The sequence below is a fragment of the Azonexus sp. genome (genome assembly GCF_049652925.1).
Lineage (GTDB): Bacteria > Pseudomonadota > Gammaproteobacteria > Burkholderiales > Rhodocyclaceae > Azonexus.
Genome location: NZ_JBASFI010000024.1, coordinates 229,149 through 286,312, shown reverse-complemented (window position 1 = coordinate 286,312; position 57,164 = coordinate 229,149). Strand labels below are relative to the sequence as shown.

Sequence of the window (57,164 nt, the reverse complement as noted above, 5' to 3'; positions counted from 1 at the left end):
AGGGACTTGAAATGCAGACCGATGTGGCGCCGGGTCTGGCCAACCGGGTCTTCGTTGGCGACCCCTTGCGCCTCGGGCAGGTGCTGATCAATCTGGCGGCCAACGCCATCAAATTTACCGAACATGGCAGCCTGACCATCCGCGTCATCGAGCGCGAATCGAGCCAGAGCAAGGCGCTGTTGCGCTTTGAAGTGATCGATACCGGCATCGGTCTGAGCGCCGACGACAAGACGCGGCTGTTTTCGCCGTTCGTCCAGGCAGACAACTCGATGACCCGAAAATACGGCGGCACGGGCCTCGGCCTGGCCATCAGCAAACGCCTGGTCGGGCTGATGGGCGGCAAAATCGGCGTTGAAAGCAGGCTCGGGCAAGGCAGCGACTTCTGGTTCGAGATAAGCCTGCCGAAATCCACCAAGGCTGCAGCCAATGAAAGTGCGCCGCTTGCCGAATCAGAGGCGAGCCGGATTCGCCGCCAGCATCGGGACAAACGCATCCTGCTCGTCGAAGACGAATTGGTGAATCAGGAAGTCGCCCGCGACATACTCGAGGATGTCGGCCTGCTCGTCGATGTTGCCGACAATGGCGAGCAAGCCGTTGAGCGGGCCGGGCAGCAGATCTATGCGGCCATCCTGATGGATATCCAGATGCCGATAATGAACGGGTTTTCGGCCACCCGGGCGATTCTTGCCGAATCGCTCAACCAGCAGACGCCGATCATCGCAATGACGGCCAATGCCTTTACCGAAGACCGGGCAGAGTGCCTCAAGGCGGGAATGAAGGACTATCTCGCCAAGCCGGTCCGCCCCGAACACCTCTACCAGACACTGCTGAAATGGCTGTCGGCCGGGAGAGCATGATGGCCTCCCGGCCCGCGCCTTAAAGCAGGGCTTCGACTGCCTCCACCAGTTCGCCCGGCTGCGTCCCCGGGGCATAGCGATGGACCACCTTGCCTTCACGGTCGACGAGGAATTTGGTGAAATTCCATTTGATCGCCTCGGTACCCAGAATGCCGGCCGCTTCATGCTTGAGCCAGGCGTAGAGCGGATGGGCGTTGTCGCCGTTGACGTCTATCTTGGCGAAGAGCGGGAAGGTGACGTCGAAACGCGTCTGGCAGAACTGCCCGATGGCTTCGGCATCGCCCGGCTCCTGCGCACCGAACTGGTTGCAGGGAAAGCCGAGAACGACAAAGCCCCGGTCCTTGAAGCGCCGGTAGAGTTCTTCGAGGCCGGCATATTGCGGCGTGAAGCCGCATTGACTGGCGGTATTGACGATGAGCAGGGCGTTGCCGCGATAGGCGTCGAGACTTTGCTGATCACCGTTCAGGCGCTGGGCGCTGAAGTCGTAGAGGGTTTGGCTCATTGAGATGCGATCGGTCCGTTTTCAGTAAGTCGTCTTGGGGGTCATCGGTGGCATCAACTGGGCGCGGATTTCGCCCGGTTTGTGCTCGGCGGAATGCACATTGACGTACAACTCGCCGGCTTGATAGGCCTTGTATTCCGCCTCGCTCAGCTTGCTGCCGGTGGGCACCGCCCAGTCGTTGTCGCCGCTCCTGATCAAGGTGATGATCACCGGCCCATTGGCGCCGGCCTTGCCGATGTGGATATGGGCCATCGTGGCGACCAGCCCGCTGGTCATGACCTTGCCGCTGACGGTCATGTCGGGCTTGATGGTGATCATGCCATCACCGGAGGCCTTGGTGGTGACGGGCGGCACTTCCATGGCTCCGGAAAGTTTGAAACTCAGGTCGTCGGCGATGGCTGGCGTTGCAAACATTGCCAGAGCAACGGCTGTTGCCGCGAGGATGCCCGGCAGGGCCAGGCGATAGTTTGGGGATATTTTCATGGCAAACCTCTCATTCTTGAGCAGGGAATGTGGCCGGGGGATGGGCATCGCCTGTTGGGAAACGACAAGGGGGATGGCGGCCACATGGTATTTGAGTAGCGTCACCCATTTTGGTTCGGCTATTTGCTGCTCGGGTTTTGTCGGACTTGCCCCGAGCAGCCTGTCGGAAAGCCGGCAATTGCCGTCAGCAATTTAAAACAAGCGCATTTAATCAACATCTTGGCTTCGGGCATTCCTTTTGCGTGAGCTTCTCCATGCACGCCCACGCCCACCTCGCCCGCCCCGATTTTGCTGCCCAGGCGCAAGGCGAGGCAGCGGCTGGATTGCTCGACGGCTTTACGCTGCGCGATGTGCCCAAAGGCTATCTGCTGTCGACTCCCGACAGCCCGCACAATCAGGTACTCATGGTGCAGTCCGGTCGTTTGCGCGTTTATCTGGCTGGCGACAACCGTGAGCTCAACCTGAGTTTTCTCGAGGCCGGCGACATTTACACGACCCACACGCCGACCTATGTCGAAGCCGTCGTACCGACCAGCATCTGGCTCATCGACACGCCGACCTTCGCCCGCAAGCTGGCCACCGACCCATCGGTAACGCCGGTCATGATGCGCGTCATGGGCCGCCTGCTGAGCAATGCCGTCGGGCTCATCGAAGACCTCGCCTTTCGCGAAGTGCCGGCCCGGCTCGCCCGCTTTCTCTGCCAACTGGCCGAACGGCGCGGACTGCGTCAGGAACACGGCTGGTTGGTGCCGCTCGATTTCAGCATGCAGGACATCGCCAGCCTGCTCGGCACGACGCGGCAAAGCATTTCCTCGCTGATCAACCAGTGGGAGCGCGAAGGCGTCCTGCTCCGCCAGAGCCGGCGCAGCCTGCTCGTCCCTTCGCTTGACGCCCTCAAGGCGCGCTGCTCTCCGTTGCCCTGAGTCAAAACGTCGGCCAGCCGACGGACAGCCGGCAGCCCGGCCGGCTAAAGTTCTTCCCGACAACTTTCAGGGAGAACGCCATGTCTCAACAATGCGCTTGCCGCAAGACCGACCGCTACGTCAGCTTCCAGGACATCGACTGCGCCGGCAATGCCCGCCGGCTAATGGAATACCTCGACCGGCAACTGGCCATCCCGGGCCGCAGCAATGCCTTCTGGGAATATTTCGCCAAAAAGCGCACCGGTAATGCCGTCACCACGCCCGACGACCTGTTCCTGATCCATTCCAACATCAACCAGTTCCGCGACTTTTTCGAAAGCTGGAACGATGAAGAGGCCCTGACCCTGTTGCTGCAGATAGAGGAAGAGTGCTGCTAGGCGTTTTCTGCGGATTCCACGGTCAACTGGAAATATTGGCCAAAAATCAAATGTGATGCCGCCGCTGGCTGAATTTGCACGTCGCCTGTCCGCCTGAACAGTGGCCGATGCGCGCCGCCTCGCCTACGATGCCGCTTTGCCAATAACAAGGAGACAGCATGCAGGCCTTTCAGGATTACTACCCGGAGACTCTGGCGCACTGCTACGGCTGCGGCCGCAACAATGAGCACGGCCATCAGATCAAGACTTTCTGGGAGGGCGACGAAACCGTCACGCATTTCCAGCCGCGCCCTGAACACACGGCCATCCCCGGCTTTGTCTATGGCGGCCTGCTCGCCTCGCTGATTGACTGCCACGGCACGGGAACGGCGGCCGCCGCGATGTACAAGGCCGAGAATCGCAGCATGGACAGCCTGCCGGCCTTTCGTTTCGTCACCGGTTCGCTGCAGGTCAGCTACCTCAAGCCGACACCGCTCGGCCCGGTCCTCGAAATTCGCGGCAAGGTGAAGGAAATCAAGGGCCGCAAGGTCGTTGTCGAGGCCACCGTGTACGCCGACGGCGTGGCCACGGCGCGCGGCGAGGTCATCGCCCTGCAGATGCCGGATACCTTTGTGGCGAGCTGATGCGCTGTCCTTGAATTATTCGGGGCGCTAGCGACTGCCGCCCCGGACAGCGTATCCTTGCCGGCCACGCCGCTTTTCCCGCCCCCATGTCCACCGCCCTTTCGCCCCGTACCGAACGTTTCTTCCTGCTGACGCTGGCCGGCATCCAGTTCAGCCACGTGCTCGATTTCATGATCATGATGCCGCTCGGGCCTATCCTCATGGCGGCCTTTGGCATCGGCACGCATGAGTTCGGGCTGCTCGTCGCCTCCTACAGTTTCAGCGCGGCGGTGTCGGGGATTCTGGCGGCGACCTTTGTCGATCTTTTCGAGCGCAAGCGCCTGTTGCTCATCGTCTTCACGCTGTTTGGCCTGGCCACACTGGCCTGCGGCCTGGCACCGGGCTATTCGACGCTGATCCTGGCGCGCGGCATGGCCGGCGTCTTCGGCGGCATCATGGGCGCCCTGGTCCAGACCATGATCGCCGACGCCATCCCTTTTTCGCGCCGAGGGCGGGCCAGCGGCATCGTGTCGAGCGCCTTCTCGCTGTCGACCATCGCCGGCGTGCCGCTCTCGCTGTGGCTGGCCAATCACTTTGGCTGGCGCGCGCCCTTCGTGCTGATCGCCGCGCTGTGCGTCGTTTTCCTCGGCATCGGCCTGCGCTTTCTGCCCCAGTTGCGCCACCACCTCAGCGAGGAAAAGCGCGCCCACCTGCTCTCGGCCACCTTCAGCGTGCTCGGCGACGCCAACCACCGGCGCGCCCTGCTCTTCTCGGCGCTGATCATCTTTTCCGGCTTCACGATCATTCCGTACATCACGGTCTATGCCGTCAATAACGTCGGCATCGCCCAGACCGACATCCCCATCGTCTATCTGGTCGGCGGCTCGGCCACCTTCATCAGCGCCCGCCTGATCGGGCACTGGGCCGACAAGCACGGCAAGGTCGAGGTCTATCGGCTGGTCGCCCTGCTCGCCATGGTGCCGACGCTGGTTCTCACCCACGCCGGCGTGCTGCCGCTGTGGGTCTGGCTGATCATCTCGGCCAGCTTCTTCGTGCTCATCTCGGGGCGCATGATCCCGTCCATGGCCATCATCGCGTCGTCCGCCCAGCCCAAACTGCGCGGCACCTTCATGTCGCTCAACAGCACCGTCCAGTCGTTGTCCATGGGCCTCGCCACGACACTGGCCGGCTTCCTCACCTCGCTCGACGCCAGCGGCCGCATCGTCGGCTATTCACTGGTCGGCTACGTCGCCGTCGCGGCCAATCTGGTGGCCATCTGGTTCGTTTCGCGCATCGTCATGCACGGCAGGAACGCCTAGACCGGTTCCCACGGTCAACTGGAAATATCGGCCAAAAATGAAATGTCACGACGGTAACCCGGCGGGCCGAAAAGATCAGCCTTGTGCACCTCAAAAATACTGTATAAACTACTGTATATCGTAACCCCGGAGACGCCGCCATGTGCGGATGCTACGAACTCAAGGCCAGGATCAGGGCACTGAACAGGCGCTTTCCGCAACTTCACTCTGGCCACGGCGAGCAGCCCCGCAGCGGCGAAATGCAGCCAAACGACCCGGTGCTGATGATCACCGCCGGCAACCCCGGTTTTGTCGGCAGCGTTGCCGGCTGGGGGCTGGTTGGCAGCTTTCTCGACCAGCCACCGCGCAGCCCGCTGCTCACCCTGCCCGGCGAGGGGCTGGCCAGCAAGCCGTTTTACAGCAAGATCCTGAAACGAAACCGCTGCCTCATCCCCGCCACGGCTTTTCATGAATGGCAGACGCTGGCCGGTGGAAAACAGAAAATGCGCATCAGCGAAGCCAATGGCGAGCTGCTCGTATTCGCCGGCATTTTCGATCACCATCCGCTGGCCGGAACCACCTGCGCCATTCTGACTACCGCCGCCGATGCCACCGTCGGCCCGATTCACCCCCGCATGCCGGTCATGCTTGATCGTGACGAAAGCAGCTTCTGGCTGAGCGATCACGCCGACTTTCCCGAGGCCGAGTTCGCGGCAATGCTGGACACCCCATCGCAGCATGCGCTGACGATGGAAGCCATCATCGCGGCAGAACCCTCGCCGCAGCTGTCGCTCGCCTTCGCCTAGCCAGCCAGCGCCGGAAAAATTGAGTATTCTGACGACCTGTTTGCAGCCATTTTCTGTGGCCAGTCTGGGGGACAAGGACATCCGTACCTCCAGCCCGCCTCCCGATGAAAGCGCGATATGGACATCAACTATTTCCTGACGAGCCTCAGCAAGCTGTCCCTGTTCGACCAGTGGGCCTGGGGTGCCGTCGGCGTCGCCGTGCTGGCGGCAACCGGGCTGATCCTGTTTCTCGAGCGCCGCCATTTCGCCGCCCGCGACAAGGCCGGGAGCTGGCTGTCGCTGCGCCTGCTCTCGTTGTTCATTCTGCTGCCTGTCACGGCGGGGGTCATCGTCATCCCGAGCATGGCGATATCGGGGCCGGAGGCACTGGCCTATTTCTATCTCGCCCTGCTCGTCCTTGGCCCGCTCGTCTGGTTCGCCGGCCATGCGCTCTGTGGCCGTCTGCTGCGGCCGGCCTTGAGCAAAGGCGAAAGCCTGTTCATGGCGGCCAGCGGCCTGCTCGTCATGCTCTTGCCCTTTGGCGCGGCGACGCTGGCTCAGGGGCCGATTTTCCATACTTCGCGCGGCCTGACCCAAAGCGCCTTCCAGGCTGCGCCGGCCGCCGCTTTACCCCACGCCGTAGGCCCCATCCAGCGTTTCAATCTGCCGACCGTCGGCCTGATCTACACCCAGTCGCTCATCGCACCAGGCGGCGTGGAACTGGAGCGAATTGACCGCAAGGTGGGCGAAAACTGGTCCGACACCGCGACCAGCACGCGCGATATCTTTTGCCGGGATGGCCAGAACCTCCACCTGATGTGGTCGGCCCGCGAGCCGACACCGGTCCTGCGCCTTTACTGGCGCCAGAATGGCCAGCGCGTGCAGACCGATTTCTCTCCGGCCACCGCCTCGACCGATCCGGCCGAGCCGCGTGAATTCAAGGTCAGCTTCCGCCCCGACGGCATCGACCCGCCGGTGCCCATTCCGCGCTCACGCGCCTCGATTGCCTATTTTGTCGGCCCGGAGCGTCTCTATTTCAACTCGCTGAACCCGCTGCAGCCCGGGGAAACCTTCGCCAACGACTGCATCATGCCCGGCTACAAGCGCGTCGCCTGGGAAAAGGAAGGCCCGCCGCAAGCCGTCGCGCTGATGTTTTTCCAGAGTGTCAACGAACCTTACTTGCGCGCCGAGATCAAGCGTCCGGCCGATCCGGAGTAAATCCGCCTGCCATAAGCCGTAAAATCCAGCATTCCGGGCGCCGTTCTACACCTGATCAGGCAGCCCCCACTTCCACAAAGGCAAAAACATGTTCGACAATCTGCTGGGCTTCTTCATCCATTGGGGCATCACCGCCGTGTCCCTGTGGGGCGCCAGCCTGGTCTTCAAGGGTATCCGCTTTTCGAGCACCTCGGCGCTGATCATCTCGGCCCTGCTGCTCGGTTTCGCCAACGCCGTGTTGCGCCCGCTGCTCGTCTTCCTGACCCTGCCCCTGACGCTGATCACGCTCGGCCTGTTCGTGCTGGTCATCAACGCACTACTGCTCATGCTGGTTGCAAAAATGGTCAGCGGCTTCACCATATCCGGCTTCTGGACAGCCTTCTTCGCCAGCCTGTTCATCTCCATCCTGAGCCTCGCCCTCGGCACGCTGGCGCCGAATGCCGAAACGACGATCTACCGCTTGCCGCCCAACCCGTCGGCGCAGACCATTTCCGCCTGAGCCGTGGCCATGAACCAGCCCGCTTACTGGATTCTGCGCTGCGAGCATCGCCTGCTGACCATCAGCGGTGCTGAATCAGTCTTCCCCGCTGGTCTGGCCGCCAATTTCGGTCACCCCGAAAATGCCCTGCACGTTGGCGACCTGAACGGCCTGCCCTGCCGTGCCGCCGATGTCGCGCAATTTCCCGAACTCGCCGGTGGCGAAGCAACGCCGCTGCGTGCCATATTTCAGATCGCCGGGCCCGACACCTTTGCGCTGGCCGGCCGCGCCACACAGTTGCTCGACTGGCAGGCCAACCACCGTTTTTGCGGAAAATGCGGCACGCCAACCACCATGAAATCCGGCGAACTGGCCATGCACTGCCCGGCCTGCGGCCTGCTCGCCTACCCGCGCATTTCGCCGGCCGTCATGGTGCTGGTGCGTGATGGCGACAAACTGCTGCTCGGCCGCAGCCCGCATTTCAAGCCGGGCGTCTTCAGCGCCCTGGCCGGCTTTGTCGAACCCGGCGAAACGCTTGAAGAATGCGCTGCCCGCGAAGTCCGCGAGGAAGTCGGCATCGAGATCGCCAACCTGCGCTATTTCCACAGCCAACCCTGGCCCTTCCCCAATTCGCTGATGGTCGCCTTCTTCGCCGATTACGCTGGCGGCACGATCACGCCGGACCCGAACGAGATCGAGGCGGCCGACTGGTTCCATCTCGACGCCCTGCCCATCCTGCCCGAGCCGATCAGCATTTCGCGCCGGCTGATCGAAGCGGCGCTGCGGGAACGTTGAAGCGCCCGTTGCGGCGCAGCGGGCATTTCATTTTTCGGGCTTTTTCCCGGTCGACCGTGGGATTAACGAGCAGGCGCAGACAGTGGCGTCTGGAAGAATGCTCGGCTTGCTGCTAAAGGGGGCAAGCCAGCAAAGAATCGGGGCGCCTGACCGGCCGATATCAACGCGACATAGGGGGTCAAGCCTCGCCACTCGGGATTCACGGCATACCGGAGTTGCGTGTCGTCTCCTGCAAAAACAAACAGCCGGTTGGCTCCGAGATAATTCGGGCTGGCCAGCAACTCGGCCTCCATACCTGCGCCATCCATGACCACGACAACAAGTTCGGGCTTGCGCGGCGAACGGCGGGCGGATTTCGCCAGAGCGCCAATGGCCTTGGGGCAATGCACGCAATCTGTCGTCGAAAACACAATCACTTTGGGTGTGGCTCCCTGAGCGATCGCTGACCAGGTATCCATCCCGAAAGCCTCAACGCGCCTGGCCGCAGAAGCCACCCCGGACTGGCCCAACAGGCCGATCAAGCTGAAAAGAAACGCGAATTTTGCGATCAAACCCCGCATGTGGGTCGCCTCAGAAGGTGATGGGAAAAACGGAGATTTCATCACGGGTTCGCCATACGACCGATATGCCTTGCGGCCCGGTGACCATCCGGGGATGGTCGTTTTGCTGTTTAGAGGACGAAAGTTCACGCTGGTCAAAATGCGCGCCATCATCAACAGATACCCAGGCGCGCAGTCGGGTCTGTTGTCCGTCAAAGCTGCGCCACACGATGGCGACCTTGCTGCCCAGGCTCGCGACATCAGCGTGTTCAGCCTGATTGTCGGGCAAATTGACCGGCTTGCCGGCTGCTTGCCCGTCGGGTTTCAGTCGGCCGTAACGGGCACCCATCACCCCGTTTCTTTCACCGAACCAAACCGCGTGATAGCCCCCCGAGGCTGACCGGGCGAGTCCCGGACCGTGATGGGGACAGGCATCCAGCTTCCAGTTGTCTTGTGTCGCGCGCACGATTCGCGTGCCTGCTGTCAGGCTGGCGAAGGCGTGATCGCGAATATTGGGTTCGAAGACGTGGCGCCACAAGGCGACGGGAGTACCTTCCGGGGCGACAGCAAGAGCGATACGGCAGCATTCGCAGCTATGGTCGGCGACCTTGGTATCGGCGCCGAATGTCAAACCGCCGTCAGCGGATTCGGTTCTGTAGATGGCGGCGCCCCGATATTTGCCTCCCTGGACCTGGTCCCGCTTGTCTATCCAGACGACGTGCAATTTTCCATTCGCGTCGAAGAGGATCGAGTCAAAACGGTGGGTAATGATTTGCCGGTCCTCATGGACGGTTCGTGGAGCGGAAAAACTCCGGCCGTCGTCGTCTGAACGAACAAGGCGAATTTCACCGGTGTACGGCCTGGATAGCGGTTGCGTGTAGGAAATCACCGCCACGTGGTCGGGGCCAAACGCGATTTTCGGGCGATTTTCTCCATCGGCAGAGATGACGTCGCTCCCGACATCGAGCACTTGCGCTTTCCCCCAGGCTTTTTGGCCAGCATCCCATGGCTGTATGAACAGATGCCCCGAATCGTCCAGCCCGGTCACCCAAAGCACGCCCCGCGGGTCGTGCGCTGCGCCGACGGCCAGGGCCGGCCGCGATTTCACCGCCATGGCAGAACCGTGCTGACCATGCTGTTCGCCCGCCGCGGCGGCGATACCGGCCGAAGCCGCCATCGCGATCACCATCGCCACCGTCAACCAGCGCCTCATACCTCATCCCGCAAATTATTCGTAGCCAACTTTACCATTGCCCCTGGAGGCCGACGTACAGCGTACGAGGCAGCCCCGGGGAAAGCGTCGGCGCGGCGCCAGTGCCGGCAGCGCTGTCGGCATACCGCTTGTCCGCGAGATTCATGATGCGCGCGGAAAGCGAAAACGTTTTGTTCAATTGCTGGGCAAAACGGGCATTCCAAAGACTGTGGCCCTCATACTTGCCGGTATTGGCCGCATCGAGCCAGTAAGACCCCATCTGCACCCATTCCAGTTGCACGGTTGTCGCCGTTGTCGGCGTCCAGGCAAGCCGCACATTGCCGATGCGGCGAGGCGCAGACTCGATTTCCTTCCCGCTCAGGTTGGCTGTACTGGTGATCCAGCTGTCGTAGGTGTGTCGGGCGTAGGAGTAGGCGAGATCGAGTCGCCAGTGATCGTTGAACGCCTTGCCCACGCCCAGCTCAACCCCCTCGTGCCGGGTGCTGCCATTGTTGGTCGATATGGTCGTGGTGTTCGTCGAATCGCGCTGACTGAGGATGTCGTTCTTTTTCTTGAGCTGGTAGGCGGTGAGGTCGTAGGTCAAACCAAAAACCCCGCCGCGCAGACCGATTTCCGTCTGCTCCGCAAGAATCGGGTTCAGGTTGAGCGCGTCGTTTGCCTTGAGTTGGGCACGCGCGAAGGTCGTATCGTGCCCGGACCGGAACAGGTTGGATTCGGCCGGAGCCCGAAATCCCTGGTTATACGAGGCATACAGGTTGGTCGCCGGCCCCAGTTCGTAGTTCAGACCCAGCTTAGGGCTCAGGCGGGAGAAGCTGGCCTCGGCCGAACTCCACTGGTAGTAATGCTTGCTGCCAAAGACCACCTCGGCCGCAGCGATATTGTTGCTTCCCTTGTAACTGATCTGGTCGTAGCGCACCGCCGCGGTCAGGCGAAGCCTGGAGAACGGCGAAATTTCGCCATGCAGATAGGGAGATGCGCTCGTATAGACAACGTCGTAGTCGTAAATGACCGGCCCCACGCTGTAACAGTTGTATTTCTGCGAACGGGTGGCCGTCCCGGCCACCGTACACCCCGTGAAGTCCAGGACATTTTCCGTGCGTTGCCCCGGGCTGTAATCGAAGTCGAAGCCCGCGATCAGACGGGGCCGCAAAGCTCCTTCGAAATCGCGACGCCACTTGAGCAGCACGCCAAAGGAATCGACGCTGGTTTTCTCGATGCGGGGATCACCCGTTGCGGCCGTACTGAAGTTGTACGAGCCGTTGAGATCCATCGCGTTGTGACGGAAGTAAGGTGTTATCGACAGCAGTGTGTCGTTGTCGAGAAAGGTGTCGAAATTGGAAGAGAGACGCAAGGCGTCGACCTTGCGATAGGCAACCGGGCGAGCATTGACGGTCGGGGTGTTCGCATATTCATACGGTGTCAATGCCGAATTGGCGCCGGTTTGCTGGTCGATATGCGTGACGCCCAGAATGGTCTTGATCAGCGTGCTGTCCCCGGCCGCGGCATCCCAACGCAGATTCAGGCTTTGCCGGTCGTAAGCCGTGTTGTCTCGCCAACCGTCGGTATGCGAAACATTGACGTCGGCGCGTAGCGCGCCAAAAGACTGCGTACCCGAGTTGGCGCTGCCCAATAGCCGAAGCCATCCATAGCTGCCGGCCTCCAGCCCGACAGAAGCGCCCGATGTTTTGGTCGGCACCGGCGTCAGGATATTGACGGTACCGCCGATGGCATCCGAGCCATACAAAGCGGAGCCGATTCCCTTGACGACCTCTACTCCGCCGGCTTGCGGCAGATTGATTTCATAGAGGGCATTGTGGTTGAAGAAACCGGTCGCTCGAATCGGTATTCCGTCTTCGAGATAAAGATAGACTGGTTCGGTCCCGATTTTCTGCCGAATGCCCATCGTATGGCCTTCGCCATTCGTCACATTCACAGCTACCCCGGGGATCTGCCCCAACAATTGCTGGGGATGAGACGGGGCGGTCAGCGCAATCGACTCCCTTTTGATAACGCCGACCGAACTCGCCGATTCCGCCAACGGGGTTGCTTCACGGCTTCCGGTGACAGTGACAGTGACATCAGACAGATATGCCGAGTCGCTTCCTTCCGCGAATGCATGACTAATCGCCAGGGCAATCGAGCCGAGCACAAAGAGGTGTTTGATTTCCATGTCGAATGCTCTCTGGATTTGGTCGTTTCGGTGGGCTACGGAAGACGGCAGCCACCAGATGGACGGCCATTCTAGGGGGCACAGAAGGCCACCTCCTGCGACATAATGTCGCATCGCTCATGATGACTAGGCATTACGGTCGGCGGTGCCGCGACAAAAGTACTGAACTCCCGTTCAAACCAACGGTCGCATGGCATATCTGGCTGGAAATGCTTCCGGCCAGCGCCTAAAATGAGCGTTCCGGCAAGCCAGCCGCTTCTGCCAGCCAGCCCTCGCTTCCAACCAACTCCGGAGAACGCCATGAAGGGCGACAAGAAAATCATCGACATCCTCAATGACCTGCTGACTGGCGAATTGACTGCCGTCGATCAGTACCTGATCCACGGCGAGATGTATGCCGACATGGGCCTCGGCCAGCTGGCCGAGAAATCCATCCACGAGTCCGATCACGAACGCCAGCATGCCCGCGCCCTGATCCAGCGCATTCTCTTCCTCGAAGGCAAGCCCGACCTCAGCAAGCGCGAAGCGCTGAAGATCGGCAAGACCGTTCCGGAGATGCTCAAATCCGACCTCGCCGTCGAATACAAGGTGGATGGCGACCTCAAGAAGGCCATGGCGGCCTGCGAAAAGGCCCAGGATTACGTCACCCGCGACATGCTTGGCGTCCAGCTCGAAGATACCGAAATGGACCACGCCTACTTCCTCGAAAAGCAGATGAAACTGATCGAACTGGTCGGCCTGCCCAACTACCTGCAGAGCCAGATGGGCTCTGGCACCCCGGCTTAAGGAGCGACGACGATGAAAGGCGACAAGAAAGTCATCGAAGCGCTCAACAAGGTGCTGAAGAACGAGCTGACCTCGATCAACCAGTATTTCCTGCATGCCCGCATGTTCCGCAACTGGGGCCTGGAAAAGCTCAACGACTACCAGTACAAGCAGTCGATCCGCGTCATGAAGGAAGCCGACGAGATCATCGAGCGCGTGCTTTTCCTCGAAGGCCTGCCCAATTTGCAGAACCTTGGCAAGCTCATGATCGGCGAGCATGTCGTCGAATGCCTGCAGGGTGACCTCAAGTACGAGCGTGAAATCCAGCGCCCCCTGCTGATCGAAAGCATCGCCCTGTGCGAGGAGTTGCAGGATTACGTCAGCCGCGATTTGCTCGAGGAATTGCTCGAACACTGCGAGGAAGCCATCGACTGGCTGGAAACGCAGCAGACGCTGATCAAGGATGTGACCTTGCCGAACTATCTGCAAGCGCACATGGAGCCGGGCGAAGGCTAGGCCTCTCCGCCCTGCCCCACCCAAAGCCGCAGCCAGTCTGCGGCTTTTTCATTTTTGTGGCGAGCTTTGACGGCTGGCCCGCCAATTGCTCAACAACACCAACGCCACGGACGACTGTCGACTCTGCGACAAACCATGGCCGAACACCGAATGCAACATAGTTGTTGACAATCATTCGCAACACCATAGAATACGAATTATTCGCATTAACAACCGCATCAGGAGGCAGCCCATGTACGTCTGCGTCTGCAAAGCAGTCACCGACACCCAGATTCGCGAAGCCGCGCAAGATGGTGCTCGCACGCTCAAGGATCTGCGCCGTGATCTCGGCGTCACCCGTGACTGCGGCCGGTGCGCCTCCTGCGCCCACGAATGCCTGCGCGAAGCGCACGGCGAGCAGCCCAAGCCAGGCAGGGTGATGCGCAAGGCTGCCTGAGTTTCACCCTTTTTAACAACAGCAAGCCACCGCCAGCCACCCAGGTACTCCCCAGGCAGCCCGCCGGCACCATCCGGGAGTTTCCATGTCGTTCCAGCACGCCCTGCCGGCGGTATTCCACCATCGTCCACTTTTTGCCCTGATCGCCGCCCTCCATGTCGGCCCGGTCCTTGCCGCCGAACCGCCGGCCAGCAATGAATCGACCCTTTCCGCCATCACTGTGACCGGCAACGCCGACAGCGAAGTGAGTACCGAGAAAACCGGCTTGTACACCACGTCGCGCAGCAGTTCGGCAACCAAAATGAATCTGTCGCTGCGCGAAACGCCGCAGACGGTTTCAGTACTGTCGCGCGGCCAGCTCGACGATTTCAAGCTGGACAACGTCAATGATGCGCTGGCCGCCACATCCGGAATCGTTGTCGAGCGTCCCGAAACCGACCGCACGTATTACACCGCCCGTGGCTTCGACGTCACCAATTTCCAGTTTGATGGCATCGGTGTTCCTTTCGTTTACGACATTGTTAACGGCGACATCGATACCGCCATCTACGACCGCATCGATGCTGTCTATGGTGCCAACGGGCTCATATCGGCGACTGGTTTCCCTTCTGCCACAGTCAATTTCATCCGCAAGCGGCCGACCGTCGATTTCGCCGCCTCGGCCGGCCTGACCGCCGGCTCCTGGGACAAATACCGCTTCGATGCCGATGTCTCCGGCGCCCTGATCGATTCCGGGCGGATCCGCGGCCGACTGGTCTTCGCCCACGAGGACAAGAATTCCTACCTCGATCGCTACAGCCGCGAGAAAACCGTGTTCTACGGCATCGTCGAGGCCGATCTGGCCGAATCGACGCAACTGGCCATCGGTCACCACACCCAGATCAACAAGCCGAAGAGCCCGATGTGGGGCGCCTTGCCGCTCTATTACACGGACGGCAGCCCGACCGACTTCGACCGCTCGACGAGCACGGCCGCCGACTGGGCGGTGTGGGACTCGAAGACGCAAAGCACCTTCGTCGAACTGACTCATCATTTCAACGACGACTGGATGGCCAAGGCCGTCGTCACCCGCCAGGAATTCACCAACAACTCGTCGCTGTTCTACGTTTACGGCACACCGGATCGCACGACCGGTCTCGGCCTCTACAGCTATCCGTCGCAGTACGACATGACCAACAAGCAGACCATGGTCGATCTCTACGCCACCGGGCGTTTCTCGTTGGGCGGCCGCAAGCATGATGTGAGCTTTGGCGCCAGCTGGGCCAAATCGGCCCTCAGCGACCTGTCGCGCTACGGCCAGGGCATCGGCACCGCGCTGCCGCCGCTCGATGGCTGGACGGGCGATTACCCGATACCGACCTTCGATGCCGCTTATAACGGCAGCGACTTCACCGACAAACGCAAGAGTGCCTTCCTGGCCACCCGCCTCAACCTGCGCGACGACCTCAAGCTGATCGCCGGCATCCGGAGCACCTCGGTCGATGTCAGCGGCTCCTCCTACGGCGAAAGCCGCCAATCCGACACCAGCAAGCTCACCCCGTATTTCGGCGCCATCTACGACCTGGCCCCGGCCCTCTCGATCTATGGCAGCTACACCGAACTCTTCAATCCGCAATATCAGGTCGATGCGACATTGACGCCGCTTGACCCGGTGCACGGCAACAGCAAGGAAGTCGGCCTCAAGAGCGATTTCTTCAACAAACGCCTGAACGCCTCGCTCGCCTACTTCCAGACCGAACAGAATGGTCTGGCCGAAGCTGCCGGCTACATCGGTCCGGTTGCCGTCTATCGCGCCATCGACGCCGAATCGAGCGGCATGCAGCTCGACATTTCCGGCGCGCTGACCGAGCGCCTGCAGGTCAATCTCGGCTACACCCAGCTCACCCTGACCGATCCGCAAGGCAACGACGTGCGCACCTACACGCCGCGCCGCCTGCTCCGTCTGAGCGGCACTTACCGCGTGCCGATGATCGACCGGTTGAAGGTCGGGGCCAACGTCAGCTGGCAGGACGAAATCCACCGTGTCGACGTCTACGACTTCGGCACCGGCGCCACCACCCGGACCACCCAGCCGGCCTACGCCCTGGTCAACCTGATGGCGCGCTACGACATCGACAAGCATCTCAGCGTCAGCGCCAACCTCAACAACCTGACCGACGAGAAGTATTTCACCAGCCTGATGTGGAGCCAGAGCTATTACGGCGCACCGCGCAACTTCAGCGTCTCGCTGAACTGGAAGTACTGAGCGAGGCCGGCCGATGCGCCCGTTTATTGTCTTGCTGCACCGCTGGTTCGGGCTGTTCGCCGCCCTCTTTCTGTGCATCTCCGGGCTGACGGGCGCCGTCATCTCGTGGGATCACGAACTAGACGAATGGCTCAACCCGCACCTGTTCGACGCGCCGGGACGGGGCCTGCCCCTCTCGCCGCTCGAACTGGCGAGCCGCCTGGAAAGCGCCGAACCGCGCCTGCAAATCCGCTTCATGCCGCTCGCCGTCGAGCCGGGGCATGCCTTCGGCGTCTTCGTCGATGCTCGCCTTGACCCGGCTACCGGCCAGCCCTACCCGCTCGGCTACAACCAGGTCGCACTCGACCCGGTGAGTGGTGAGGTGCTCGGCCGGCGCGAATGGGGCAAGGTCTCGCTCGACCGCGAAAACCTGCTCCCCTTCCTCTACAAGCTGCACTACAGCATGCACATCCCGGACGCCTTCGGGCTGCAACTCGGCACACTGTTCATGGGTATCGTCGCCCTCGTCTGGGTCTTCGACACCCTGCTCGCGCTGTGGATTTCATTTCCCAGCCACAACACCTGGCGGCAATCCCTCGCCTTCCGCTGGCAGGCCGGCGGCCATCGGCTGAACTTCGATCTGCACCGCTCGGGCGGTGTCTGGCTCTTCCTGCTGGTCCTCATGCTGGCCATCACCTCGGTCTCCATGAACCTCAAGGAACAGGTCATGCGGCCGGTCGTCAGCTGGTTTTCCGAACTCTCGCCGTCGCCCTTTGCCGCTGCGGCGAATGCTACGGTCAACCGGAAAAACGCGCCAAAAATGAAAATGGACGAAATCATCACCATCGCCGAACAGGAAGCTCGGCGCCATGGCATCGCAGCGCCGGCCGGCGGTATCTTCCACGAGCGCCTGTCGGGCGTTTATGCAGTCGGCTTCTTCGAACCGGGCAACAGCCATGGCGATGTCGGCCTCGGCAACCCCTGGTTCCATTTCGACGCGACGACCGGCACCCCGCTCGGCCGGGATATTCCCGGCACCGGCACGGCCGGCGACATTTTCCTGCAGGCCATGTTCCCCCTGCACTCCGGCCGTATCGCTGGCTTGCCGGGACGCATCCTGATCTCGCTGTGCGGACTGGCCATCGCCGCACTGAGCATCACCGGCGTACTGATCTGGGCCAGAAAACGGCGGGCTCGGCAAGATTCGTCAAAGCGCCGCCAGACCAAACGCGAGCCATTCAGCCCGCCACATCCAGGTGGAGAAATCGGCGGCGATTGCCGGGGCCGTTGAGTCAGGCAAATAGCGGAAAAATTTGTCGTTCCCGCACCAGCGGGAATGCCCCATCAACCCAACACGTCAAATAACGTCGATACCCGGCTCGCCTTCGCTAACTTCGCCGATCACGGAAACGTGCGAGAACCCCTGTTGCAGGAACAGCGAGAGCACTTCGGTCACCGTTTCAGGGGTGCATGAAACCAGCAGACCGCCCGAGGTTTGCGGGTCGGTGACCAAGGTTTTGGCCGCGCTTTCCAGGTTGGCCGCGAGATTAACGCTGGCGCCGTAGCTGGCCCAGTTGCGCCCGGAGGCACCGGTCAGATGACCGGCATCGACAAATTCGCGGGCGCGGGTGAGCAGCGGCAGGTCGGCGTAGTTCACCGTGGCGCGCACATTGCTGCCCTTGCAGACTTCCAGCAGATGCCCGGCCAGACCGAAGCCGGTGACGTCAGTGACGGCATGCACGCCATCCAGGCAGGCGAGCATGGGCCCCGGCGTGTTCAATTGCGTGGTGGTTTCGACCATCGCATCGTAATCGCTGGCGTGGAGCAGATCCTTCTTGAGCGCCGCGCTATAGACGCCGACGCCAAGCTGCTTGCCGAGGATCAGCTTGTCGCCCGGCTTGGCACCGGAATTGCGCTTGAGATGGGCCGGATTGACGATACCGATGGCAACCAGCCCGTAAATCGGCTCGACCGAGTCGATGGTGTGGCCGCCGGCAATCGGGATGCAGGCGGCACGGCAGACGGCTTCACCACCCTGCAGAATCTTGCCGATGGTTTCCAGCGGCAGTGTGTTGACCGGCATGCCGACGATGGCCAGCGCGAAGAGCGGCGTGCCGCCCATGGCGTAAACATCGGAGATGGCGTTAGTGGCGGCGATGCGGCCAAAATCGTAGGGGTCGTCGACGATCGGCATGAAAAAATCCGTCGTCGCGACGATCGCCTGTTGGGCGTTGATCTGATAAACCGCTGCGTCGTCGCAGGTCTCGGTGCCGACCAGCAGTTGCGGCGGAATGATGCCCGACGGAGCGCCAGCCAGAATTTGTTGCAAGACGGCGGGTGCGATCTTGCAGCCGCAGCCTCCGCCATGGGAAAGCTGGGTCAATCTGATTTTTTCTTCTGGCACGGCTGTTCTCTCGAAAAACTGTTGTTGTTTGATTTTTATTCTGCGTCGAAGCCTGCATCTTCGATGGCATTGACCAGCGCATCGCGCGTCACCGCCTGCGGATCGAAAGCCACTTTAGCCTCGCCCGCCTCCAGCGAAACTTCGGCGCTGACCACCCCGGCCATGCCACCGAGCACGCCGCTAATGTTCTTGACGCAGCCCTGGCAGCTCATGCCGCCCACTTTGATCACCGTATTTTCCATGCCGTTTACCTGTTCATGAAGGGTTGAACGCGCAGGATTTCTGCTATTCCAGCAGCCGATGTCGGACGACTGAAATAATAGCCCTGTGCCATATCGCAGCCCATTTTACGCAATTGCGCCAGCTGTTCGCCAGTTTCGACACCTTCGGCCAGCACGGTCATGCGCAGGCTGCGCCCCATGCTGACGATGGTCGAGGCAATCGCCCAGTCGTCGGGATCGGTTTCCAGATCATTGACGAAGGAGCGGTCGATCTTGAGCTTGCCGACTGGAAAGCGCTTCAGATAGGCGAGCGAGGAATAGCCGGTGCCGAAATCGTCGAGCGACAATTCAACCCCCATGCGATGCAGCGCCGACAGCGTGCCCAGATTGATGTCGGCATCGTGCATGACCGTGCGCTCGGTCAATTCCAGTTCAAGCAGGCTGGCGTCCAGGCCTGACGAGGCCAGCGCGCCAGCCACCATTTCGACAAAACCCGGCTGACGGAACTGGACAGGCGCCACGTTGACGGCCATGACCAGCGACGGCAAGCCCTCGTCGCACCAGACTTTGGCCTGCCGGCAGGCTTCGCAGAGAACCCAGTCGCCAATCGGGTTGATCAGGCCGGTTTCTTCAGCCACATGAATGAAACTGTCCGGCATGATCGTGCCGAGTTCCGGATGCTGCCAGCGGATCAGCGCTTCGACACCGATCACCATGCCGGTACGCAGATTGACCAGCGGTTGGTACTGGAGCACAAATTCGTTCTGTGCCAGGGCGCGTCGCAGATTGCTTTCCATCAGCAGACGGTCGAGCGTCGCCGTATTCATCTCGGTAGCGTAGAACTGGAAGGTGTTGCGCCCGATGTCCTTGGCCCGGTACATCGCCGTATCGGCGTTCTTGAGCAGGGTTTCGAGATCCTGCCCGTCATGCGGATAGATGCTGATGCCGAGCGACGGCGTCACCGTCAGCTCATGCCCCGCCACTTCGAATGGCCGGGAGAAGACATCGATCAGGCGACGTGCCACATCGGCCGCCGCCGCTGTATGAAATCCCGGCATGGCAAAAATGAACTCGTCGCCTCCCAGGCGGGCCAGCGTATCGATACGCCGCACCACGCTGTCGAGGCGACGCGCCACTTCGACCAGGAGTTCGTCGCCGACGCTGTGGCCGAGCGAGTCGTTCACCCGTTTGAAATGATCGAGATCGAGAAAGATGACGGCAATTTCCGTCTTGTCCCGTTCCGCCGCCGCCAGCAATTGGACAAAACGCTCGCGCAGCAGGCGCCGGTTGGGCAATCCGGTCAGCACGTCATAGTCGGCCAACTCGCGGATGCGCTGCTCGGCCGCCTTCTGCGAGGAAATATCGAGCAGGGTTCCAACCGATGCCGGGCGACCATCAAACACCGATGGCGAACCGAAGATCATGGCCGGAAACGCCGAGCCATCCTTGCGCACCGCGGTAATCTCGTAATGATGCCCGCTGGTGCCGGCTGCCCTCGCCTGCATCTGGTCGATCACGAAAGCATGCAGCTCGGGCACGACCACATCGAGCGGCCCCATGCGGCCGACCATTTCCTCAGCGGAATAGCCAAAGAGGCGCGTCAAATAGGGATTGACGTATTTGAAACACTGATCCTGCAGAACGAAGATGCCGACCTGCGCGGCCTCCATCGTTGTCCGGAACATCGCCTCCCGCTCCGTCAGCGCTGGCGGATTGCCCGCGCCTTCGCCGGCTGCCGCCTGCACAACTGACATCCTTTCGACCCCTGTGGCCATCGAAACCCCTTGTTCTTGCTTCTAGCGCCTCGGCCGCCAGCGCTTCAAAAGTAGCGAGTTGGAGACAACCGACACCGAACTCATCGCCATGGCAGCCCCCGCCACCACTGGATTGAGCCAACCCAGCGCAGCAAGCGGGATTCCCATCACATTGTAGATGAAGGCAAAGAAAAGATTTTGCCGAATTTTCCCCAAGGTGGCCGCCGATAGGTCGATTGCATCGACAACCCCCATCAGGTCACTACGAATCAATGTTAAATCCGCCGCCTCCACCGCGGCGTCGGAACCGGCACCAATGGCGAAGCTGACATCGGCCGCCGCCAGCGCCGGCGCATCGTTGATGCCATCGCCGACCATGGCCACCAGCCCGCCGCCGGATTTCAATTCGTTGATAGCCGCCGCCTTGTCGCCCGGCAAAATACCTGCCCGAAACTCGCCAATACCCGCCTCGGCGGCGATCGCCGCCGCCGTTGCCGCATTATCGCCAGTCAACATGACAACCCGGATACCGCGCTCACGCAGCCGCTCGACGGCCGCCCGTGAGGTCGGCCGCAAGGCATCCGCCACGGCAAACAAAGCCAGCGTTGTCTGGCCTTCAGCCAGTACCACGACCGTTTTGCCCGATCGCTGCAAATCAGCCACCGCCGGGTCGGCAGCCAGCCCCAGCCAGCTTGGCGAACCCAGGCGCAACATTCGGCCCGCCACTTCGCCTTCGACGCCATGCCCGGGCAGGGATTTGAAATTTGCGGCTTTTTCCCGGTTGACCGTGGGAATCCCAGTAACAGCAGCCGAAACGATCGCCCGCGCCAGCGGATGCTCGGAATTCTCCTCGAGCGCCGCCGCCAGGCCAAGCGCTTCGTCGTGCGACAGGCCATAGGCCACGACATCGGTGACCTGTGGCGTACCGCAAGTCAGCGTTCCGGTTTTATCCAGCGCCAGCACGGTGATCTTCTCGGCCCGTTCGAGCGCCTCGGCATTCTTGACCAGGATGCCGGCCCGCGCCCCTTGCCCGGTGCCGACCATGATCGCTGTCGGCGTCGCCAGGCCGAGCGCGCACGGGCAGGCGATGACCAGCACGGCAACGGCATTGACCAGCGCCTCGGCAAAATCGCCTGCGTACCACCACCAACCGACGAAAGTGGCGAGTGCGATGGCGCACACCGTCGGCACGAAAATGGACGAAATCTGGTCGGCCAGCCGCTGCACCGGCGCCTTCGAACCCTGCGCCTCGCCGACCATGCGGATGATGCCGGCGAGCAGCGTATGTTCGCCAACGCCGGTGGCCCGGCAACGCATCGCCCCCTGGCCGTTGGCCGTGGCAGCAAAAACCTTGTCGCCGGCCCGCTTGCCCACCGGCATGCTCTCGCCGGTCAGCATCGCCTCGTTGACGCTCGATTCGCCGTCGAGCAACTCGCCATCGACCGGCACGCTTTCGCCCGGACGAACGAGGAAAATATCGCCCGGCATCAAGGCCTCAACCGGCATGTCGATCCACTGGCCATCACGTTCGACGCGTGCCGTCTTGGGCTGCAGGCGGATCAGCGATTCGATGGCCTCTGAAGTCCGCGCCTTGGCCCGGGCTTCGAGCAATTTGCCGAGCAGGACCAGCGTGATGACTGCCGCACCGCCTTCGAAATAGACATGCTGATCCAGCCCGAACAGCGTCACCACGGTTGAAAATCCCCAAGCCATGCTCGTCCCGAGCGCGACCAGCACGTCCATATTGGCGCCGCCGCCGCGCAGGGACTTGAAGGCGCCATCGTAGAAACGCCAGCCAATCCAGAATTGCACGGGGGTAGCCAACGCCAGTTGGAACCAGCGCGGCAGTTCGTTCATGTGGCCGTGTTCGCCAAACATGAAAAACATCTGGCCGACCAGCGGCAAGGTCAGCGCCACTGAAATCCAGAAACGGCGGATCTCGCTGCGGTAGACCAGCAATTTCGCTGCTTTTTCGCGTTCGCGCGTTTGAGCGTCGACCACTGCAGCACTGAAACCGGCCTTGGCAACAGCCGCCACCACGGCGGCCTCGTCGGCACCAGCGGCAAGGCGGACACGTGCCCGCTCAGCCGCCAGATTGACGTTGGCCTGCATTCCAGCCTGGCGATTGAGCACCTTCTCGAGACGCGCCGAACAGGCTGCGCAGGTCATGCCGCCGATGGCAAACTCGACAACCCGGCCTGTTTCAGATTCGGTCATTTGACCAACAAAACCGGGCAAGGTGCGAGATGGAGGACCCGGCTAGCCACGGACCCCATAACCAAGCCTGCCATGCCACTCCAGCCGTGCGATCCCATGACGATCAGATCACAGGCCAGTTCGCTCGCCACCCGGGCAATCACCTCGGCTGGCTGGCCGACGTGAATGTGCGTCGTATGAAAACGCCCGGCCGCATCCAGCTTTTTCTGGGCGGCGGCCAGGTGCTCCTGCCCTTCTTCGAGATAATAGGCGTGCAGCGTTTCCTTGCCGACATGGGCCTGCACGCGGCCAATCGGAATCGGCGCATGGACGTGCAGCAGGTGAATTTCCGGCACGTCGCGGAACCAGCTGACGTGGGTAATCAGGTGATCAACCGCGCGCAAGGAACATTCGGAACCATCAACCGGCAAGAGGATTTTCATGATGTCATTTCCCGACTAAAGCTGGCCCGACAAATAGATCAGGCCGACGAATCCATATAGGCCAAAGCCTAGCACCAACAGGCCGGACAGGGTACGTACGACCGGCCGCCGGACGAATTCGTTCAGTCGCGCCAGGACGATGCCGGCCAGCAACAGATTAGGCAGCGTGCCCAGACCAAAAGCCAGCATCATGAGCCCGCCGCGTGTCGCCGACCCGGCCGTCAAGGCGCTGGCCAGCGCGCTATAGACCAGGCCGCAAGGCAGCCAGCCCCAGAGCAGGCCAAGCGGAAAAGCCTGGGCAACGCTCCGCGCCGGCAGAAAGCGCCGGGTCAATGGTTGCAGATGGTTCCACAGTTTCTGTCCGGCGCGCTCGGTAAAAGCCAGCGCCCGCGTTACACCGAGCAGGTAAAGGCCGAGCGCAACAAGCATCAGATTGGCGATGAAATAGAGGATCAGCCGAGCTGGAACCTGCCCCTCCAGGCCCATGCTGGCTGCACCGAGCGCGCCGGCAATGGCGCCGGCCGCAGCATAAGACATGATGCGCCCGCCGTTGTAGGCAAGATGCATCGACCAGCGGGCTGTGACCCCCATAGACAATGCGCCGACGATGCCGCCGCACATACCGACGCAGTGTGTGCCGCCGAGCAGTCCGACGAGGAAAAGCGCGAGAAAACCGGAGTCAGGCATCGAACAGGATCAACAAAAGCAAAGCGGGCAGTTTAACTGCCCGCTTTGATTGCTGCACACCGTTCAGATAACTTTGGAGTAAGTCGCGCGTTGGCGACCAGCCCGCAAATAGCGGTCGAAAACCATCGAAATGATGCGGACCAACAGGCGTCCGGGCGGCAGGACGGTGATCCATTCGCGGTCGATCTTGAGCAAGCCGGCCCGCTCCATTTCCTTCATGTCTTCCAGTTCGGCTGCAAAATACTCGCGGAAGTTGATCAGGTGGGCGCTTTCAATGCTTTCGATGGACAACTCGAAATGGCACATCAAGGCCTGAATGATGGAGCGACGCAGAATGTCGTCAGCCGTCAGTTCGATGCCGCGGAACACTGGCAGAGAGCCGGTGTCGAGCGCATCGTAGTACTCGTCCGCGGTCTTGACGTTCTGGTAGTAGCTCGGCCCGACCTTGCTGATCGACGAGATGCCGAAAGACAGCATGTCGCAGTCGGCGTACGTCGAATAGCCCTGGAAATTGCGGTGCAGGCGGCCCTGACGCTGGGCAACGGCCAGTTCGTCATCGGGCTTGGCAAAGTGGTCCATGCCAATGAAGACATAGCCCGCATCGGTCAGTTTCTTGATGGCCAGCGCGAGAATCTGCAGCTTGGTATCGGCCGACGGCAGATCCGCATCGTTGATCCGGCGCTGTGGCTTGAACATGCTCGGCATGTGCGCGTAGTTGTAGATCGACAGGCGATCCGGGTCCATCGCCAACACGCGCTCGATGGTCCGGTTGAAGCCCATGACAGTCTGGTGCGGCAGACCGTAGATCAGGTCGACGGACACCGACTTGAAGCCATTGGCCCGCGCATCGCGAATCACGCTGTAGGTTTCTTCCTCACTCTGCACGCGATTGACAGCGACCTGGACCTTTTCATCGAAATCCTGAACGCCGACGCTCATCCGGTTGAAGCCGAGTTCGCCGAGCAGGGCAACCGTCGCCGTATCGACCTTGCGCGGATCGACTTCGATCGAATACTCACCGCCGTCAAGCAGCTTGAAATGCTTGCGCGTTTCACCCATCAGCTGGCGCATTTCATCGTGCGACAGGAAGGTTGGCGTGCCGCCACCCCAATGCAATTGAATGACTTCGTGCTCGCCATCGCGACCTTCCAGCGCCGCGGCCTGGATATCCAGCTCCTTTGCCAGATACCGGAGATATTTCGCACTACGCCCGTGATCCTTGGTGATAATTTTGTTACAGGCGCAGTAGTAGCAAATAGTGTTACAGAAAGGTATGTGGAAGTATAATGAGAGAGGTCGGCTTATGCCGCCGATATTCCGTTTGCCAAGCCAGACTTTCGCTGCCTCTGAATCGAAGGCCTCGACAAAGCGATCGGCCGTCGGATAAGACGTGTAACGGGGGCCGTTGACATCAAAACGGCGGATGATCTGGGGATCGAATACGAGGTTTTCAGTTGCGAAATTCATTAGGCCAGCCACTAAATGTAGGTCTGATTATGTTCGGAAGGTTCGATTTTATGGTTGACTTGGATCAAGCGAACGCAGGTTGAAAATGGCTCAAACACACCCGCTAAATCAGGAAGTCGCGCTGTCTATTATCAAGACAGCCTGCTCCAATTGTAACCTGCGCGAACTTTGCCTGCCGTACGGTCTCAGCCTTGAAGAACTGGAACGGCTGGACGATCTGGTTTCGACCCGCCGCCGTATCAAGCGCGGCGACCATCTCTACCGTGCCGGCGAAGTTTTTGATGCCATTTATGCGATTCGCAGCGGTTTCTTCAAAACCGACGTGTTACTTGAAGATGGGCGCGACCAGGTTACCGGCTTCCAGATGGCTGGCGAGCTGCTCGGGCTCGACGGCATCAGCACTGAACACCACACCTGCAACGCCATTGCGCTCGAAGACAGCGAGATTTGCGCCATTCCCTTCTCGCGACTGGAAGGACTGTCACGTGAAATCCACACGCTACAGCATCATTTCCACAAGGTGATGAGTCGGGAAATCGTCCGCGACCATGGTGTCATGATGTTGCTCGGCACGATGCGCGCTGAGGAACGACTGGCCGCCTTCCTGCTCAACCTGTCACAGCGCTTCACGGCGCGCGGCTTTTCGCACGCCGAGTTTTACCTGCGCATGACGCGCGAGGAAATCGGCAGCTACCTCGGCCTCAAGCTCGAAACGGTTTCTCGGGCTTTCTCCCGCTTTCAGGAAGAGGGCCACATTGCGGTTCAGCAGAAACACATTCGCATCCTGAACGTGAACGGGCTCAAGGCCCTGATGAATCACCGCGCCTCCTGAGCGAGGCTTACCAGCGCAGGCGGGCGAGCTTCGCTGCGCGCTGAATAATTCGCTGCAACAGTGATTCGGCGTGCTGCCGACCGGCGGTCGCGTTACCCGGCGAGCGATACGCCAGCCGGATTTCCGACGATTTTCCCTTGATGGTATAGAGCGCGATGGACAGCGGGCAAAGTGTCAGTTGTACCGGGTCCTCGCGGACTAGCTCTGCGGCCAGGACAGCACTGCAGAACTGGACGATTTCTGCGTCACCGTAAGGGATCGAGCCATCGCCAACGGCCGTGCGAGCCAGCATGTCGCGAAACGGCAGAACACCGCCGACTACCAGCCCTTCGCTCTCGATGGCTTCGATGAGCCCGTCATGAGCTGCCCGGAAATCGGAATTGCCTACTATGACGACGACCGTATCTTCAGCCAAAGATGGGATCGAAAGACAAAGCAGCGACAGGATAACCAGAAAAAAACGGGACGCCCCGCGGGGCGTCCCAAACAGATGTGTAGAAACCATCTGACGCAAGAGTTCGTTGCCCGGCCGATTCATAAGACGAAAGAACCGTCCGGGTAAATTTGTTACTTAGAACGAGTGCTTGATACCCATCGCCAGGCCATTGACGCCGACGCTGGTACCGGCACCATTACCCATCGGGTTGATGGTGTAGCCGGCATTGGTGTCGTTCTTGATATGCGCATAGTCGGCGTACAGCTCGGTGCGCTTGGACAAAGAATAGCGCGCGCCGACGCCGACCTTCCAGGCATCAGCATCGGTCAGTGTCTTGTCCTTGACCTGGCCGAACATGCCCAGCACGGAGAATTTGCCGAGCGGCACGGAGGCACCGATGAACCAGTTGCGGCGATCGTACTTTTGAGTGGGAGACAGGCCAAAGGCGGCACCAACTGTGTTGCCACCGATGAAGGAGTTCACATCGCCCTTGATGACGTCATAGACGCCGCTGACCTTGACCACGCCGAAGTCATAGGAGGCGCCAGCCGTGGCGACGTACAGGCGGTCGCTGTCATAGCCAACGGCCCGGGTCGTTTCATAGTCGAGATCAATGCTCAGCGGGCCATTCGCATAGATCAGGTTGGCCGACAGCAGACGGTCGTCGCCGGTGTTGCCACCGCTGGGCTTAGGGGTAAGGTGTGCGCCGTTCAGGCTGCCTTCCGCTCCCTGCGTGTTGGTGGCGGTGGCCAGAATCACGGTGAAGCCGCTGAAGCTCGGCGAAATGTAGGCAAGGGCGTTGGCCGCACGGTCGTACTGGGTGGTCATCGACGTCAGGCTGGCAACCGAGTAGTTGCCGAACGGGCTGTATTTGCCGTAGATGCCGTAACGGATGCCGTCCAGGTAACCGGCGACGACGGTGCCGAAGCCGCCGGTCAGGCCGACGTACTGGTGACCGGCCGTAGCCAGGCCGGTGCTGGTGTCCGGGCTGATGCGATATTGCAGATCGAACAGCGCCTTCAAGCCATTGCCCAGATCCTCGACGCCCTTGAAGCCGATGTGGCTCTGCGAGGCAGCGCTCTGCAGATCGTATTGCGACTGGCCGTTGGCGACCGCGCCGTTATTTCCCTGACGGAACATGACACCCATATCGACGTTACCGTAGATGGTGACGTTGGTTTGTGCGAAGGCTGCACCGGAAGTAACAGCCGCAACAGCCAGCGCGATTAGTTTTTTCTGCATTGAATTGCTCCTCAATCATCTTTTGTGTGAATGAACCGTGGAACGTGACCGCTCCATACGAATCTCCCCTCTCCCATCCCGAGGGCAGCGTTCGGCCTTATGAATTGCGAAGCCCGTGCCAGGCCATGCAACAGCCCCCGAAAAATTGCACAAACCCGCCTGCCACTTCGATTTCAGGCGTTTTTTCCGGTTGACCGTGGCATTCCGCTGAACACCCGGACGCGTTCATTTTCTGGACACTTGTTGCGCCACTGAGCCAAAACGAAACAGTGCGCGCTGTTTCATCAAGCACAAAAAAGCCCGGTCGCAGCCGGGCTCGAGCGGGGGGAATGGAGGTGCTCAAAAAGAATATCGGGCGCTGACGCCGGCCAGCCAGGTGCGCCCCGGGGCAGCTTCGTAGTAACGGCTGTTGCCGTCGCCAACGATGACCGAGCCGACGTACTGGCGATCGAAAATATTGTCGAAACGCAGGAAGGTGCGCAGGTTCAGGTCGCCGACTTTGCGGTCGACACCAAAGCGCAGGTTGGCGATGGCGTAGGCCGGCGCTGCCTGCTTGGTGTTGCTGTCCTCGACGTAAACCTTGCTCCGGGCGATGCCCTCGACGGCGGCATGGAAACCACTGGCCGGATGTTTCCAGGCCAGTTCGCCGAACAGGCTCTGGGCGGGAACGCCGGGCAGACGGCTGTCAGCATTGACCGGACCGGATGACGTGGTGAAGGCTTCTTCGTAGCGCGCGTCGAGCAGCGTGTAGGCGAGACGGGTGGACAGGTTGTTGGCCCAGCGGCTGTCGAACCCGGCTTCGAGACCACGACGCAAGGTCTGTCCGGCATTACGGTAAGTCGTCCGACCGCCGGAGGCGGAGTCGACGACCAGTTCGTCCTCGGTCTCGATCTGGAAGACCGCCAGATCAAGGCGGCTGTCATTGCCGATAAAGGCTTTCAAGCCGGTTTCGTAGTGCGTACTGGTAGACGGCTTGAGGTTGTAGCTGAAGGTGCCACCGACGCCGGAGTAGAACAGTTCGTTGAAGGTCGGCGCCTCGAAGCCGCGCGCGGCGCTGGCGTAGATATTGACCGTCGGCGTCAGGCGGAACATGGCGGCGATGGTCGGCGTTGTCTTCTCGTAGCTGACGCTGCCGCCATCGTTGCCGTTGCTCAGGTAGGCATCCTTGACGCTGAACGAGACATTGCTGTGCCGAACGCCGCCGCTGAAGGTCCAGCGCTCGCCCTGCCACTCGGCCTGGGCGTACTGGTCAAAGCTGGCAACACGGTCTTCTTCAGCCCGGCGCTGGACCCCCTTGACTCCGAGCGTGGCACCGATGAAGTTTTCGTAGCCGCGCCGGTTGTCGATCGACTGCTCATAGTCGACACCAACCGTCGTCGTCAGCTTGCCGCCGGCCAGCTGGAAGCGGCCAATCCAGCGCAACGAGGCGCCGCCGAAATCGCGGTCGAAATCGATGACACCACCGGAATGCTTGGCGTTGCCTTGCGGGCCGGCCGGGATCGACTGGTACTGAATCGTCGAGCGCTGCCCGGCATAGGCCGAGGCGAGCACCGAATGGTCGCCGAAGCGGTGTTCGTAGGTCAGCCCGCCCTGCATGTGGTCGATGCTCTTGCGCGTGTTGTAGTCGAGCGCCGGCTGGGCGACGCTGCGCGGGTTGGCCTGATAGCCGGCCCAGGTTTGGCCCTGCGGATCGTCGGCCGTCTGCTTGAAACTGTTGGCAATGAAAGTCAGCTTGCCGTCCTGGCTTGGCCGGTAGGTCAGTTTGACCATGCTCTGGTCGCGTTCGGCCTTGCTGTGGTCGCGGTAGCCGTCGGTGGCGAAATGCGAGGCGTCAATGACGTAGCCGAGGCCGCCGACTTCGCCCTGGGCGCTGACGTCGGTCTTCCACATGTTGTCGCCACCGGCGACGAAGCCGCCTTCAACGCTCGGCCGGCCCTTGCCGTCCGGCGTGAACATCTGGATGACGCCGCCGGCATGGTTGCCATAAACGACGGCCATCGGGCCACGCAGCACTTCGATGCGCTCGGCGCGATCGAGATTGAAAGTGGCGGCCTGCCCCTGGCCGTCCGGCATCGAAGCCGGAATGCCGTCCGAAATCAGGCGAATGCCACGCACGCCAAAAGCCGACCGGGCGCCGAAGCCGCGCGACGAAATCTGCAGATCCTGCGCGTAGTTCTGGCGGTTCTGCACGGTGATGCCGGGCACCGCGGCCAGCGCCTCGGAAGCATTGACCCGCGCCTGATCGGCGCCGATACGCGCCGCATCCACGACATCGACGGCAGCCGGCAGGTCGAAGGTGTTGTGCTCGACCCGGCTGCCGCTGACGACGACGGAATCAAGCGTCAGTGCCGTTTCGGCGGCAATGCCAAGGCAGGGAAAAGTGGCAGCGAGGATAACGGCGAGGCGCTTCGGAGTATGTCTCATGATTTTTGTCTTTATCTGTGTGATGCGTGATTTCGTTTTTGACCAAATTTTCCGGTCGACCGTGCAAGGCGACCTCAATCTGATTGTCGGCAAAAAGCAAAGTTCGGGCGACGCGGTAATCGCCAATAGCGCCTCATGAAAATCATGAGATGGCCGAATTTCGTTTTTGGCCGTTTTTTCCGGTTGACCGTAGGAGCAGCTGCTTTGAATTGCAGCAACCGTTCGTTTTTTCCACAGTTGCCGGAACACAAATCGCCGCCCAGCCCGCGATTTGCCGCTAGCACGCTCCTTGCTATCAGCATAAACCGGCAAAATAGCCCGATCCACAGCAAGCGGGCGACATGGAGACCAACGATGAAGCTTGAAGACTTATTGCATCACACACTGGCCATTCACGCACCGTGGCACATTGCCCGCGTCCGCAACGACCTCGGCAAAAACCAGATCGACATCTGGGTCTCCCGCGAGGTTCTGCGCAGCGGCTGGTTTTTCGGTGCACGAAGCACGCCCGAACAAGGCCGGGAAAGCATCTGGCGTCACATCAACATCGGCAATGCCCGCTGCATCGTCCATGCCGTCATCCCCGGCGAAACCGAAATCGCCGATCTGCAATGGCTGGGCGAAACCGACCAGCCCTTCACCCGGGCCTTCGCCCGGCAGATTGCCGGCATGTTCATGCAAGGCGTCAGCTTCGCCTCAGTCTGCGCCCTGCTCGACCTGCCCGTCGCCGACCTCTGGAAATTCAAGCATCGCCTCGATAACGGCAAATCGGGGCTGTCCGGCCCGGGCAGCGCGCCCGACTCGATCTCGGCCCAGATACCGGCACCGAATGACCCAATCTGGGAAGAATTGCTCAGCGGCAACCTCCAGCTCGACATCCGCATCCTCAGCCTCAAGCTGCTGCTGACCAAGCTGCGCGAGCAATTCGCCATCATCAGTGATGGCGAAGTACGCACCCTGAAGGCCCATGAATTGCAACGCTACTTCACCCGCCACGAAAAAATGCTCGGCCACGAACTGGCGCAACTTGCCCAAAACTGACCCGCATCACCGATAAAAACCATGAAAACCCAACAAGAACTGATGTCGGTCAGCCGCGCCGCCGAACTGATCAAGGCCGGCAAATTTCTCAGCATCGCCGGCGACGAAACCGCCCTCAGGCAACTCCCCCAAGGCCAGTGGATCGGCGGCACCATCCCCTATTTCATGGCGGCCGAAGGTGGCACGGTCAGCCGCGAGCAGGTTTTCGTCAGCGAAGCCAGCGGCTTCGCCGCGCCGCCGCAACTGCGCTTCTACGATGGCGCAACCTTGCCGCAAATCTGCCGAAATGCGCCGGACAACGGCTACAGCATTCTGATCATTCCCGCCTTCAGCGCCACCCACGCCAGTTTTGCCCAAAACGCCCCGAATTTCGAAGAGATGTACATGAAGCCGCTGATCGGCTGGATCGCTGGCATTCACCTCGACGATCTGGGCAAGGCTTCACCCAAGGTCGTGCTCGGCAGCACCGGTGAGTTTTCCGAAACCGACGCTGTAGTCATGGACGTGCCGCTGCCGCCCGAAAAATTTGCCCAGATCGACATCGTCAACCTCTTCCGGCCCGGCACCGGTGCCGGCATCAGCTTCCAGAACAACGGCTTCAGCGCCGGCGATTGCCTGATCGGCGGCCAACCGGGCAACCTGGCCGATTACCTGCGGGAAAAACAGATCGACACGCGCCTGCCGCTGGTCGCCGATTACAGCGGCGCCATGATCAACGTCAGCATCAAAAGCGTCGACCACGAGGCGCAGCGCGTCGAGTTCTACGCCCCGGTCTTCCCGGGCCTCGAATACCGCTTTGCGGCGCCGGTCACCGACTATGTCACCGACTTCCAGGCCGCTCTGCCCAGGAGCGGGCAGGACATTTCCTTCTCCTGCAACTGCATCCTCAATTTCCTCAATTCGCATCTGGAAGGCAAGCGGACGGGTGAGGTCAACGGGCCGATGACCTTCGGCGAAATCGGTTACCAGTTGCTCAACCAGACCCTGGTTTACCTGACCGTCACCGAATGAGCCGGGGCGGACAATTTTTTCGCCGCCCCCTTTACTCGCCCGCCGACTTCCCATTAACGTAGCCAGCTTTCAACGCCCCACCTCAACCAAGGCATATCCATGCAAAAGCTCGCTACCGCAACCGCCCTCCTCCTCGCGCTCTCCTTTCAGGCCACGGCCGCCGAACCGAAGGAAGAAATGACCCCCTCCGGCATCGCCATCACCATGCTCAAGGAAGGCAGCGGCGCCAGCCCGAAGGCCAGCGACACGGTCAAGGTGCACTACCGCGGCACGCTGACCAATGGCCAGGAATTCGACAGTTCATACAAGCGCAACGAGCCGGCCGCCTTCCCGCTCAACCGCGTGATTCCGTGCTGGACTGAAGGCGTGCAGAAGATCAAGGTCGGCGGCAAGGCCAAGCTGGTTTGCCCGCCCAACCTGGCTTACGGCAGCCGTGGCGTCCCCGGCATTCCGCCCAATTCGACGCTGATTTTCGAAGTCGAATTGCTCGACATCGCCAGGTAAGACAGCGGCCGGCGCAAGCCGGCTGAATCAGGCGGCGCCTAGTCCGGCTCATGCGCCGCCTGTCATTCAAGCGTCATGCCGACGGCGCAGACTTCAGGGATTGTCATTCTGCCGGAGGCGACCATGCGCCACCTTTCCCTGCTCCTGTCCGCCCTGCTGTTCTCGGCTTTCGCTCAAGCCGCCTCGAACGCCAACATCGCCACCATCAGCTGCTCGGGTAGCTCGTCATTCGACCTGAGCAACGGCGCCCTGCTGTCCTGCGACGGCGATTTTTCGCTGATCGGCGGCAGCATCGATTCGGACACCGGCATCACGATCAGCGCAGTCGGTTCATTGTTTCTTGATGATCTGAGAATCAGCGCCCCCGTCGTCGAGCTAAAAACGCTCTCTGGCACCATTAGCGTTGCCAAAGGCGCATCGATCAATGGGTTCAACTGGAACAACTTTGACATCGGCACAGCGCCCCGTTTGACTTTTGAGCAGCCCGGGGATCTGACACTCCTGGAAAGAAGGGCAGGAATAGTCAGCACCGGCGGCGATATTTCGCTAGTTCAACCGGGCCAGATCACGCTACGTGACGGCGGGGGCATTGTCGTGCGCCAGCCGGGCGATATCGACCTGAGTGTCGGTGGTCAAATCGTACTCAACGGCGGCGGTCAAATTGTGCTGAACGGTGGTGGCGACCTGACGCTGGTCTCATCCGTACCGGAGCCGGCCACGGTCTGGTCGCTGCTTTGCGGTGGACTGCTCCTCGCCATCCGCCGAAACCGCTGGAAAGACCGGGCCTGAGCGGCGATCAGGCCATCGATTTGCGGATCGCTGCGGCCAGAATCGCCGGGTCTTCGGCCCCAACCACGATCTCCCGGCCATCGACGATGAAGGTCGGCACCATCGAAATACCCATCGCCCGGAACTTGCGCTCCATGGCGCGCACCTCGTCGGTGTCGGCGCCGGAAGCCATATAGGACTCGACTTCTGCACCGGGATAGCCGCACTCGACGGCCACCTTGACCAGCAGGGCCAAATCACCAATCCGATCGCCGCGCTGAAACTGGGCAACGAACAGACGTTCGACCAGCTGTGCCGCATCGCCCCGTTGCTGCGCCCAGTGGATCAGCCGATGCGCCTGCAGGGTATTGGCGCGAACCTCGATTTTCTCGAAGGCATAGTCAACGCCCCACGGCCGACCAGCAGCGCGCACACGCTCGAACAGCGCCTCGACCGGGGCCGGCCCACCAAATTTCTTTTCGAGAAACGGCCGGTAAGGCTCGCCTTCGGGTGGCGTATCGGGATTCAGGAAAAACGGCCGCCAGCGCTTCTCGCAGCTGAAATCCGGCAATTCGCGGCGGACCTCGGCAATGGCTGCGTCAAGCCGGCGCAGGCCGATGTAGCACCACGGACAAACGAGGTCGGAGACGATTTCGATAGTGATCATGGGGCGATCATACAACCGGAAGTCGTCGCAGATAGCCAGCAGCGACCGGCAAGCTTAGTCAAAGTTTTCTGCGCACTCCACCATCCAGCCCAGCGCCTTGATGCAGGCGCGCGCCATGGCCGGCGACAGAGCATCGTGGCCGGCGCTCGCCACCGGCACCCAGGTCGCCTCGGGCCAGGCTTTGTGCAGGGTTTCGGCCGCAATTGGCGGGCAAACCGGGTCGGCCAGGCCCTGAACGATGACGGCGGGAAGATGGTGGATGCGGGCGATGCCGGCCAGCAGTTGGCCGGGCACGAGAAAGCAGTCGCGCGTCAGGTAATGCATCTGGATGCGCGCCCGGGCCAGCTGGATCGCGTCGAGCGCCCCGTCGAGCGGCGCCTTGCCGACCAGCTGGCGCTGATAGTTCAGCCAGAGCCGCGCCGCCTGTGCCGCCGCTTCCGGATCATCGCCAAGAATGCGCCGGGCAAATGCCGTCAGCGGATCACCCTGCTCGGACGATGGCAGCAGCCCGCCCAGCCCGCGCGCGTAGGCGACGATTTCGTCGTGCGAACCAAGGAAGATGCCGTGCATGACCAGGCCATGCACGCTTTCCGGATAAATCTGGGCGTAGGCCAGCGCCAGCAGGCTGCCCCACGAACCGCCGAAAACGATCCAGCCGGAAATACCGAGCGCCTCACGCACGTAATCGAGATCGGCAACCAGATCGAGCGTCGTGTTCGCCCCCAGCTCGCCGCTCGGCAGGCTGCGCCCGGCGCCACGCTGGTCGATCAGGACCACGCGGAAAATGTTGGGGTCGAACAGCCGGCGATGTTCAGTCAGGCAGCCGCCGCCCGGCCCGCCGTGCAGGAAGAGGACGGGGATACCGTCGACCGGGCCGCATTCCTCAACATGCAGGATATGGCCGTCACCGACCGCCATCTGCCGGACGCAGCGCGGCCGACACTCGGGGAACAGATGATCGACTGACATCATGCCTCGATCAGGCCGTTGCGCACGGCGACCAGCGTCAGCTCGGCGGCATTCTGCACGTTGAGCTTCTGCTTGATGTGATAAAGATGCGTACCAACCGTGCTCGGGCTCAGGCAGAAATCCTCGGCCACGTCGTTGACCGAACGGCCTTCGGCCAGCTTCATGAAGACAGCCAGCTCCTTCTCGGTCAGCGTGTCGACCGGGCTGCTCGAACCGGAAAGCTGGGCCAGGGCGACGGACTGCGCCAGTTCCGGGTCAAGGTAACGGCGGTCGCCGGCCACCTGGCCGACAGCGCGCAGGAACTCCTCGGGCGCCGCCCGTTTGCACAGGTAGCCACGAGCGCCAAGGCGCAGGGCGCGCACCGGCACGATGTCATCATTGTGGGCCGAGAGCATCAGCACTTTGGCCCTGGCATCCCAGGCAAGCAGCCGTTCCAGCGCCGCCAAGCCGCCGATGCCGGGCATCGAGACGTCCATCACGACGACATCCGGGTTGGTTTCGGCGTAGAGGCGGACGGCGCTTTCGCCGTTCTCGGCCTCGCCGACCACCGTAGCGCCGGCTCCTTCGAGCAGGCAACGGAAGCCGAGGCGAACCATCGCGTGATCGTCGGCGAGCAGGATGCGCTTGCCTTGCAGTGCGTTGCTCATGCGAATTCCTCCGGGGAGTGTTGCGCTACGGCGTCGGGCAGGCGGGCGAAAATACGGAAGCCGCCGCCGGCCGGTTGTTCGAATTGCAGATGGCCGCCCAGAGCGGCAATGCGCTCGCCCATGCCGGCCAGGCCGAGGCCGCAGCCAGGCTGCGCCGAGGGCTGACCGGAACGGCCGCGACCGTTGTCAGCCAGCGACAGTTGCAGCCAGCCGGCGACGCGGCAGATGGCCAGATCGACCTGCGTGGCGTCGGCGTGGCGAACGACATTGGTCAGGCCTTCCTGCACGATGCGGATGACGGCCGTGGCCAGATCGTCGGCCACGGGCTGCGGGCCGATGGCGAGATGGCTGTTCACAATCATTTCCGGGTGCTGTACCTGCCAGCCGGCCAGCTGGCGTTCGAGCGTCGCGGCCAGACTGTTGCCGGCAACCGGGCGCAGACGGTGCAGGATGTTGCGCACGCCATCCTGCATTTCGCCGGTGACGGCGACGATGCCCTGGGCCGGGATGTGCAGCGACGGCGCGTCGCTTGTGCGCTGGACGATGGCGCCGGCCAGTGCCCGCACGGCGGTGATGCCTTGAGCCAGCTCGTCGTGCAGTTCGCGGGCGATGACCCGGCGTTCTTCTTCGAGGCGGTCATGCATCTGGCGGTCGACTTCGCGGGCGCTTTCAAGGCGGACATTGTCGTCCACCGCTTCGCCCAGCCGGTCGGCCATGCCGTTGAAGGCGCGCGAAATGCGGCCGAGTTCCGGCGTCGCGAAAACCGGCAGGCGGGTGTCAAAACGGCCACGCCCGGTACGGTCGAGGGCGCGCATGATCTGAGCCAGCGGACTGAGCGCCCGGCCCAGCGCCGTGCGCGTCGCCACGAAGAGCAGACCGAGCAAGCCGAGCGCCCAGCCGGCCATGGCGGCCAGATCGTCCCAGGCGTCGAGGATGGCACGCGAGGCGTCGGGATGCAGGGTCAATGTATAACCCTCGATGGCCAACGTACGGGCCGGGAATTCGCTGGCCAGCAAGCCGCCAAACCAGCCGGGCGCCGAACGCCCGGCCTTGTAGCTCGGGCCCGGCGAGCGGTAGATCGTCTCGCCGGCAGCCGTGCGAATTACCAGTTCATTGGCCCGCACCCGGCCGATGGCGCGGGCAACAGTTAGCAGTCGCTCACCGCGCGTCGCCGCCGGCACGTCGTTCATTTCGCCGAGCACGGCCTTGAGCCATTGCTCGGAAACCCGGCTCGCCGCCTCGACCTCTTCGTGGATGGCGTTGCGCGTGCCGTGCAACCACAAGACGGCGAGGACGATGAGCAGGCTGGCCGCCAGCGCGGTCAGGACGAGGCCAACGCGGGTGTGCAGGCTGAGCCGCAATTTGCTGCGGTCAACCGGAAAAATCGGCCAAAAATGAAAGGTCATTTGCCGCCAAACACGTAACGCACGCCGAGCCAGGCAGAACGCGGAGCGCCCGGCGCGACGAAGGTTTCGCGACGCCAGTCGTCAGGATTGGTCTGCAGGCTGCCGCCGACAAAGGGGTTTTCGGCCAGGGCGCCGGCTGTGGCGTAGTGCTTGTCGAAGACGTTGTTGACCTTGGCGAACATCTGCCAGCCGCCACCCAGCCTGGCCTCGGCGTTGAGGTTGAGGATGGCGTAGCCGGGAACCTTGCCCGGGCCGTCGAAGGTGCGCGTGCTGCCCAGGGCGTCGGTGGCGGTGCCGCTTTGGTGCTGGTTGTTCTCGTTGCCACGGACGTACTGGCCGGAGAAAGCCTGCACGTCACCGCCGATGCGCAGCCAGTCGGTGGCGCGCCAGGCGAGGCCGAGCTTGAGGCTATGCGCCGGGAGCCCGGGAATATGGTTGCCCTTTTTGACGAGGATTTCATCGTCCTGCCCGCCACCGGTACATTCCGCCGTCGTGCCGCGCGTGCTGTTGTTTTCGGCCAGAATGCAGGCGTCGGAACGGAAAGTGGCCTGCAACCAGGTGTAGTTGGCGTACCAGTCGACGCGACGCAGGTTGCCGTTGAGGCCGAGTTCGAGGCCCTGGCGCAGCGTCTTGCCATAGTTGGTGAAATAGCCGGCGCTGGTCGAGGTGCCGACGAACAGGATGTCATCGCTGCTCATGGTGCGGAAAAGACCGGCATTCCAGTTGGTGTCACCGGCCAGCTTGCCGCGCAGGCCGGCTTCGAGGGTGCGGGCGACGACCTGCTTCAGATACGGGTCAGCAGCCATCGAATTGGGCAGCGTGCACGGGTTGGCCGGGTCGGCGCAGCCCAGCTCAATCGGCGTCGGCACGCGGTTGCCCTGGCTGAAACCGGCGTAGGCGTTGAGCGCCGGGACGATCTGCCAGCTCAGGCCAAGGGCCGGGTTGAGCTTGCGGTATTTGTGGTCGCCGTCGAGGTTGGGCGCCGTGCGGTTGAGTTCGTCAAAGGTCGTGACGTGGCTCATGTTGTAGCGGGCCGACCCGGTCAGGTGCAGGTTCGGCAGCAGCGACCAGGTGTCGGTGACGAACAGGCTGGCCGTGCTGGTCTTGCCGTTGATCTGGTTTTCGACGACGAGCGGCGACAGATTGGTCACGCCGCGCGTGGCGTCGAGTTCACCCAGTTCCTGCGTCTGCTGGAAATTGATGCGGGCCTGGTCGTAGGAAGCCCCGACGGCGAGCTGGTGCTGCTTGGTGCTGAGGTTCCACTGGGCGGCGATGCCCGTGCTGCGCTGCGAGGTTTTCGTCCGGTTGTTGGCCCCTGTTTCATCGGGCTCCAAACCTGGAGTACTGCCATTGGTAACCCAGTCCTCGTACTCGGTCTCGTAGTCGTCATTCATGTCGCCGTTCAGCGTCCGCGTCTTGCTCCGCCGGTGATAGACGCTGCCGGAGAGGCTTTGCGTATCGCTGAGCCACAGCTTGCCGTTGAGGGCGACCTGGGTCATGTCGTTGCGCGTCTCGTCGGGGTGCGTGAAGATCGCTTCGCGGCGCTCGGCGAGCATCGACTGCGGCAACAGGCCGTTGCCGATCAGCCGGCTACGCGCCTTGGTCAGCGTCAGATCAGCCTCGCCGGCGGCATTGCGGAAGGACAGCTTGCCGAAGAACTGCTTGACGTCGGATGGTGAATGATCGCGCCAGCCGTCTTCACGGAACCAGTCGCCGGCGCCATACCAGCCGAAGGTGCCATTGTTGCCGCCGTACTCCAGTTCGGTGTTGCTGCGGTTGAAACTTCCGCCGGACAGTTCGAACTTGCCACCGGGGTGCGAGAAACCACTCTTGGTGCGCATGGACAGCGCGCCACCCAGCGTGTTGAGGCCGAAAGCCGGATTGGAGCCGGGAATCAGGTCGATGCCGGCAATCGCCGAATTGGGAATCAGATCCCAGTTGACCGTGTCGCCGAAGGGTTCGTTGACGCGCACGCCATCGACGTAGACCGACAGCCCCTGGGCCGTGCCGAGCAGTGGCGAGGCGGTAAAGCCGCGGTAGTTGAGGTCGGCCTGGTAGGGGTTGCCCTGGACTTCATTGACGGTGACCGACGGTACCTGACGCACCATCTGCTCGGCGATGTTCTGGCTTTCGATTTCGTCGAGACGGCGGTCATCAAGCGACTGGACATTGGCGGGCAGATGCAGACGCGGCACGCCAATGCCGGAAAGCGGCGTCGTGCCGACGACTTCGACGGTCTCAGTGGTGACGACAGCCTCAGCGGCAAAGGCCGGAGCAAAGGCGGCGGAGATGGCGATGGCGAGCAGCGAACGTTGCGGGATTTGTCTCATGATGTTGTTTTCTTGAGTTTGTAGTTGATCGGTACGACGACTTGAATTTCGTTGGCCTCCAGCGCCTCGGGCAGGGGCGGCAGGCTGGCCAGATGTTCGAGCATGGCCAGCGCGTGTTGGTCGAGGACATCGAAGCCGCTCGAGCGGTCGAGGGCGACGCCGAGCAGATTGCCCTTGCGCGCGACCTTCAGGCGCAGGCGAACCTCGCCCTCCCAGCCGCGCATGGCGGCAACACGCGGGTATTCCTGATGGCGGGCGAAGAGTTCGCCGAGGCGTTGGCGATAGCCGTCGAGGACTTCGCTCTGCGGGCGTTGCGGTGCGATGGCAGGGGCCGGCCGGGCGGCTTCGGCAACCGGTGCCGAAGCAGAAGCCGCTGGCGCTACGTTTTCGGTAGCCATCGCCGATGATGGCGATGGCGCGGGGGCCGGCACGTTGGCCGGCCCGGCAGTCTGCGTCGCTAGCGGAGCCGGCCGCTCCGAACGACTTGCTTCCTGCCGGGCCTTCTGGGGGACGGCTGCCGGCGCCGGGGCGACTTCGGCAACAGGTCCGGATTCGGTAACCGCGAGCAGGCGGATCGAGGCAAAAATGGGTGGCAGACTGATCGGGCCGTTCTGGCGCTGCCACGAGGTCAGGGCAAACAGCGAGGCGTGGAGCAGGATGGACACTGCCAGAATTGCCCAAAATTTCCGGTTGACCGTGGGAATGACCGGCGCCTCGATGTTGGCGGCGGTGATCACGGTTTCGCCCCCAGCGCTTCCTGCTCGGCCGCCGGAAAGAGATGGCCGACCGAGCGGCGATATTCGCTGGCCGCCACCGGCAGATTGGCGAATTCGGCGGGCAGCGGGCGGGCCAGCACGTCGTTCATGTCCAGCCCGGCTTTCGCCGCGTCGCGCATGGCGGCGCTGAGCCAGGTCAGCCAGGCTCGCGTCTGGCGAATCGGGGCGGCATCGGCCGTCGGGGCGCCGTGGCCGGGCAACAGCAGCTTGAAGCCGGGTTCGCGGGTCAGCGCTTCGAGCTGGTCGAGCGCCTTGAGCCAGTGCGCGACATCGGCGTGCGGGGTGGTCGGGGCGCGACCGTTGAAGGCGAGGTCGCCGGCGAAAATGACACCGCTCGTTGCATCGACGATGACCAGATCAGCGCCGGTATGGCCGTCGAGCGCGACAAGGCGCAGGCTGCGGCCGGCGACTTCGACAACGCCGGCGCTCAGCGTCTTGCCAGGCAGCTGGACTTCGGTGCCCTTCATCCAGTCGCCGCTCATGCGGTACAGGTTTTCGGCAAAAGCGTTGCCATCGGCGGCGATGCCGTTGCGCGTTTCGGCCAGCGCGGCAATCGGCAGGTCGGCGAAAGCCTGGTTGCCGAGGAAGTGGTCGGGATGGTGGTGGGTGTTGATGACCAGCGCGATCGGCTTGGCGGTGATGGCGGCAATCGCCCGGCGCATCTGCTGGCCGTAGCGCAGCGACGGCCCCGTGTCGATGACGATGACGCCCTGCGAGGCGACGATGAAGGCGGTGTTGACGATGTTGCCACCGTTGTCGGTGGTGAAATCCTCGGTTTTGCCGATGAAGGCGTAAACGTCCTTGGCGATCATGACGGCCGACAGCCGGTAATCGAAATCGGCTGCCCCGAGTTGGCCGGCAACCAGCATCATTAGCGCACAGAACAGCCGTTTCACTGGTCTATCCTTGCCTTGAAAGCGTTGCCGTTATTGTCGCGACCGGTTGCCTCGACCGGGCCGTCGGCGCTTGTTCGCTGCAAGGTGAATACCGGGTTTTCGCTGACCGGCTCGTAGGTCTGGACCCGCATCAGGCGCTTGCCGGCGGTGTCGGCAAAGTTGATTTCTTCGAGGAAGAAGGCCGGCGTCCCGGCGACCAGGCCGGTGTCCATGGGATGCACGATGCGCATGCGCAGCCGGCCGGCGTTCGGGCCTTCGCTCCACTGGCGGCCGCTCACTTCATTGAGGCGCTGCTGCCATTCCTTCGAACCACCCGCTGCTGAGGGCGCCGTACAGCCGCCACCAACGGTGTTTACCCAGGTGCCGCCGACATGCCAGACGCCGTCGGCCGTGCGCACGGCGGCACGGACCGGCGTCGATTGCTGGAGCTTGACGCGAAAACCGAGGAAAGCCGGCGCATCTTCCGGGAAAAAACGCAGCACCTGGACGATGGGATTGAAGTCGGCGAAGACGACGACTTCAACCACACCAGCCAGTGCCGTGGCATCGACAGTGACCGGCACCTGCATCGGGTTTTCGGCCGTCGATGGGGCAACCACCTTGACACGCGGATCAAAGAGCACGGGGGCCCCGGCCAGGAAAGCTTTCTGCATTTCCGACCAGCGTGCCGAGGCGAGCGGATCGCCGTTCTCACGCAAGGCGGCAGCCTCGGCCGGAGGCATCAGCGCCGCCAGGGCAATCGCCGCAATGGTCAGTGGGTATTTCATCGTGTCTCGCTCCTTTTGCCCTGTGGGCTCTTTGTGCAGACTCGTGTGCAAAGCGCGTGCCAAGAACCTCTGGTTTTGGCGAATCCCTGATCTGGCCGGCAACGGCGCCGTAGTACCGGACACTGTCACGGCCTCTGAACAACCCGGGTGTGCAACTTTGGAGCAGGTGGTGACAATTGGAACAGACAACTGAATCACCTCCCGGCGACACGAATAGCCGCGCCGAACGCGGCTTCAGCCCCGCCAACAGGAGCGCCGGGCATTTCGGCGCGGCTTGGCACAGCCCTTGCAGATCGTCTCACCTGCCAGCGAGCCGGTTCAGGGAATGGAGGTGGCTCGCCAGCATGTCATTCCACGCAGACGGACCGTGTTCAGCACGGTTTTCCGCGTTGGAACCATCGGATAATCAAGGAGACAATCCATGCATAGTCATACCCCTTTCAAGCGGAGAGTCGTTACCCTCGCGCTTCTGACGGCTGCAGCATTTGCCGGCAGCCCGGCCAGCGCCGGCGTCACTGACGCCGACATCCTCAACGATGCCAAGACCCCCGGCGACGTCGTCAGCTTCGGCCTCGGCACCCAGGGTCAGCGTTTCAGCCCGTCTACCCAGATCAACGCCAAGACCGTCAAGAACCTGGTCCCGGCCTGGTCGATGTCCTTCGGTGGCGAGAAGCAGCGCGGCCAGGAATCGCAGCCGGTCATCGCCAATGGCAAGATGTTCGTCACCGCCTCCTACAGCCGCCTCTTCGCTGTCGATGCCAAGTCCGGCAAGAAGCTGTGGAAGTATGAGCACCGCCTGCCGGACGGCATCATGCCGTGTTGCGACGTGATCAACCGCGGCGCCGCCCTGTACGGCGATCTGGTCATCTTCGCGACGCTGGATGCCCAGCTCGTTGCCCTGAACCAGGACACCGGCAAGGTCGTCTGGAAAGAAAAGCTCGGCGACTACGCCGCTGGCTACTCTGCTACTGCCGCCCCGATCATCGCCAAGGGCAAGCTGATCACCGGCGTTTCCGGTGGTGAATTCGGTGTTGTCGGCCGTATCGATGCGCGCGATCCGAAGACCGGCAAGCTGCTGTGGACCCGTCCGACCGTTGAAGGTCACATGGGTTACAGCTTCAATGCGGCTGGTGACAAGGTCGAAAACGGCATCTCCGGTACCCTCAACGCCACCTGGACTGGCGACCTCTGGCAAACCGGCGGCGCTGCCACCTGGAACGGCGCTACCTATGATCCAGAAACCAACCTGATCTTCGCCGGCACCGGCAATCCGGCACCGTGGAACAGCCACCTGCGCCCGGGCGACAACCTGTTCTCGTCGTCCACCGTGGCCATCGACGCCGACACCGGCAAGATCGCCTGGCACTACCAGAACACCCCGCACGATGGCTGGGACTTTGACGGCGTGAACGAATTCGTTTCCTTCGACTACAAGGATCCGAAGACCGGCAAGCTGATCAAGGCCGGCGGCAAGGCCGACCGTAACGGTTTCTTCTTCGTGAACGACCGGACCAACGGCAAGCTGCTCAACGCCTTCCCGTTCGTCAAGAAGATCACCTGGGCAACCGGCTACAACATGGAAACCGGCCGTCCGAACTACATCGAAGAAGGCCGTCCGGGTGACCCGACTGCCGGCGCCGATGGCAAGAAGGGCAAGGTCGTCTTCTCGGCTCCGTCCTTCCTCGGCGGCAAGAACCAGCAGCAGATGGCCTACAGCCCGCAAACCGGCTTGTTCTACGTGCCGGCCAACGAGTGGTCGATGGATATCTGGAACGAACCGGTTTCCTACAAGAAGGGTGCTGCTTACCTGGGCGCCGGCTTCACCATCAAGGCTCTGAACGACGACCATATCGGCGTGCTGCGCGCTGTCGATCCGGCCACCGGCAAGATCGTCTGGGAAAACAAGAACTACGCTCCGTTGTGGGGCGGCGTCCTGACCACCGCTGGCGGCCTCGTCTTCTACGGAACGCCTGAAGGCTTCCTGAAGGGTGTTGATGCCAAGACCGGCAAGGAACTGTGGTCCTTCCAGACCGGCACCGGCATCGTTGCACCGCCGGTCAGCTGGGAACAGGATGGCGAGCAGATGATCGCCGTGACGACTGGCTGGGGCGGCGCTGTTCCGCTCTGGGGCGGCGACGTGGCCAAGCGCGTGAACTTCCTCGAACAGGGCGGTTCGGTCTGGGTCTTCAAGCTGCACAAGTAATAAATTCTCTCTCCTTCGGGCGCTCCGGCGCCCGATTGAAACGGCGCGACGGCTTCGGCCCTCGCGCCGTTTTTCATTTTTAGCCACAATTTCCGGTTGACCGTGGAAGATCACTTGCTTGCTCCGGCCCGCGCTTCGATGAAGACCTGGATGGCCCAGGCAAGCTCCTGTTTGAGCACGCCATCCCATGGCGGCATGTGGGTGACGCCGACGATGATCTTGCCCTTGCGCACGCTCTTGGCGAAATAGGCGTCGTTGTCGCGCAGGCAGGCGGCGTTCAGCTCGGCGTCACTGATCCGCCTACAGAAGCGGTTGAGCTGCCGGAGATCGGGCGCCGGTGCTGCATTCGTGCTGGCGTCGGCACCGTGGCAACGGGCGCAGGCCTGGTTGTAGGCCTGCTGGCCGATGGACAGGGCAACCGGGTTGCCGCGGTAGGGGTTTTCCGCCAGCCAGGTCTCACCGAGCGCCAGCAGGCCGTCCGCCGACACTGCGGGCGCCACGGCGACTTCGTTGGCCACGGCGAGCGAGGAAGACAGCGCCGTCAGAAGAATGAGGATCAGTTTTTTCATGGCCATCACCAGTCGGTCGGGCAGTTGGTGCAGCCCTCGAAATCGGCATCCTGAAACACCGCGAAGCGACGGAAGATGCCGGTCAGATCGGCTTTGCGGAAATTGACGGTGAAGAATTTGGTCTCCTGGAGGTTGGCGTTGTTGAGCCGGGCGCCGATGAACCAGGCAAAATTGGCCTTGGCCGCTTCGAGATTGGCGCCGGTCAGATCGGCATTGGTGAAATCGGTGCGAAACAGGCGGGCGAATTCGAGATCGGCGCCGATCATTTTGGCGCCGCGAAAGGTCGCCGTCGGCGCACTGACCTTGTTGAGACGGGCGGCAGTCAGGTCGGCCCCGTCGAGGTTGGCGCCGGCCAGGTTGGCGCCGCGCAGGTCGGCGCGGGCCAGTTGGGCGCCGCTCAGATCGGCCCCGGCCAGGTTCTGGCCAGCCAGATTGGCGTGGCGCAGGTCCGCCCCCGGGCAGCGGGTATGCGGCCAGATGCCGCAACCGTTGATGACCAGCGGCTCGAAGGGTTCGGCGGCCAATGCTACGGTCGACCCGAAAAACAGGGCAAAAATCAAATGTTTGGGCATCGTTGTCGCTCGCAATATGCTTCGATCCAAACATTCCCAGGCTGAGTCTGCGTCCATGCAGCGCTGACCCAGCCTTGCTTGCGGGCATTCCGCAGGCCGGGGGAATCCGGCCTGCGGCGGGAACGGTTGAAGCGAAGCGATCGCTCAGTTCTTCAGCGACTTAGGCAGCTTGAAGACCCACATCGAGCCGCCCTGCGTGACCTGCTTGGTCAGGTCGGCCATGTCGCCGCCCCACAGCGGCACGGCGCCGCCGTAACCGGACTGGATGCCGACGAACTGCTCGCCGTCCATTTCCCAGGTGATCGGCACGGAAACCACGCCGGAACCGGTCTGGAACTTCCACAACTCCTTGCCGTTCTTGGCATCGAAGGCTTTCACGTAGCCGTCCGAGGTGCCGGTGAACAACAGGCCGCCGGCGGTGGTCATGGTGCCGGCCCAGAGCGGGAATTTCTCCTTGTGTTCCCAGACGATCTTGCCGGTCTTCGGGTCCATGGCGCGCAGGGTGCCGACGTGGTCGTCAAACAGACGCTTGATGCGGAAGCCCTGGCCAAGATAGGCGGAGCCGGCCTTGTACGTGAGCTTTTCGGTCCAGTAATCCATCGCCCAGTGGTTGGCCGGGATGTAGAACAGCTCGGTCTGCTGGCTGTAGCTCATCGGCATCCAGTTGGTGCCACCGAGGAAAGGCGGCGAGACGAAGATCGATTCGCCCTTGTCGGCGCCCTCCTTCGGCTTCGGCGGATGCTGGCCTTCGACGATGTTCGGCTTGCCGGTCTGCAGGTTCCAGCTCTTCGCCCAGGTGATGCCCTCGACGAACGGCCAGGCACCGATCAGCGAGGTCGGCTTGTTCGGGTAGCCGGCGCCGTTGGTCAGTTTTTCGCGGTCGGTGACGAAGAAGTAACCGTTGCGGTCCGCGTGGGCCGAGGCCTTGACCAGCTTGCCGGTCTTCGGATCCTTGTACTCGAAAAGCACCACCGAGTTGTTGCCGGAGAAGTCCCAGGCATCGTTCGGCGTGTGCTGGAAGAAGCCTTTCAACTCGCCGTTGCTGGCATCAACATAGGCCTGGCCGGAGGTGAAGAGGCTGTCCCAGTTGCGCGGATCGTCACCTTCCTTGGTCCGGTGCCAGGTGTTCCACGGCGCCGGGTTGCCGGTACCGATGACCACCATGTTCTTGTCCACATCGTAGCTCGCGGTCTGCCACGGGGCGCCGCCGCCGTGATTCCAGGCATCGACCTTCTTGCCATCCGGACCTTCCGGCCAGCTCGGCGCCTTGGCGTCGCCGGTCGGCGTGCTGTCCTTGCCGTTCAGGCGGCCCATGTGGCCTTCGACCATCGGGCGGGCCCAGACTTCCTCGCCGGTATCCGGATCGCGGGCGAACAGATAGCCGACGACGCCGAATTCGTCGCCCGACGAACCGTGCACGAGCAGCACCTTGCCGCTCTTCTGGTCCTTCACGACAAAGGGGGCGCCGGTCATCGTGTAGCCGATCTTGTGGTCGCCGAACTTCTTTTTCCAGACAACCTTGCCGGTGTCCTTGTTGAGCGCCACGATGGTCGCGTCGAGCGTGCCGAAGTAGATCTTGTCGCCGTAGATGGCGGCACCACGGTTGATCACGTCACAGCACGGGCGGATATCTTCCGGCAGGCGGGCTTCGTACTCCCACAGGCGCTTGCCGGTGCGGGCATCGATGGCGAAGATGCGCGAGTACGAGGCGGTCACGTAGATCACGCCGTCGTGCACCAGGGCCTGCGCTTCCTGGCCGCGCTGCTTTTCACCACCGAAGGAGAAACTCCAGGCCGGGACGAGATGATCGACGTTCTTGGTGTTGATTTTGGTCAGCGGGCTGAAGCGCTGGGCTTTCAGGCCGAGACCGTAGGACAGCACGTCGCCGGTGGTCTTGTCATCGTTGAGGATGTCTTCCCAGCTCACCGTCTTGCTGGCCATGGCCGGCGCACAAAAGGTGGCCGCGACCAGCGTCGCAAGGATGGTCTGGCGTGGATTGAACCGTGTAAATTCCATTTTTATTCGTCTCCTGAAGAGTGTCTTTGCTTTCCCGAGAGGCCGGGGGGCCTGTCTTGATCGACGGGCAAGCCCAGTATAGAAAGCCGATTTGTCCGAAGTCTCGGGACAAGCTCACCCCCAAACCGGGAAAAATTCCCGACCATCATTTGGCCGGTACGAAACCTGCTCGGAGTCACTACAACTAAAAACAAGGTGGAGACATGGATCTGCGAAGACGGCTGGTAATCTGGCTCGGCGGCTTGCTCGCCGGGCTGATGCTGATGGCTGTGCTGATCAACCTCCACTCGCTGCGTGGCGATATCCAGGCTGAAGTGGCCGCCTCGGAGCAACTGGTCACGGTGCTGCTCAAGGCCGGCGAGGCGCAATCCGGCAACAAGGCCGAGTTGGAAGCCCTGCTCAAAAACGCCGAGCTGCGCCACCTGAGCATCCACCTTGATGACGCGGCAGCCAAAGCCGAGGAAAAACCGCACTGGCTTGCCCCGCTGCTCGGCATTACGACCAGCGCCACGCCGGCCCAGACCATCCGCCTCGGCGACCAGACCCTGACCATTGCCGCCAACCCGAATTCCGAAATCGAGGAGCGCCTGGGCGACACTGTTCGACTTTGCATCACCCTGTTGCTCTATTCTGGAGCAACTCTGCTCGTCGCCTGGTGGTCGGCCGATCGTGCACTGACCCCGGTCCGTGAACTCGAAGCCGGTCTGCAGCGCCTGGCCGACAACGCCCCCAATGCCGCCATGCCGCCATTTGCCCTGCGCGAATTTCGCCGCGTGGCCTGCGCCATTGACGCGCTGGCCAGCAAGCTGGAGGCTTCCCGCGCCGCCCAGCAACAGCTCGCCCGCCAGCTCATTGCCGTGCAGGAAGAGGAACGCCACACTCTGGCAAGGGAATTGCATGACGAGATGGGGCAAACGTTGACCGCCATCGGGGTTACCGCCGCCTTTCTCGAACGCAACGCAACCCGGCTGGCGCCGCAAAGCATTGTTGAATGCGCCGAAGATCTGCGGCGCGACGTGCGCACCAGCGGCGAACAGTTGCGTGCCATGCTCAAGCGCCTGCGGCCGCACGGTCTGGATGCGCTCGGTCTGGCCAGCGCCCTGCGCGAACTGGTGACGAGTTGGCAGCAGCGCGAGTGCGGCATAGTGTTTGACCTCGAGATGCCGGCGGAACTGCCTGTACTGGACGAAGCAACGGCCCTGGTGGTCTACCGCGTGGTACAGGAAGGGCTGACCAATGTGGTTCGCCATAGCGAAGCGCGGCACTGCCGGATTGGCATTGAGGTGGCACGAAATGCGCTCTACCTGAGCGTAGAGGATGATGGAAAAGGCCTGCCCGAGGCCGGCCCGGCACGCCGTGGCGGTTTGCTCGGGATGGCGGAAAGGCTGGAAATGGCCGGGGGCAGTCTGCAGATGGAAAACAACGCAACAATCGGGCTGCATCTGCAGGCCCGCTTGCCGATGAGCCAAGAAGGGCGACAGGAGGAACAACAATGATCCGCATCATTCTGGTCGATGACCACGCCGTCGTCCGCACCGGCTATCGCCGCCTGCTCGACGCCGAGCCCGGCCTGCAGGTGGTCGGCGAAGCGGCCTGCGCCGACGAGGCCAATGCGCTGATCATGCGTGTCGCCGTCGATGTCGCCGTGGTCGACCTCAGCCTGCGCGGCAGCAGCGGCATCGAAGCCATCCGCCGCATGCTGGCCCGCCAGCCCGGCCTCAAGGTTCTTGTCCTTTCAATGCACGAAGGCGCCGGCCACATCACCCAGGCCCTGCGCAGCGGCGCGCTCGGCTACCTGACCAAATACAGCGAGCCGGGCGATGTCATCGACGGCATTCGTCGCGTCGCCACCGGCAAGCGCGTCTTTTCCCCGGAAATTGCCCAGGTGCTGGCCGAAGAAGCACTCGACGGCGACGGCGCCCTCGCCCACCTGACGCCGCGCGAATTCGAGGTACTGCGCATGCTGGCCCATGGCGAATCGGCCAACTGCATTGCGAATTCGATGCACCTGAGCCCAAAAACGGTGTTGAATTACCTCACCCTGATTCGCCAGAAACTCAATGCCGACAACGACTTCAAACTGCTCCACCTGGCCGCCCGACATGGCCTGGTGGATATGAACCATGCCATCAGCGCCTGAAAATCGCCCCCTTCAACAATCAACAACTCGGAGTACAGAAATGTTCCGTCACTCAACACTGGCCGCTCTGCTGGCCTGCAGCCTGATCACCCCCGCCGCCATGGCCGACGCCAAGCTCGATGCCGAGATGAAGAAACTCGCTCTCGGCAGCGGCTGCACGACCTGCCACGGTATCGAAAAGGACAAGCCGGGCCCCGACGGCCTGAAGCCGATCGGCCCGGCCTGGATCGATGTGGCCGCCCAGTATCGCGGCAAGCCGGGCGCCACCGAATTCCTGACCCGCGTCGTCCAGGAAGGCTCCAACCCCTACTCCAGCCACTGGAAGAACCGCGTTTCCGGCATCGCCATGCCGCCCAACGCCGTCGCCATCAGCCTGGCCGATACCCGCCAGCTGGTTTCCTGGATACTGTCGCTGAAATAAGTGGCAGCGCCCGCCGCTGTCGGCCCAACCTTCCGGAGTTTCCGAGCATGAGCAAACCTTCCCTCACCGCCCGCCTGGCCGCGCACCTTGCCAGCCTTTTGCTGGTCGTCTGTTGCGGCACGGCCCTGGCCGGTGACCGTGCCACCCCGCGCGAAGCCCGCGCCCACTTCGATCAGGCCGTGAAGTATCTGCAAGCCAACGGCCCCGAGAAGTCCTGGGCCGCCTTCAGCGACCGCAAGGGTGCTTTCGTCAAAAAAGATCTCTATGTTTACGTGATCGACCGCAAGGGCACCTATCTCGCCAACGGTGCGGCGCCCGACGCGCTGGTCGGCCTCAACGTGCTCGACAGCGTCGACGCGGCCGGCACGCCGCTCTTTCGCCACATGATCGCCGTCACCGACAAGCAGGACGAGGCACGCATCCGCTACGTCTGGCTCAATCGCAAAACCAATCACGTCGAGCCCAAGAACGCCTGGCTGCACCGTGAAGGCGACTACATTCTTGGCGTCGGCTATTACTCTCCGCACGCCACGGCGATCGATGCCCAGAAGCTGCTCGGCGATGCCGTCGCCTTCGCCATCAAGAATGGCCTGGGCAACGCCACCAAGGCTTTCAACGACACCAGGGGGGCTTTCGTACGCGACGACCTCTACGTCTTTGCGGTCAATCTCGACAGTGGAAAATTCGAGGCGCACGGCATGAACCCGGCGTGGACCGGCACCGACGCGCGCAATCTCCACGACGTCGAAGGCCACGCGCTGATCCAGGAAATGATCGACCAAGCGAAAAGCAAGGGCACCGGCGTCGTCGATTACGTCTGGCGCAATCCGGTCACCAATGCCGTCGAGCGCAAGCGCTCCTTCATCCAGCGCGTTGACAACAGCCTTCTCGGGGTTGGTTACTACCTCGACTGAGCGGCTGTGCCCGATTCTGACATTTCAGAATTGGGCGACATTTCCGGTTGACCGTGGAAATGACCCAAACCGGCCCGCGTGGCCGGTTATTTTTTTGCCAATTTATTTCCCAATTGCCGACTGGCTTGCCACGGTAGATACTGGTAACAGAGGATGGTTTAGCGTCGCGCCATCCGCCCGGTAGAGAAGGGATGTCATTGCTTTCAATGAATACCCGGCCGCAATCCGTGGAGAGGGAGATCGTCATGTTTGCGCCATTGAATCACCTCAGCATCCGCAACCGGATCTGGGGCATCGTTGCCATTTTTGTCGGCAGCATCCTGCTGACCGGTGCGCTTGATGTCTTGACCCTCAGGGACACCCTGCACCAGGAAAAAGAAGACAGTATCCGGCAACTGGTCGAGAGCGCCCATGCCGTGCTGGGGCATTACCAGGATCTCGAACGCAAGGGTAGTTTGAGCCGGGAAGCCGCCCAGGCTGAGGCCATCGCCACGATCAAGGGCATGCGCTACAACGGCAAGGACTATTTCTGGATCAACGATAACCAGCTTCCATCGCGAATGGTCATGCACCCGATCTCGCCGGAGCTGGATGGCAAACCGCTGCTCGACGACAAATTCAACTGTGTGACCAGCATGCGTAGCGGTACGGACGGGCCTTTTGTCCCGACCGATGGCAAGAAAAACCTGCTGCAGGCCTTCGCCGAACTGGTGGCACAAACTGGGCAAGGCTATGTCACCTACCCGTGGCCCAAGGTCACTCCGGATGGCAAAAGCACGCCCGAAAGATTCCCCAAGCTTTCCTATGTAAAAGGTTTTTCCCCTTGGGGCTGGACCGTCGGATCCGGCATCTACATTGATGACATCGATGCCGCGATTCAGACCAGAGCCATGCGGCACCTGTTGCTGCTGCTCGGAATCACAACCACCTTGCTGTTGCTGGCCAGCCTGATCGCCCGCAGTATCACTGTGCCGCTAAACGCCACAATGCGCACCATGCACGACATTGCAAGAGGCGATGCCGGACTCGACAAGCGCCTGGCCATCGAAGGAAAGAGTGAAATATCCGAACTGGCCGCCAATTTCAACGAAATGCTCGACCACATCGAGACCCGGGACCGGGCGTTGCTCGCGCATCAGGAAGGACTTGAACAGGAAGTCGCGAAGCGCACCGCCAGCCTGAGCGAAGTGAATCGACAGCTGGATGCGGAACTGGTCGAGCGCAAGCGAATAGAGAAGATCATTGGCGAGGGTAAAAACCGCATGCATGCCTTGCTCGATGCCACCGACGAAGCCGTCATGCTGCTGGCGCCGGATGCCACGGTTCTCGAGATCAACGCCTTCGCGGCCCGCCGCTTCGGAAAAACGCCGCAGCAGATGATCAGGACCAACTTTCTCGATCACATGCCGCCCGACCTGGCCAAATCCCGTGGCGCCATGATGCAAGCTGCCGTCGACAGTGGGGAAGTAGTCCGTTTCCAGGATCAGCGCGGCTCGACCTGGTTTGACAACAACCTGTATCCGGTCAAGGACGGCAGCGGTGCCGTCGAAAGCGTTGCCGTCTATGCCAAGGATGTCTCCGAGCAAAAGCGCATCAAGATGGATGAGGATCTCTTCCTGCAACTGGGCACGGTACTCATGCGCTGGGGAGTTGATTCGGTGGCCATCGCACAGATTTTTTGCGACGGCATCCTGCCCATGTTCAATCTGGACGCCGCCTGCATCGCTATCGCCGACCGGGATGGCAAGCTTTCCCTGACCGCCGCAGCAGGGAACATAACGAACGCCGCCATCGAGCATGTCGCCGACAGCGGTGTCGATAGCTCGGCATGCCTGCCACTGGCCGATGTCATGAGCAGCGGCCGGCATCAGGTAGTGCTGCTTGATGACATGAACTGCCAACTCATCAAGGTAAAAGACCAGCCCCTTGCCAAAGGCGCCACGGCCATCCTTCTGCCCCTGAAAATCCACGGTGAACGCTGGGGCGTTCTTGCGCTGTATGGCAAGGAACCCGACCAGTTCACCGACAGCCTGCTGCAGCAACGCCTGCTGGCCAGCGCCAACCGCCTGGTCATCACGCTCGAATCGGCTTTGCGCCAGGAAAGGCTGGCTCTCTTCGACCTTGCCCTGGCCGAAGTCGGCAATGCGGTGATGATCACCGATGTCGCCGGCAAGATCATCTGGGTCAATCGCTCCTTTACCCAGCTTTCCGGCTACACCAACGAGGAACTGCACGGCCAGCCGCCTTCCCTTTTCAACTCCGGTACGCAGGATGCAGTGTTTTTCCGCCATTTCTGGCAGAGCATTTCGGGCGGCGCGACCTGGCGCGGCGACATCGTCAACCGGCGCAAGGACGGCAGCCTGTACACCGCCAACCAGATGGTGACGCCACTGTTCAACGCCGAGGGCAAGATCAGCCACTACATCGCCGTGCTCGAGGACATCAGCGAACGCAAACGCCAGGAAGAGGAATTGAAGAAGAACTACGAGCATTTGCGTGCCCTCAACGAGCAACTGGCCAATGCCCAGAACCAGCTCCTGCAATCGGAAAAAATGGCCTCGATCGGCCAGTTGGCGGCCGGCGTCGCCCACGAGATCAACAACCCCATCGGCTTCGTCAACTCCAACCTGGGCACACTGAAAAACTACGTCGACGAACTGCTCGGCGTCATCCAGGCCTATAGCGCCGCCGACCCACTGCTCGCCGGGCACCCCGAGTTCAATAACACCATCACCGCCCGCAAGGCAGAGGCCGACCTGGACTTCCTCGGCGAAGACATCCACAGCCTGCTCAAGGAATCGCGCGAAGGGATCGCCCGGGTCACCCGGATCGTCCAGGACCTCAAGGATTTCTCACGTATTGACAGCATGGACTGGGCTCAGGCCAACCTCGAACAAGGGCTGGACAGCACGCTGAACATTGCCATGAACGAAATCAAGTTCAAAGCCGATATCGTCAAGGAATATGCCGGCATCCCCGATATCGAATGCCTCGGCTCGCAGTTGAATCAGGTATTCATGAATCTGCTGGTCAATGCCGCCCATGCCATCGAAACCCACGGCACCATCACCATCCGCACCGGCACCACGAGCGATGCAGTCTGGGTCGAGATCGCCGATACCGGCCGGGGCATCCCGCCCGAAAACCTCAAACGCATTTTCGACCCCTTCTTCACCACCAAGGCGATCGGCAAAGGCACCGGCCTCGGCCTGTCGCTGGCCTACAGCATCGTCCAGAAACACCACGGCAAACTCGAAGTCAGCAGCGAAGTCGGCATCGGCAGCTGCTTCCGCGTCGAGATTCCACGGCGGCAACCGGAGCCCGGCGCGGCGACGACAGTCGCCAAACCAGAATAAAAAGGGACCGGCCCGCATGGCCGGTTCCCGTTTTCTTGACGCTCAACACTGGCCTTGGCACTGGTGGCGCCAGGCCGATATTCCGGATTTAGCCGATTTTTCCAGTTGACCGTGGGAGCTGCCCTCTCACATTGGTTTTCATTGACGGATCAAGTCCGGTCGCGTCGGCGCTATGGGCAACATGACGATGACCTGAGCACTCTTGCTCTGGGCCGAAACCCCGTTCTGGTCCTTCACCACAGCGTAGTAGGCGCCGCTATCGGCGGCCTGCACGGCTGACAAGGTCAGTTGCGCTGTCTGCGCACCGGCCACGCCGGAGCGGGTGCCCAGTTTGCTCATCATGCTGCGCTGATCGCTCAGTTGAACCTTGCCGCCGGCAGCAGTGGTCTTGTACCACTGATAGCTCAGCGTGCCACTGCCTTGAGCGATGACCTTGAGGGTGATCGTTCGTCCGGGAAACACTTTTCCGCCGCTCGGATTGAGCACGAAAACCGGCCCGTTGCCCGCCGCACAAGCCACACTGGCGCCGCCAACCGGCCCGCAATTCCAGCTCCACGGCCCGACACCGCTGACGGCCGAGGCGGCGCCGATCAGGCAAAGGTTGGCACTCGGCGCGCTGCTGAAAGAACGGCCATTGGCCGAGCCGCAGGACGGCGCGCTGGCGAGTGTACCGACGTTGATTTGCACGGGTTGCGCTGAAGTAAGCTGCAGCCCCGGACAATTGACGCCCCATTCCCAAACCGTGCCGTCGTTTCTGATCGATGCCGAGCAGGTCTTGGCCGCATCGATGGCCGTGATGCCGCTCAATCCGGGAATCTGGAGCGGCACCAGACTGCGCACCACACTGTTGTCGGCGCCCAGAGCGCCGCCACCGTTATAGCCCATTCCCCAGACGGTACCATCGGCCTTGAGAATGGTCGTATGGGTCTCCGCCATGGCCACGGCGGCGACACCGCTCAGGTTATTGATCTGCTTGGGCAGGCGCTCGCAGAGAACGCTGACGTGCGACCCCATGGCGATGCCATCGCCCAGCTCACCATACTGGTTGCAGCCCCAAACCCACAGAGAGCCGTCGTTCTTGACTGCGGCGGACTTGTACAGGCCGGCGGCAATGCTATTCACACCGCTGATCGCCGTCATCTCCGGCCAGTCTCGCCACGAAAATCCATTCCAATAGGGATTGGATTTGGCACCGTAGGAACCGCTGCCACGCTCACCGTACTCGGCGCCACCCCAGGCCTTGATATTGCCGTCGTAGAACAAGGCCAGCGTATGCGTGTCACCCGAGGCCATGGCCATAGGCGGCGTTGCCGGCGGCCATGCCCCGGCCGTGCTGATCTTGAGATGATCGACCTGAAGCGGCTGGGCGACATTCTGGACCTCGGGCCCCGGCTTGGTCGTGCTCGTCGCCTGCCCCGGGACGTGGCCCCCCAGCTTGTTCAGCTCGTTATTACCCCAAGCCCACAACGAGCCATCCGATTTGCGGGCGAAGAAACTGCCGCTCCGCGCCCAGATGGCTGTCACGTCGCTCAGCGGCCCAGCGGCAGTAGCGAGCTGCGTTGGAGCACTGGCGATGGAGCCGGACGGACAACCGGCCAGCAACTGGGTATTCAGCCCCCATTGCCAGACCGTTCCATCGCTCTTCAGGGCAATGCTGTTCCGCCCGGCTGCCGCAACAGAAACGATACCGACCAGCCCATTGACCGGCGCTGGCGGGAGCTTGGTCAAGCCTTTGGCGTAACAGTTGCTGCCCGGCGAAGGCCGGACGGCGGCAAAATCGACCACGCCCCACTGCCACACCGAGCCGTCCGCCTTGAGCAGGACGGTATGCTCGGGGGCCATGGCAACTTGCGGTGTTGCCGCCATCGCTTCAATGGCGTTCCCACACATCAATTGAAAAACGGCCAGACCGATCAGGCTGGATTGACGTACATGATGATGTCGTAGCATGACGATTTCTCCCTTTTTGTTTTTAGCGTGGCCGGATCCCCCGAAGGCTGGCAACAGAACGACTTCGGGCTATTCTCCAGCACTTTCAATCTACCCTTTAAGCATAGTTGCAATTCCAGAAACCTCCAGCCGCATCGGCTGGCTGGCAGCTGCTCCATTCCTGAACACCTGTTGAGCAGTTGATCACGCACTTCCTGCTCCAGGCCGTGGCAACCGCCATCGCCACAAAACCAAGTCTTTGAAAATTAGCCTCTTTTTCCGGTTGGCCTTGGAAATGGCAGGGCTGGCACAGGGCATGCACATTAGATGGCACGAGCCACGGCAGGTCATCATCACGAATCAACCGAATCTGCCGGCTTCGAGTTACCCGATCGCAACTTCATTCAAGAACATTGGAGACAAACATGACTGTTTATGCAGCTCCCGGCGCCGCTGGTGCCAAGATCGCCTACAAGGCCCAGTACAACAACTTCATCGGTGGCCAGTGGGTTGCCCCGACCAAGGGTGAATACTTCGACGTGATCACCCCGACGACCGGCAAGGTCTACACCAAGGTCGCCCGTTCCACCGCCGAAGACATCGAGCTGGCGCTTGACGCCGCTCACGCTGCTGCTGATGCCTGGGGCAAGACCGGCCCGGCCGAGCGCGCCAACCTGCTGTTGAAGATCGCCGACCGCCTGGAAGCCAACCTCGAAATCCTGGCTTATGCCGAGACCGTCGATAACGGCAAGGCCATCCGCGAAACGCTGAACGCCGACATCCCGCTCACCGTCGACCACTTCCGTTATTTCGCCGGCTGCCTGCGCGCTCAGGAAGGCTCCCTCTCCGACATCGACGAAAACACCGTCGCTTACCACTACCACGAGCCGCTCGGCGTCGTCGGCCAGATCATCCCCTGGAACTTCCCGATCCTGATGGCGGCCTGGAAGCTGGCTCCGGCCATTGGTGCCGGCA

At 61.9% G+C, this 57,164-nt stretch carries 53 protein-coding genes (2 of these 53 cut by a window edge); 26 read left to right on the top strand and 27 right to left on the bottom strand.

The window, feature by feature from the left end:
• Positions 1-857 carry the final stretch of an ATP-binding protein gene (locus tag WBK19_RS13635; RefSeq protein ID WP_511290582.1) on the top strand. The gene continues 1,738 nt to the left of window position 1, outside the view, so 857 of the gene's 2,595 nt are visible here — the last part of the coding sequence; its start codon lies off the left edge, out of view; it ends in the stop codon at positions 855-857.
• A 19-nt stretch (positions 858-876) separates the two neighbouring features.
• Here the strand turns inward: WBK19_RS13635 and WBK19_RS13630 are convergent, their stop codons facing one another.
• The gene (locus tag WBK19_RS13630) at positions 877-1,359 is read right to left on the bottom strand and encodes a glutathione peroxidase (RefSeq protein WP_511290580.1); all 483 of its coding nucleotides are present in this window, start codon (positions 1,357-1,359) and stop codon (positions 877-879) included.
• Between the two features lie 21 nt (positions 1,360-1,380).
• Positions 1,381-1,842, bottom strand: coding sequence for a CHRD domain-containing protein (locus tag WBK19_RS13625; protein WP_511290578.1), 462 nt, complete (start codon positions 1,840-1,842; stop codon positions 1,381-1,383).
• 242 nt (positions 1,843-2,084) lie between these two features.
• On the opposite strand from WBK19_RS13625, the gene WBK19_RS13620 reads away from it, so the two are divergent.
• From WBK19_RS13620 to nudC, 8 genes are all read left to right on the top strand, one after another.
• Positions 2,085-2,765, top strand: coding sequence for a Crp/Fnr family transcriptional regulator (locus WBK19_RS13620; RefSeq protein WP_511290576.1), 681 nt, complete (start codon positions 2,085-2,087; stop codon positions 2,763-2,765).
• 80 nt (positions 2,766-2,845) lie between these two features.
• Positions 2,846-3,142 (top strand): N(2)-fixation sustaining protein CowN, encoded by a 297-nt coding sequence (cowN, locus tag WBK19_RS13615; protein WP_511290574.1) that lies wholly within the window; start codon positions 2,846-2,848, stop codon positions 3,140-3,142.
• A 158-nt stretch (positions 3,143-3,300) separates the two neighbouring features.
• Positions 3,301-3,765: a PaaI family thioesterase gene (locus WBK19_RS13610; RefSeq protein WP_511290572.1), complete on the top strand. Its 465-nt coding sequence runs from the start codon at positions 3,301-3,303 to the stop codon at positions 3,763-3,765.
• Positions 3,766-3,851: 86 nt separating this feature from the next.
• Positions 3,852-5,063, top strand: coding sequence for an MFS transporter (locus WBK19_RS13605; RefSeq protein WP_511290570.1), 1,212 nt, complete (start codon positions 3,852-3,854; stop codon positions 5,061-5,063).
• Between the two features lie 140 nt (positions 5,064-5,203).
• The gene (locus tag WBK19_RS13600; RefSeq protein ID WP_511290569.1) at positions 5,204-5,848 is read left to right on the top strand and encodes an SOS response-associated peptidase; all 645 of its coding nucleotides are present in this window, start codon (positions 5,204-5,206) and stop codon (positions 5,846-5,848) included.
• Positions 5,849-5,965: 117 nt separating this feature from the next.
• The gene (locus WBK19_RS13595; RefSeq protein ID WP_511290567.1) at positions 5,966-7,045 is read left to right on the top strand and encodes a hypothetical protein; all 1,080 of its coding nucleotides are present in this window, start codon (positions 5,966-5,968) and stop codon (positions 7,043-7,045) included.
• 88 nt (positions 7,046-7,133) lie between these two features.
• Complete coding sequence (locus tag WBK19_RS13590; RefSeq protein ID WP_511290565.1) at positions 7,134-7,544, top strand: phage holin family protein; 411 nt, start codon at positions 7,134-7,136, stop codon at positions 7,542-7,544.
• Between the two features lie 9 nt (positions 7,545-7,553).
• Complete coding sequence (gene nudC, locus WBK19_RS13585) at positions 7,554-8,318, top strand: NAD(+) diphosphatase (RefSeq protein ID WP_511290563.1); 765 nt, start codon at positions 7,554-7,556, stop codon at positions 8,316-8,318.
• Positions 8,319-8,380: 62 nt separating this feature from the next.
• Here nudC and WBK19_RS13580 read toward each other — a convergent pair whose 3' ends face one another.
• The 3 genes from WBK19_RS13580 to WBK19_RS13570 are packed head-to-tail and all read right to left on the bottom strand — an operon-like array spanning position 8,381 to position 12,240.
• Positions 8,381-8,878 (bottom strand): hypothetical protein, encoded by a 498-nt coding sequence (locus tag WBK19_RS13580; protein WP_511290561.1) that lies wholly within the window; start codon positions 8,876-8,878, stop codon positions 8,381-8,383.
• 10 nt (positions 8,879-8,888) lie between these two features.
• On the bottom strand, positions 8,889-10,070 hold the full coding sequence (locus tag WBK19_RS13575; protein ID WP_511290559.1) for a sialidase family protein: 1,182 nt from the start codon (positions 10,068-10,070) through the stop codon (positions 8,889-8,891).
• Between the two features lie 31 nt (positions 10,071-10,101).
• Entirely contained in the window at positions 10,102-12,240 is a 2,139-nt protein-coding gene (locus tag WBK19_RS13570) for a TonB-dependent receptor (RefSeq protein WP_511290557.1), read from the bottom strand.
• Between the two features lie 300 nt (positions 12,241-12,540).
• Here WBK19_RS13570 and bfr (WBK19_RS13565) point away from each other — a divergent pair, with 300 nt between their 5' ends.
• The 5 genes from bfr (WBK19_RS13565) (at position 12,541) to WBK19_RS13545 (ending at position 17,472) form a co-directional block, all read left to right on the top strand.
• The gene (bfr, locus tag WBK19_RS13565) at positions 12,541-13,026 is read left to right on the top strand and encodes a bacterioferritin (protein WP_511290555.1); all 486 of its coding nucleotides are present in this window, start codon (positions 12,541-12,543) and stop codon (positions 13,024-13,026) included.
• A 12-nt stretch (positions 13,027-13,038) separates the two neighbouring features.
• Positions 13,039-13,521 (top strand): bacterioferritin, encoded by a 483-nt coding sequence (gene bfr / locus WBK19_RS13560; protein ID WP_494648510.1) that lies wholly within the window; start codon positions 13,039-13,041, stop codon positions 13,519-13,521.
• 232 nt (positions 13,522-13,753) lie between these two features.
• On the top strand, positions 13,754-13,957 hold the full coding sequence (locus WBK19_RS13555) for a (2Fe-2S)-binding protein (RefSeq protein ID WP_511290553.1): 204 nt from the start codon (positions 13,754-13,756) through the stop codon (positions 13,955-13,957).
• An 85-nt stretch (positions 13,958-14,042) separates the two neighbouring features.
• Positions 14,043-16,202 (top strand): TonB-dependent siderophore receptor, encoded by a 2,160-nt coding sequence (locus tag WBK19_RS13550; RefSeq protein WP_511290551.1) that lies wholly within the window; start codon positions 14,043-14,045, stop codon positions 16,200-16,202.
• Positions 16,203-16,215: 13 nt separating this feature from the next.
• Complete coding sequence (locus tag WBK19_RS13545; RefSeq protein ID WP_511290549.1) at positions 16,216-17,472, top strand: PepSY-associated TM helix domain-containing protein; 1,257 nt, start codon at positions 16,216-16,218, stop codon at positions 17,470-17,472.
• Between the two features lie 66 nt (positions 17,473-17,538).
• Here the strand turns inward: WBK19_RS13545 and selD are convergent, their stop codons facing one another.
• The 7 genes from selD to hemN form a co-directional block, all read right to left on the bottom strand.
• Positions 17,539-18,585: a selenide, water dikinase SelD gene (selD, locus tag WBK19_RS13540; RefSeq protein ID WP_511290547.1), complete on the bottom strand. Its 1,047-nt coding sequence runs from the start codon at positions 18,583-18,585 to the stop codon at positions 17,539-17,541.
• 35 nt (positions 18,586-18,620) lie between these two features.
• On the bottom strand, positions 18,621-18,827 hold the full coding sequence (locus tag WBK19_RS13535) for a heavy-metal-associated domain-containing protein (protein ID WP_511290545.1): 207 nt from the start codon (positions 18,825-18,827) through the stop codon (positions 18,621-18,623).
• A gap of 5 nt (positions 18,828-18,832) precedes the next feature.
• Positions 18,833-20,560 carry a putative bifunctional diguanylate cyclase/phosphodiesterase gene (locus tag WBK19_RS13530; RefSeq protein WP_511290543.1) on the bottom strand — a complete coding sequence of 576 codons (1,728 nt, stop codon included), beginning with the start codon at positions 20,558-20,560 and terminating at the stop codon, positions 18,833-18,835.
• A gap of 42 nt (positions 20,561-20,602) precedes the next feature.
• The gene (locus tag WBK19_RS13525; protein WP_511290541.1) at positions 20,603-22,777 is read right to left on the bottom strand and encodes a heavy metal translocating P-type ATPase; all 2,175 of its coding nucleotides are present in this window, start codon (positions 22,775-22,777) and stop codon (positions 20,603-20,605) included.
• Positions 22,774-23,199 carry a universal stress protein gene (locus tag WBK19_RS13520; protein ID WP_511290539.1) on the bottom strand — a complete coding sequence of 142 codons (426 nt, stop codon included), beginning with the start codon at positions 23,197-23,199 and terminating at the stop codon, positions 22,774-22,776. The genes WBK19_RS13525 and WBK19_RS13520 overlap by 4 nt, the downstream gene beginning before the upstream one ends.
• A gap of 15 nt (positions 23,200-23,214) precedes the next feature.
• Positions 23,215-23,886 (bottom strand): sulfite exporter TauE/SafE family protein, encoded by a 672-nt coding sequence (locus WBK19_RS13515; protein WP_511290537.1) that lies wholly within the window; start codon positions 23,884-23,886, stop codon positions 23,215-23,217.
• A 63-nt stretch (positions 23,887-23,949) separates the two neighbouring features.
• A complete protein-coding gene (gene hemN / locus WBK19_RS13510) occupies positions 23,950-25,353 on the bottom strand; it encodes an oxygen-independent coproporphyrinogen III oxidase (RefSeq protein WP_511290535.1) in 1,404 nt (467 codons plus the stop codon).
• An 85-nt stretch (positions 25,354-25,438) separates the two neighbouring features.
• Between hemN and fnr the strand changes: the two genes are divergently transcribed.
• Entirely contained in the window at positions 25,439-26,185 is a 747-nt protein-coding gene (fnr, locus tag WBK19_RS13505) for a fumarate/nitrate reduction transcriptional regulator Fnr (RefSeq protein WP_511290533.1), read from the top strand.
• A gap of 7 nt (positions 26,186-26,192) precedes the next feature.
• On the opposite strand, the gene WBK19_RS13500 is transcribed toward fnr, so the two are convergent.
• The 3 genes from WBK19_RS13500 to WBK19_RS13490 all read right to left on the bottom strand — a co-directional run bounded on the left by WBK19_RS13500 (position 26,193) and on the right by WBK19_RS13490 (position 30,287).
• The gene (locus WBK19_RS13500) at positions 26,193-26,600 is read right to left on the bottom strand and encodes a DUF302 domain-containing protein (RefSeq protein WP_511290531.1); all 408 of its coding nucleotides are present in this window, start codon (positions 26,598-26,600) and stop codon (positions 26,193-26,195) included.
• A 156-nt stretch (positions 26,601-26,756) separates the two neighbouring features.
• Positions 26,757-27,863 (bottom strand): porin, encoded by a 1,107-nt coding sequence (locus WBK19_RS13495; protein WP_511290529.1) that lies wholly within the window; start codon positions 27,861-27,863, stop codon positions 26,757-26,759.
• A 339-nt stretch (positions 27,864-28,202) separates the two neighbouring features.
• A complete protein-coding gene (locus WBK19_RS13490; protein WP_511290527.1) occupies positions 28,203-30,287 on the bottom strand; it encodes a TonB-dependent receptor family protein in 2,085 nt (694 codons plus the stop codon).
• Positions 30,288-30,641: 354 nt separating this feature from the next.
• Between WBK19_RS13490 and WBK19_RS13485 the strand changes: the two genes are divergently transcribed.
• The 4 genes from WBK19_RS13485 to WBK19_RS13470 all read left to right on the top strand — a co-directional run bounded on the left by WBK19_RS13485 (position 30,642) and on the right by WBK19_RS13470 (position 33,632).
• Positions 30,642-31,328: a hypothetical protein gene (locus WBK19_RS13485; protein WP_511290525.1), complete on the top strand. Its 687-nt coding sequence runs from the start codon at positions 30,642-30,644 to the stop codon at positions 31,326-31,328.
• A gap of 21 nt (positions 31,329-31,349) precedes the next feature.
• Positions 31,350-32,339: a DUF6976 family protein gene (locus WBK19_RS13480; protein WP_511290523.1), complete on the top strand. Its 990-nt coding sequence runs from the start codon at positions 31,350-31,352 to the stop codon at positions 32,337-32,339.
• A gap of 99 nt (positions 32,340-32,438) precedes the next feature.
• Positions 32,439-32,843, top strand: coding sequence for an FKBP-type peptidyl-prolyl cis-trans isomerase (locus tag WBK19_RS13475; protein ID WP_511290521.1), 405 nt, complete (start codon positions 32,439-32,441; stop codon positions 32,841-32,843).
• Positions 32,844-32,966: 123 nt separating this feature from the next.
• Positions 32,967-33,632, top strand: coding sequence for a PEP-CTERM sorting domain-containing protein (locus WBK19_RS13470; RefSeq protein WP_511290519.1), 666 nt, complete (start codon positions 32,967-32,969; stop codon positions 33,630-33,632).
• Positions 33,633-33,639: 7 nt separating this feature from the next.
• Here WBK19_RS13470 and WBK19_RS13465 read toward each other — a convergent pair whose 3' ends face one another.
• The 8 genes from WBK19_RS13465 to WBK19_RS13430 are packed head-to-tail and all read right to left on the bottom strand — an operon-like array spanning position 33,640 to position 42,069.
• Complete coding sequence (locus WBK19_RS13465; RefSeq protein WP_511290517.1) at positions 33,640-34,278, bottom strand: DsbA family oxidoreductase; 639 nt, start codon at positions 34,276-34,278, stop codon at positions 33,640-33,642.
• 54 nt (positions 34,279-34,332) lie between these two features.
• Positions 34,333-35,250 (bottom strand): alpha/beta fold hydrolase, encoded by a 918-nt coding sequence (locus WBK19_RS13460; protein WP_511290515.1) that lies wholly within the window; start codon positions 35,248-35,250, stop codon positions 34,333-34,335.
• Entirely contained in the window at positions 35,247-35,894 is a 648-nt protein-coding gene (locus WBK19_RS13455; RefSeq protein WP_511290513.1) for a response regulator, read from the bottom strand. Before WBK19_RS13455 ends, WBK19_RS13460 begins: the two co-directional genes overlap by 4 nt.
• Positions 35,891-37,300, bottom strand: coding sequence for a HAMP domain-containing protein (locus WBK19_RS13450; protein WP_511290511.1), 1,410 nt, complete (start codon positions 37,298-37,300; stop codon positions 35,891-35,893). The genes WBK19_RS13455 and WBK19_RS13450 overlap by 4 nt, the downstream gene beginning before the upstream one ends.
• On the bottom strand, positions 37,297-39,630 hold the full coding sequence (locus tag WBK19_RS13445; protein WP_511290509.1) for a TonB-dependent receptor: 2,334 nt from the start codon (positions 39,628-39,630) through the stop codon (positions 37,297-37,299). Before WBK19_RS13445 ends, WBK19_RS13450 begins: the two co-directional genes overlap by 4 nt.
• Positions 39,627-40,367: an energy transducer TonB gene (locus tag WBK19_RS13440; RefSeq protein ID WP_511290507.1), complete on the bottom strand. Its 741-nt coding sequence runs from the start codon at positions 40,365-40,367 to the stop codon at positions 39,627-39,629. The genes WBK19_RS13445 and WBK19_RS13440 overlap by 4 nt, the downstream gene beginning before the upstream one ends.
• Positions 40,364-41,302 carry a quinoprotein relay system zinc metallohydrolase 1 gene (locus WBK19_RS13435; protein ID WP_511290505.1) on the bottom strand — a complete coding sequence of 313 codons (939 nt, stop codon included), beginning with the start codon at positions 41,300-41,302 and terminating at the stop codon, positions 40,364-40,366. The genes WBK19_RS13440 and WBK19_RS13435 overlap by 4 nt, the downstream gene beginning before the upstream one ends.
• Positions 41,299-42,069: a quinoprotein dehydrogenase-associated SoxYZ-like carrier gene (locus tag WBK19_RS13430; protein ID WP_511290503.1), complete on the bottom strand. Its 771-nt coding sequence runs from the start codon at positions 42,067-42,069 to the stop codon at positions 41,299-41,301. The genes WBK19_RS13435 and WBK19_RS13430 overlap by 4 nt, the downstream gene beginning before the upstream one ends.
• Before the next feature lie 421 nt (positions 42,070-42,490).
• Between WBK19_RS13430 and WBK19_RS13425 the strand changes: the two genes are divergently transcribed.
• Positions 42,491-44,272, top strand: a complete 1,782-nt coding sequence (locus tag WBK19_RS13425) for a PQQ-dependent methanol/ethanol family dehydrogenase (RefSeq protein WP_511290501.1) — start codon at positions 42,491-42,493, stop codon at positions 44,270-44,272.
• A 110-nt stretch (positions 44,273-44,382) separates the two neighbouring features.
• Here the strand turns inward: WBK19_RS13425 and WBK19_RS13420 are convergent, their stop codons facing one another.
• The 3 genes from WBK19_RS13420 to WBK19_RS13410 all read right to left on the bottom strand — a co-directional run bounded on the left by WBK19_RS13420 (position 44,383) and on the right by WBK19_RS13410 (position 47,429).
• Positions 44,383-44,841, bottom strand: coding sequence for a c-type cytochrome (locus WBK19_RS13420; protein ID WP_511290499.1), 459 nt, complete (start codon positions 44,839-44,841; stop codon positions 44,383-44,385).
• Positions 44,842-44,846: 5 nt separating this feature from the next.
• Positions 44,847-45,413, bottom strand: coding sequence for a pentapeptide repeat-containing protein (locus tag WBK19_RS13415; protein WP_511290497.1), 567 nt, complete (start codon positions 45,411-45,413; stop codon positions 44,847-44,849).
• A 144-nt stretch (positions 45,414-45,557) separates the two neighbouring features.
• Positions 45,558-47,429, bottom strand: coding sequence for a methanol/ethanol family PQQ-dependent dehydrogenase (locus tag WBK19_RS13410; protein WP_511290495.1), 1,872 nt, complete (start codon positions 47,427-47,429; stop codon positions 45,558-45,560).
• 203 nt (positions 47,430-47,632) lie between these two features.
• Here WBK19_RS13410 and WBK19_RS13405 point away from each other — a divergent pair, with 203 nt between their 5' ends.
• The 5 genes from WBK19_RS13405 to WBK19_RS13385 all read left to right on the top strand — a co-directional run bounded on the left by WBK19_RS13405 (position 47,633) and on the right by WBK19_RS13385 (position 54,260).
• Complete coding sequence (locus WBK19_RS13405; protein WP_511290493.1) at positions 47,633-48,925, top strand: sensor histidine kinase; 1,293 nt, start codon at positions 47,633-47,635, stop codon at positions 48,923-48,925.
• Complete coding sequence (locus tag WBK19_RS13400) at positions 48,922-49,569, top strand: response regulator (RefSeq protein WP_511290491.1); 648 nt, start codon at positions 48,922-48,924, stop codon at positions 49,567-49,569. The genes WBK19_RS13405 and WBK19_RS13400 overlap by 4 nt, the downstream gene beginning before the upstream one ends.
• Before the next feature lie 40 nt (positions 49,570-49,609).
• Entirely contained in the window at positions 49,610-49,990 is a 381-nt protein-coding gene (locus WBK19_RS13395) for a c-type cytochrome (RefSeq protein ID WP_511290489.1), read from the top strand.
• 47 nt (positions 49,991-50,037) lie between these two features.
• Positions 50,038-50,904, top strand: a complete 867-nt coding sequence (locus WBK19_RS13390; RefSeq protein WP_511290487.1) for a cache domain-containing protein — start codon at positions 50,038-50,040, stop codon at positions 50,902-50,904.
• A 245-nt stretch (positions 50,905-51,149) separates the two neighbouring features.
• Complete coding sequence (locus WBK19_RS13385; RefSeq protein WP_511290485.1) at positions 51,150-54,260, top strand: cache domain-containing protein; 3,111 nt, start codon at positions 51,150-51,152, stop codon at positions 54,258-54,260.
• Positions 54,261-54,398: 138 nt separating this feature from the next.
• Here WBK19_RS13385 and WBK19_RS13380 read toward each other — a convergent pair whose 3' ends face one another.
• A complete protein-coding gene (locus tag WBK19_RS13380) occupies positions 54,399-56,210 on the bottom strand; it encodes a hypothetical protein (RefSeq protein ID WP_511290483.1) in 1,812 nt (603 codons plus the stop codon).
• A gap of 404 nt (positions 56,211-56,614) precedes the next feature.
• Between WBK19_RS13380 and adh the strand changes: the two genes are divergently transcribed.
• Positions 56,615-57,164, top strand: partial view of an aldehyde dehydrogenase gene (adh, locus tag WBK19_RS13375; RefSeq protein WP_511290481.1) — the beginning only. Its footprint extends 974 nt past the window's final position; 550 of the gene's 1,524 nt are visible here — the first part of the coding sequence; it begins with the start codon at positions 56,615-56,617; its stop codon lies beyond the right edge, outside the window.

Coding starts and splice junctions, on each gene's coding strand:
- WBK19_RS13630 (WP_511290580.1), bottom strand. CDS start 1,359: ATGAGCCAAACCCTCTACGACTTCAGCGCCCAGCGCCTGAACGGTGAT.
- WBK19_RS13625 (WP_511290578.1), bottom strand. CDS start 1,842: ATGAAAATATCCCCAAACTATCGCCTGGCCCTGCCGGGCATCCTCGCG.
- cowN (WP_511290574.1), top strand. CDS start 2,846: ATGTCTCAACAATGCGCTTGCCGCAAGACCGACCGCTACGTCAGCTTC.
- WBK19_RS13610 (WP_511290572.1), top strand. CDS start 3,301: ATGCAGGCCTTTCAGGATTACTACCCGGAGACTCTGGCGCACTGCTAC.
- WBK19_RS13605 (WP_511290570.1), top strand. CDS start 3,852: ATGTCCACCGCCCTTTCGCCCCGTACCGAACGTTTCTTCCTGCTGACG.
- WBK19_RS13600 (WP_511290569.1), top strand. CDS start 5,204: ATGTGCGGATGCTACGAACTCAAGGCCAGGATCAGGGCACTGAACAGG.
- WBK19_RS13595 (WP_511290567.1), top strand. CDS start 5,966: ATGGACATCAACTATTTCCTGACGAGCCTCAGCAAGCTGTCCCTGTTC.
- WBK19_RS13590 (WP_511290565.1), top strand. CDS start 7,134: ATGTTCGACAATCTGCTGGGCTTCTTCATCCATTGGGGCATCACCGCC.
- nudC (WP_511290563.1), top strand. CDS start 7,554: ATGAACCAGCCCGCTTACTGGATTCTGCGCTGCGAGCATCGCCTGCTG.
- WBK19_RS13580 (WP_511290561.1), bottom strand. CDS start 8,878: ATGCGGGGTTTGATCGCAAAATTCGCGTTTCTTTTCAGCTTGATCGGC.
- WBK19_RS13575 (WP_511290559.1), bottom strand. CDS start 10,070: ATGAGGCGCTGGTTGACGGTGGCGATGGTGATCGCGATGGCGGCTTCG.
- WBK19_RS13570 (WP_511290557.1), bottom strand. CDS start 12,240: ATGGAAATCAAACACCTCTTTGTGCTCGGCTCGATTGCCCTGGCGATT.
- bfr (WP_511290555.1), top strand. CDS start 12,541: ATGAAGGGCGACAAGAAAATCATCGACATCCTCAATGACCTGCTGACT.
- bfr (WP_494648510.1), top strand. CDS start 13,039: ATGAAAGGCGACAAGAAAGTCATCGAAGCGCTCAACAAGGTGCTGAAG.
- WBK19_RS13555 (WP_511290553.1), top strand. CDS start 13,754: ATGTACGTCTGCGTCTGCAAAGCAGTCACCGACACCCAGATTCGCGAA.
- WBK19_RS13550 (WP_511290551.1), top strand. CDS start 14,043: ATGTCGTTCCAGCACGCCCTGCCGGCGGTATTCCACCATCGTCCACTT.
- WBK19_RS13545 (WP_511290549.1), top strand. CDS start 16,216: ATGCGCCCGTTTATTGTCTTGCTGCACCGCTGGTTCGGGCTGTTCGCC.
- WBK19_RS13535 (WP_511290545.1), bottom strand. CDS start 18,827: ATGGAAAATACGGTGATCAAAGTGGGCGGCATGAGCTGCCAGGGCTGC.
- WBK19_RS13530 (WP_511290543.1), bottom strand. CDS start 20,560: ATGTCAGTTGTGCAGGCGGCAGCCGGCGAAGGCGCGGGCAATCCGCCA.
- WBK19_RS13525 (WP_511290541.1), bottom strand. CDS start 22,777: ATGACCGAATCTGAAACAGGCCGGGTTGTCGAGTTTGCCATCGGCGGC.
- WBK19_RS13520 (WP_511290539.1), bottom strand. CDS start 23,199: ATGAAAATCCTCTTGCCGGTTGATGGTTCCGAATGTTCCTTGCGCGCG.
- WBK19_RS13515 (WP_511290537.1), bottom strand. CDS start 23,886: ATGCCTGACTCCGGTTTTCTCGCGCTTTTCCTCGTCGGACTGCTCGGC.
- hemN (WP_511290535.1), bottom strand. CDS start 25,353: ATGAATTTCGCAACTGAAAACCTCGTATTCGATCCCCAGATCATCCGC.
- fnr (WP_511290533.1), top strand. CDS start 25,439: ATGGCTCAAACACACCCGCTAAATCAGGAAGTCGCGCTGTCTATTATC.
- WBK19_RS13495 (WP_511290529.1), bottom strand. CDS start 27,863: ATGCAGAAAAAACTAATCGCGCTGGCTGTTGCGGCTGTTACTTCCGGT.
- WBK19_RS13490 (WP_511290527.1), bottom strand. CDS start 30,287: ATGAGACATACTCCGAAGCGCCTCGCCGTTATCCTCGCTGCCACTTTT.
- WBK19_RS13485 (WP_511290525.1), top strand. CDS start 30,642: ATGAAGCTTGAAGACTTATTGCATCACACACTGGCCATTCACGCACCG.
- WBK19_RS13480 (WP_511290523.1), top strand. CDS start 31,350: ATGAAAACCCAACAAGAACTGATGTCGGTCAGCCGCGCCGCCGAACTG.
- WBK19_RS13475 (WP_511290521.1), top strand. CDS start 32,439: ATGCAAAAGCTCGCTACCGCAACCGCCCTCCTCCTCGCGCTCTCCTTT.
- WBK19_RS13470 (WP_511290519.1), top strand. CDS start 32,967: ATGCGCCACCTTTCCCTGCTCCTGTCCGCCCTGCTGTTCTCGGCTTTC.
- WBK19_RS13465 (WP_511290517.1), bottom strand. CDS start 34,278: ATGATCACTATCGAAATCGTCTCCGACCTCGTTTGTCCGTGGTGCTAC.
- WBK19_RS13460 (WP_511290515.1), bottom strand. CDS start 35,250: ATGATGTCAGTCGATCATCTGTTCCCCGAGTGTCGGCCGCGCTGCGTC.
- WBK19_RS13455 (WP_511290513.1), bottom strand. CDS start 35,894: ATGAGCAACGCACTGCAAGGCAAGCGCATCCTGCTCGCCGACGATCAC.
- WBK19_RS13450 (WP_511290511.1), bottom strand. CDS start 37,300: ATGACCTTTCATTTTTGGCCGATTTTTCCGGTTGACCGCAGCAAATTG.
- WBK19_RS13445 (WP_511290509.1), bottom strand. CDS start 39,630: ATGAGACAAATCCCGCAACGTTCGCTGCTCGCCATCGCCATCTCCGCC.
- WBK19_RS13430 (WP_511290503.1), bottom strand. CDS start 42,069: ATGAAATACCCACTGACCATTGCGGCGATTGCCCTGGCGGCGCTGATG.
- WBK19_RS13425 (WP_511290501.1), top strand. CDS start 42,491: ATGCATAGTCATACCCCTTTCAAGCGGAGAGTCGTTACCCTCGCGCTT.
- WBK19_RS13420 (WP_511290499.1), bottom strand. CDS start 44,841: ATGAAAAAACTGATCCTCATTCTTCTGACGGCGCTGTCTTCCTCGCTC.
- WBK19_RS13415 (WP_511290497.1), bottom strand. CDS start 45,413: ATGCCCAAACATTTGATTTTTGCCCTGTTTTTCGGGTCGACCGTAGCA.
- WBK19_RS13410 (WP_511290495.1), bottom strand. CDS start 47,429: ATGGAATTTACACGGTTCAATCCACGCCAGACCATCCTTGCGACGCTG.
- WBK19_RS13405 (WP_511290493.1), top strand. CDS start 47,633: ATGGATCTGCGAAGACGGCTGGTAATCTGGCTCGGCGGCTTGCTCGCC.
- WBK19_RS13400 (WP_511290491.1), top strand. CDS start 48,922: ATGATCCGCATCATTCTGGTCGATGACCACGCCGTCGTCCGCACCGGC.
- WBK19_RS13395 (WP_511290489.1), top strand. CDS start 49,610: ATGTTCCGTCACTCAACACTGGCCGCTCTGCTGGCCTGCAGCCTGATC.
- WBK19_RS13390 (WP_511290487.1), top strand. CDS start 50,038: ATGAGCAAACCTTCCCTCACCGCCCGCCTGGCCGCGCACCTTGCCAGC.
- WBK19_RS13385 (WP_511290485.1), top strand. CDS start 51,150: ATGTTTGCGCCATTGAATCACCTCAGCATCCGCAACCGGATCTGGGGC.
- WBK19_RS13380 (WP_511290483.1), bottom strand. CDS start 56,210: ATGCTACGACATCATCATGTACGTCAATCCAGCCTGATCGGTCTGGCC.